General features: G+C 56.9%; 58 protein-coding genes (2 of these 58 only partly in view). 32 read left to right on the forward strand and 26 right to left on the reverse strand.

What is annotated here, in order from left to right; translation table 11 throughout:
• From C1N60_RS09110 to C1N60_RS09120, 3 genes are all read right to left on the reverse strand, one after another.
• On the reverse strand, nt 1-1,133 hold the 5' portion of the coding sequence (locus C1N60_RS09110; RefSeq protein WP_127834161.1) for an MFS transporter. It extends 103 nt beyond the left edge of the window; the window shows 1,133 of its 1,236 coding nt (coding positions 1-1,133); its start codon is at nt 1,131-1,133; the stop codon falls past the left edge of the window.
• A gap of 92 nt (nt 1,134-1,225) precedes the next feature.
• Nucleotides 1,226-2,668, reverse strand: a complete 1,443-nt coding sequence (gene pyk, locus C1N60_RS09115; RefSeq protein ID WP_021509977.1) for a pyruvate kinase — start codon at nt 2,666-2,668, stop codon at nt 1,226-1,228.
• 107 nt (nt 2,669-2,775) lie between these two features.
• Entirely contained in the window at nt 2,776-3,645 is an 870-nt protein-coding gene (locus tag C1N60_RS09120) for a MurR/RpiR family transcriptional regulator (RefSeq protein WP_031280194.1), read from the reverse strand.
• Between the two features lie 373 nt (nt 3,646-4,018).
• On the opposite strand from C1N60_RS09120, the gene zwf reads away from it, so the two are divergent.
• From zwf to C1N60_RS09135, 3 genes are all read left to right on the forward strand, one after another.
• Nucleotides 4,019-5,494 (forward strand): glucose-6-phosphate dehydrogenase, encoded by a 1,476-nt coding sequence (gene zwf, locus C1N60_RS09125; RefSeq protein ID WP_021509979.1) that lies wholly within the window; start codon nt 4,019-4,021, stop codon nt 5,492-5,494.
• Between the two features lie 160 nt (nt 5,495-5,654).
• Nucleotides 5,655-6,101: a hypothetical protein gene (locus C1N60_RS09130; RefSeq protein WP_394521709.1), complete on the forward strand. Its 447-nt coding sequence runs from the start codon at nt 5,655-5,657 to the stop codon at nt 6,099-6,101.
• 178 nt (nt 6,102-6,279) lie between these two features.
• Nucleotides 6,280-6,927: a bifunctional 4-hydroxy-2-oxoglutarate aldolase/2-dehydro-3-deoxy-phosphogluconate aldolase gene (locus tag C1N60_RS09135; RefSeq protein WP_058774583.1), complete on the forward strand. Its 648-nt coding sequence runs from the start codon at nt 6,280-6,282 to the stop codon at nt 6,925-6,927.
• 85 nt (nt 6,928-7,012) lie between these two features.
• On the opposite strand, the gene purT is transcribed toward C1N60_RS09135, so the two are convergent.
• Nucleotides 7,013-8,191 (reverse strand): formate-dependent phosphoribosylglycinamide formyltransferase, encoded by a 1,179-nt coding sequence (gene purT / locus C1N60_RS09140; RefSeq protein ID WP_394521710.1) that lies wholly within the window; start codon nt 8,189-8,191, stop codon nt 7,013-7,015.
• Nucleotides 8,192-8,352: 161 nt separating this feature from the next.
• Between purT and C1N60_RS09145 the strand changes: the two genes are divergently transcribed.
• Nucleotides 8,353-8,994, forward strand: coding sequence for a tellurite resistance TerB family protein (locus C1N60_RS09145; RefSeq protein WP_058757517.1), 642 nt, complete (start codon nt 8,353-8,355; stop codon nt 8,992-8,994).
• Between the two features lie 119 nt (nt 8,995-9,113).
• Nucleotides 9,114-11,177 (forward strand): S9 family peptidase, encoded by a 2,064-nt coding sequence (locus C1N60_RS09150; RefSeq protein ID WP_222986596.1) that lies wholly within the window; start codon nt 9,114-9,116, stop codon nt 11,175-11,177.
• Here the strand turns inward: C1N60_RS09150 and exoX are convergent.
• A complete protein-coding gene (gene exoX / locus C1N60_RS09155) occupies nt 11,171-11,839 on the reverse strand; it encodes an exodeoxyribonuclease X (protein WP_021509985.1) in 669 nt (222 codons plus the stop codon). The two genes, C1N60_RS09150 and exoX, sit on opposite strands and share 7 nt — an antisense overlap.
• Nucleotides 11,840-11,842: 3 nt before the next feature.
• Nucleotides 11,843-12,073: a DNA polymerase III subunit theta gene (locus tag C1N60_RS09160; RefSeq protein WP_010616356.1), complete on the reverse strand. Its 231-nt coding sequence runs from the start codon at nt 12,071-12,073 to the stop codon at nt 11,843-11,845.
• A 153-nt stretch (nt 12,074-12,226) separates the two neighbouring features.
• On the opposite strand from C1N60_RS09160, the gene copC reads away from it, so the two are divergent.
• From copC to C1N60_RS09200, 8 genes are all read left to right on the forward strand, one after another.
• A complete protein-coding gene (gene copC, locus C1N60_RS09165) occupies nt 12,227-12,604 on the forward strand; it encodes a copper homeostasis periplasmic binding protein CopC (RefSeq protein ID WP_127834156.1) in 378 nt (125 codons plus the stop codon).
• Nucleotides 12,604-13,485: a copper homeostasis membrane protein CopD gene (gene copD / locus C1N60_RS09170; RefSeq protein ID WP_159378105.1), complete on the forward strand. Its 882-nt coding sequence runs from the start codon at nt 12,604-12,606 to the stop codon at nt 13,483-13,485. Before copC ends, copD begins: the two co-directional genes overlap by 1 nt.
• Before the next feature lie 28 nt (nt 13,486-13,513).
• Nucleotides 13,514-13,861, forward strand: coding sequence for a YebY family protein (locus C1N60_RS09175; RefSeq protein WP_031280196.1), 348 nt, complete (start codon nt 13,514-13,516; stop codon nt 13,859-13,861).
• 1,036 nt (nt 13,862-14,897) lie between these two features.
• Nucleotides 14,898-15,212 (forward strand): hypothetical protein, encoded by a 315-nt coding sequence (locus C1N60_RS09180; RefSeq protein ID WP_058781987.1) that lies wholly within the window; start codon nt 14,898-14,900, stop codon nt 15,210-15,212.
• Between the two features lie 455 nt (nt 15,213-15,667).
• The gene (locus C1N60_RS09185; RefSeq protein WP_394521711.1) at nt 15,668-16,297 is read left to right on the forward strand and encodes a hypothetical protein; all 630 of its coding nucleotides are present in this window, start codon (nt 15,668-15,670) and stop codon (nt 16,295-16,297) included.
• A 498-nt stretch (nt 16,298-16,795) separates the two neighbouring features.
• Nucleotides 16,796-17,008, forward strand: a complete 213-nt coding sequence (locus tag C1N60_RS09190) for a transcription antiterminator/RNA stability regulator CspE (protein WP_394521712.1) — start codon at nt 16,796-16,798, stop codon at nt 17,006-17,008.
• A gap of 20 nt (nt 17,009-17,028) precedes the next feature.
• On the forward strand, nt 17,029-17,178 hold the full coding sequence (locus tag C1N60_RS09195; protein ID WP_227746460.1) for a cold shock small protein YmcF: 150 nt from the start codon (nt 17,029-17,031) through the stop codon (nt 17,176-17,178).
• A gap of 256 nt (nt 17,179-17,434) precedes the next feature.
• The gene (locus tag C1N60_RS09200; protein WP_021510004.1) at nt 17,435-17,563 is read left to right on the forward strand and encodes a hypothetical protein; all 129 of its coding nucleotides are present in this window, start codon (nt 17,435-17,437) and stop codon (nt 17,561-17,563) included.
• 110 nt (nt 17,564-17,673) lie between these two features.
• Here the strand turns inward: C1N60_RS09200 and C1N60_RS09205 are convergent, their stop codons facing one another.
• The 4 genes from C1N60_RS09205 to C1N60_RS09220 all read right to left on the reverse strand — a co-directional run bounded on the left by C1N60_RS09205 (nt 17,674) and on the right by C1N60_RS09220 (nt 19,350).
• Nucleotides 17,674-18,234 carry a diguanylate cyclase gene (locus tag C1N60_RS09205; RefSeq protein WP_199188974.1) on the reverse strand — a complete coding sequence of 187 codons (561 nt, stop codon included), beginning with the start codon at nt 18,232-18,234 and terminating at the stop codon, nt 17,674-17,676.
• Nucleotides 18,235-18,411: 177 nt separating this feature from the next.
• Complete coding sequence (locus C1N60_RS09210; RefSeq protein ID WP_058774586.1) at nt 18,412-18,582, reverse strand: hypothetical protein; 171 nt, start codon at nt 18,580-18,582, stop codon at nt 18,412-18,414.
• 69 nt (nt 18,583-18,651) lie between these two features.
• The gene (locus C1N60_RS09215) at nt 18,652-19,044 is read right to left on the reverse strand and encodes a YgiW/YdeI family stress tolerance OB fold protein (protein ID WP_058757753.1); all 393 of its coding nucleotides are present in this window, start codon (nt 19,042-19,044) and stop codon (nt 18,652-18,654) included.
• Nucleotides 19,045-19,119: 75 nt separating this feature from the next.
• On the reverse strand, nt 19,120-19,350 hold the full coding sequence (locus C1N60_RS09220) for a hypothetical protein (RefSeq protein ID WP_021510007.1): 231 nt from the start codon (nt 19,348-19,350) through the stop codon (nt 19,120-19,122).
• Nucleotides 19,351-19,736: 386 nt separating this feature from the next.
• Between C1N60_RS09220 and C1N60_RS09225 the strand changes: the two genes are divergently transcribed.
• A complete protein-coding gene (locus tag C1N60_RS09225) occupies nt 19,737-19,907 on the forward strand; it encodes a hypothetical protein (protein ID WP_164861043.1) in 171 nt (56 codons plus the stop codon).
• 43 nt (nt 19,908-19,950) lie between these two features.
• Here C1N60_RS09225 and C1N60_RS09230 read toward each other — a convergent pair whose 3' ends face one another.
• Nucleotides 19,951-20,712 (reverse strand): hypothetical protein, encoded by a 762-nt coding sequence (locus tag C1N60_RS09230; protein WP_193751821.1) that lies wholly within the window; start codon nt 20,710-20,712, stop codon nt 19,951-19,953.
• Nucleotides 20,713-20,944: 232 nt separating this feature from the next.
• Nucleotides 20,945-21,676: a class I SAM-dependent methyltransferase gene (locus C1N60_RS09235; protein ID WP_394521713.1), complete on the reverse strand. Its 732-nt coding sequence runs from the start codon at nt 21,674-21,676 to the stop codon at nt 20,945-20,947.
• Nucleotides 21,677-21,927: 251 nt separating this feature from the next.
• Between C1N60_RS09235 and C1N60_RS09240 the strand changes: the two genes are divergently transcribed.
• Nucleotides 21,928-22,575 (forward strand): metallophosphoesterase, encoded by a 648-nt coding sequence (locus C1N60_RS09240; RefSeq protein ID WP_394517463.1) that lies wholly within the window; start codon nt 21,928-21,930, stop codon nt 22,573-22,575.
• A 6-nt stretch (nt 22,576-22,581) separates the two neighbouring features.
• Here the strand turns inward: C1N60_RS09240 and rsmF are convergent, their stop codons facing one another.
• The 3 genes from rsmF to yebS all read right to left on the reverse strand — a co-directional run bounded on the left by rsmF (nt 22,582) and on the right by yebS (nt 27,966).
• Nucleotides 22,582-24,006: a 16S rRNA (cytosine(1407)-C(5))-methyltransferase RsmF gene (gene rsmF / locus C1N60_RS09245; protein ID WP_394521747.1), complete on the reverse strand. Its 1,425-nt coding sequence runs from the start codon at nt 24,004-24,006 to the stop codon at nt 22,582-22,584.
• A gap of 113 nt (nt 24,007-24,119) precedes the next feature.
• Nucleotides 24,120-26,753 (reverse strand): PqiB family protein, encoded by a 2,634-nt coding sequence (locus C1N60_RS09250; protein ID WP_058771299.1) that lies wholly within the window; start codon nt 26,751-26,753, stop codon nt 24,120-24,122.
• Nucleotides 26,722-27,966, reverse strand: coding sequence for a membrane integrity lipid transport subunit YebS (yebS, locus tag C1N60_RS09255; RefSeq protein ID WP_058757746.1), 1,245 nt, complete (start codon nt 27,964-27,966; stop codon nt 26,722-26,724). Before yebS ends, C1N60_RS09250 begins: the two co-directional genes overlap by 32 nt.
• Before the next feature lie 218 nt (nt 27,967-28,184).
• On the opposite strand from yebS, the gene C1N60_RS09260 reads away from it, so the two are divergent.
• From C1N60_RS09260 to htpX, 4 genes are all read left to right on the forward strand, one after another.
• Nucleotides 28,185-28,685 (forward strand): GAF domain-containing protein, encoded by a 501-nt coding sequence (locus C1N60_RS09260; protein WP_058757745.1) that lies wholly within the window; start codon nt 28,185-28,187, stop codon nt 28,683-28,685.
• Between the two features lie 96 nt (nt 28,686-28,781).
• Complete coding sequence (gene proQ / locus C1N60_RS09265) at nt 28,782-29,462, forward strand: RNA chaperone ProQ (RefSeq protein WP_010616374.1); 681 nt, start codon at nt 28,782-28,784, stop codon at nt 29,460-29,462.
• A 20-nt stretch (nt 29,463-29,482) separates the two neighbouring features.
• The gene (gene prc, locus C1N60_RS09270) at nt 29,483-31,522 is read left to right on the forward strand and encodes a carboxy terminal-processing peptidase (RefSeq protein ID WP_021510017.1); all 2,040 of its coding nucleotides are present in this window, start codon (nt 29,483-29,485) and stop codon (nt 31,520-31,522) included.
• 210 nt (nt 31,523-31,732) lie between these two features.
• Nucleotides 31,733-32,614, forward strand: coding sequence for a protease HtpX (gene htpX / locus C1N60_RS09275; protein ID WP_021510018.1), 882 nt, complete (start codon nt 31,733-31,735; stop codon nt 32,612-32,614).
• 41 nt (nt 32,615-32,655) lie between these two features.
• Here htpX and C1N60_RS09280 read toward each other — a convergent pair whose 3' ends face one another.
• Nucleotides 32,656-34,038 (reverse strand): MFS transporter, encoded by a 1,383-nt coding sequence (locus C1N60_RS09280; RefSeq protein ID WP_058774591.1) that lies wholly within the window; start codon nt 34,036-34,038, stop codon nt 32,656-32,658.
• 162 nt (nt 34,039-34,200) lie between these two features.
• Here C1N60_RS09280 and kdgR point away from each other — a divergent pair, with 162 nt between their 5' ends.
• Nucleotides 34,201-34,992, forward strand: coding sequence for a DNA-binding transcriptional regulator KdgR (gene kdgR, locus C1N60_RS09285; RefSeq protein WP_058771238.1), 792 nt, complete (start codon nt 34,201-34,203; stop codon nt 34,990-34,992).
• 40 nt (nt 34,993-35,032) lie between these two features.
• On the opposite strand, the gene C1N60_RS09290 is transcribed toward kdgR, so the two are convergent.
• The gene (locus C1N60_RS09290) at nt 35,033-35,269 is read right to left on the reverse strand and encodes a YobH family protein (RefSeq protein WP_021510021.1); all 237 of its coding nucleotides are present in this window, start codon (nt 35,267-35,269) and stop codon (nt 35,033-35,035) included.
• A gap of 218 nt (nt 35,270-35,487) precedes the next feature.
• On the opposite strand from C1N60_RS09290, the gene C1N60_RS09295 reads away from it, so the two are divergent.
• From C1N60_RS09295 to rlmA, 5 genes are all read left to right on the forward strand, one after another.
• Nucleotides 35,488-35,763 (forward strand): YebO family protein, encoded by a 276-nt coding sequence (locus tag C1N60_RS09295; RefSeq protein WP_127834152.1) that lies wholly within the window; start codon nt 35,488-35,490, stop codon nt 35,761-35,763.
• 18 nt (nt 35,764-35,781) lie between these two features.
• Complete coding sequence (locus tag C1N60_RS09300) at nt 35,782-36,780, forward strand: MBL fold metallo-hydrolase (RefSeq protein ID WP_127834151.1); 999 nt, start codon at nt 35,782-35,784, stop codon at nt 36,778-36,780.
• 540 nt (nt 36,781-37,320) lie between these two features.
• Nucleotides 37,321-37,395, forward strand: coding sequence for a DUF2627 domain-containing protein (locus C1N60_RS09305; RefSeq protein WP_110866451.1), 75 nt, complete (start codon nt 37,321-37,323; stop codon nt 37,393-37,395).
• A gap of 83 nt (nt 37,396-37,478) precedes the next feature.
• Nucleotides 37,479-37,688: a transcription antiterminator/RNA stability regulator CspE gene (cspE, locus tag C1N60_RS09310; RefSeq protein WP_021510024.1), complete on the forward strand. Its 210-nt coding sequence runs from the start codon at nt 37,479-37,481 to the stop codon at nt 37,686-37,688.
• A 140-nt stretch (nt 37,689-37,828) separates the two neighbouring features.
• Nucleotides 37,829-38,635, forward strand: a complete 807-nt coding sequence (gene rlmA, locus C1N60_RS09315) for a 23S rRNA (guanine(745)-N(1))-methyltransferase (RefSeq protein ID WP_127834150.1) — start codon at nt 37,829-37,831, stop codon at nt 38,633-38,635.
• Here the strand turns inward: rlmA and C1N60_RS09320 are convergent.
• The 4 genes from C1N60_RS09320 to manX all read right to left on the reverse strand — a co-directional run bounded on the left by C1N60_RS09320 (nt 38,632) and on the right by manX (nt 41,863).
• Nucleotides 38,632-39,090: a DUF986 family protein gene (locus C1N60_RS09320; RefSeq protein ID WP_021510026.1), complete on the reverse strand. Its 459-nt coding sequence runs from the start codon at nt 39,088-39,090 to the stop codon at nt 38,632-38,634. The two genes, rlmA and C1N60_RS09320, sit on opposite strands and share 4 nt — an antisense overlap.
• 92 nt (nt 39,091-39,182) lie before the next feature.
• A complete protein-coding gene (locus tag C1N60_RS09325) occupies nt 39,183-40,028 on the reverse strand; it encodes a PTS mannose transporter subunit IID (protein ID WP_021510027.1) in 846 nt (281 codons plus the stop codon).
• Between the two features lie 14 nt (nt 40,029-40,042).
• Nucleotides 40,043-40,843, reverse strand: coding sequence for a PTS mannose/fructose/sorbose transporter subunit IIC (locus C1N60_RS09330; RefSeq protein WP_031280203.1), 801 nt, complete (start codon nt 40,841-40,843; stop codon nt 40,043-40,045).
• A gap of 57 nt (nt 40,844-40,900) precedes the next feature.
• A complete protein-coding gene (gene manX, locus C1N60_RS09335) occupies nt 40,901-41,863 on the reverse strand; it encodes a PTS mannose transporter subunit IIAB (protein ID WP_058757739.1) in 963 nt (320 codons plus the stop codon).
• A 510-nt stretch (nt 41,864-42,373) separates the two neighbouring features.
• Between manX and C1N60_RS09340 the strand changes: the two genes are divergently transcribed.
• Complete coding sequence (locus C1N60_RS09340; RefSeq protein ID WP_021510030.1) at nt 42,374-43,942, forward strand: TerC family protein; 1,569 nt, start codon at nt 42,374-42,376, stop codon at nt 43,940-43,942.
• Nucleotides 43,943-43,954: 12 nt separating this feature from the next.
• Here C1N60_RS09340 and C1N60_RS09345 read toward each other — a convergent pair whose 3' ends face one another.
• The 4 genes from C1N60_RS09345 to pabB all read right to left on the reverse strand — a co-directional run bounded on the left by C1N60_RS09345 (nt 43,955) and on the right by pabB (nt 49,230).
• The gene (locus C1N60_RS09345; protein ID WP_262264717.1) at nt 43,955-45,517 is read right to left on the reverse strand and encodes an EAL domain-containing protein; all 1,563 of its coding nucleotides are present in this window, start codon (nt 45,515-45,517) and stop codon (nt 43,955-43,957) included.
• Nucleotides 45,518-45,751: 234 nt separating this feature from the next.
• Nucleotides 45,752-47,116 (reverse strand): L-serine ammonia-lyase, encoded by a 1,365-nt coding sequence (locus tag C1N60_RS09350; protein ID WP_058774595.1) that lies wholly within the window; start codon nt 47,114-47,116, stop codon nt 45,752-45,754.
• A gap of 190 nt (nt 47,117-47,306) precedes the next feature.
• Nucleotides 47,307-47,876, reverse strand: a complete 570-nt coding sequence (locus C1N60_RS09355; protein ID WP_021510033.1) for a CoA pyrophosphatase — start codon at nt 47,874-47,876, stop codon at nt 47,307-47,309.
• A 1-nt stretch (nt 47,877) separates the two neighbouring features.
• Nucleotides 47,878-49,230, reverse strand: a complete 1,353-nt coding sequence (gene pabB / locus C1N60_RS09360; protein ID WP_152390955.1) for an aminodeoxychorismate synthase component 1 — start codon at nt 49,228-49,230, stop codon at nt 47,878-47,880.
• A gap of 115 nt (nt 49,231-49,345) precedes the next feature.
• Here pabB and C1N60_RS09365 point away from each other — a divergent pair, with 115 nt between their 5' ends.
• Nucleotides 49,346-49,531, forward strand: a complete 186-nt coding sequence (locus C1N60_RS09365) for a YoaH family protein (protein WP_152390956.1) — start codon at nt 49,346-49,348, stop codon at nt 49,529-49,531.
• Between the two features lie 13 nt (nt 49,532-49,544).
• On the opposite strand, the gene C1N60_RS09370 is transcribed toward C1N60_RS09365, so the two are convergent.
• The gene (locus C1N60_RS09370) at nt 49,545-49,889 is read right to left on the reverse strand and encodes a RidA family protein (RefSeq protein WP_058757734.1); all 345 of its coding nucleotides are present in this window, start codon (nt 49,887-49,889) and stop codon (nt 49,545-49,547) included.
• Between the two features lie 125 nt (nt 49,890-50,014).
• Between C1N60_RS09370 and C1N60_RS09375 the strand changes: the two genes are divergently transcribed.
• From C1N60_RS09375 to rnd, 5 genes are all read left to right on the forward strand, one after another.
• Complete coding sequence (locus C1N60_RS09375; protein WP_058771245.1) at nt 50,015-51,925, forward strand: ATP-dependent DNA helicase; 1,911 nt, start codon at nt 50,015-50,017, stop codon at nt 51,923-51,925.
• A gap of 52 nt (nt 51,926-51,977) precedes the next feature.
• Nucleotides 51,978-52,679: a tRNA (adenosine(37)-N6)-threonylcarbamoyltransferase complex dimerization subunit type 1 TsaB gene (tsaB, locus tag C1N60_RS09380; protein ID WP_215785827.1), complete on the forward strand. Its 702-nt coding sequence runs from the start codon at nt 51,978-51,980 to the stop codon at nt 52,677-52,679.
• A gap of 60 nt (nt 52,680-52,739) precedes the next feature.
• Nucleotides 52,740-53,333, forward strand: a complete 594-nt coding sequence (locus tag C1N60_RS09385; protein ID WP_010616392.1) for a Slp family lipoprotein — start codon at nt 52,740-52,742, stop codon at nt 53,331-53,333.
• A gap of 208 nt (nt 53,334-53,541) precedes the next feature.
• On the forward strand, nt 53,542-55,215 hold the full coding sequence (gene fadD, locus C1N60_RS09390; RefSeq protein ID WP_125310121.1) for a long-chain-fatty-acid--CoA ligase FadD: 1,674 nt from the start codon (nt 53,542-53,544) through the stop codon (nt 55,213-55,215).
• A 105-nt stretch (nt 55,216-55,320) separates the two neighbouring features.
• Nucleotides 55,321-55,897, forward strand: partial view of a ribonuclease D gene (gene rnd, locus C1N60_RS09395; protein WP_059009717.1) — the 5' portion only. Its footprint extends 545 nt past the window's final position; the window shows 577 of its 1,122 coding nt (coding positions 1-577); it begins with the start codon at nt 55,321-55,323; its stop codon lies off the right edge, out of view.

Raw genomic sequence — 55,897 nt, forward strand, 5'->3', positions numbered from 1 at the left:
CACGGCGTACCGCCGCTGAAATAACCGCTTTTTGCCACTTCAATCCCTGCCGCCAGCGTCAGAATGCTGATCATCCCCAGCATCGCGGCGATGCTGCCTTTACCTTCGCTGCTGGAATAGAGCGTCAGCCGGTACAGCCCGGCGTTGACCATCCCGGCACCAAACGCATACAGGCTAAGGCCGGCGGTGAGCAGCAGGTAACTGTGGCTGTTGAGCAGGTTCGCCACCAGTGCGATGCTCAGGCCGAGCAGAATCGGCCAGGCGGCAAATTTAACCGGTTGCTCGATGGCCACGCGTCCCGCCAGTTTGCCCAGCGTCAGGTTACCGGCGATCATCGCCAGAAATACCGGTAATTGCAGCAATGCGTACTGCAGGCGGGATAAGCCCTCTTCATGCATCAGAATCACCGGCGACAGCGCCACCCAGGTAAGAATCGGGATGAACACCAGGCCGATAGCGAAGGAGCCGTACATCACCTGCTTATCGCGCGTCAGCCGTCCGTAGCCGCGCGCCAGGTTCGGTAACGCAATGGAGTGGCTGCGATCGCCGGCGGTTTCCGGCATGATGCGCCACAGCACCACAAACGCCAGCAGGCTGCAAACCGCAAACAGCCAGAACATGCTGCGCCATTCGCCCACCGTTAGCCAGGCGGCACCGGCCAGCGGACCCGCCAGCGGTGCCAGCAGCGCCACGTTAGCCATCAGCGCCATCATGCGCACAGCTAACGCCTCGTCAAACGCCTCCTGCACTGCGGCATAGCTTACTGCGCCAATGAAGCACAGGCTGATGCCCTGGATAAAGCGCAGCGTAACGAACTGCTCGATGTTGCTCACCCAGGTGGTGAGAACACAGGCGGCGGCAAAGAACAGAATGCCGAACAGCAACACCGGACGCCGGCCATATTTATCCGACAGCGGACCGAGCAGCCACTGCAGCACCACGCCGCCCATCAGATAGGCAGTGAGTGAGGTGGATACCCATTCCGGGCCGACGTTAAACTCGGCGGTGACCAGCAGCATGCCGGGCTGAATCATGTCATGGGCGATGTAGGTCGCGAACTCAAACAGCACCAGCGCGAGCGGAAACAGCAGCACGCGCCCGGTGAGTTGACTGATGGGTTGATAGCGGGCCATCTGGCCTCCTTGTCAGTGAAAAATAAAACGCGACTGCCAGGCAGTCGCGTTTGTCCATGTTGTTACAGCCGCTGTCAGGAGGTGCGTAAAACTCAGTCTACGCGCAGGACACGGCTGGTGTTGGTGGTGCCGGTGGTCGCCATCACGTCGCCCTGGGTGACAATCACCAGATCGCCGGAGACGAGGAACCCTTTGTCGCGCAGCAGATTAACCGCATCGTGCGCGGCGGCGACACCATCGTTGTTGCTGTCAAAGAACACCGGCGTCACGCCACGGTACAGCGCGGTCAGGTTCAGGGTACGTTCATGACGTGACATTGCGAAGATCGGCAGACCCGAAGTGATGCGCGACGTCATCAGTGCGGTACGGCCAGATTCGGTCATGGTAATGATGGCCGACACGCCCTGCAAATGGTTAGCGGCGTACATCGCCGACATGGCAATCGCTTCTTCGATGTTGTCGAACTGCACGTCCAGGCGGTGTTTGGATACGTTCACGCTTGGAATTTTTTCCGCGCCAAGACACACCTTCGCCATCGCCGACACGGTTTCCGCCGGATACTGACCGGCCGCCGTTTCCGCCGACAGCATCACCGCATCGGTGCCGTCCAGCACGGCGTTTGCCACATCCATCACTTCCGCGCGGGTCGGCATCGGATTGGTGATCATCGACTCCATCATCTGGGTAGCAGTAATGATGGTGCGGTTCAGCTGACGCGCGCGACGAATCAATGCTTTCTGAATGCCCACCAGCTCCGGATCGCCAATTTCCACGCCGAGATCGCCACGCGCCACCATCACCACGTCGGAGGCCAGGATGATGTCGTCCATCGCTTCCTGCGTTGCCACCGCTTCAGCGCGCTCCACTTTCGCCACCAGTTTGGCGTCGCAGCCGGCATCGCGTGCCAGACGGCGCGCGTAGTTCATGTCTTCGCCGTTACGCGGGAAGGAGACCGCCAGATAGTCGACGCCAATTTTCGCCGCGGTAATGATATCCAGCTTATCTTTTTCGGTCAGCGCTTCAGCCGACAGGCCGCCGCCGAGCTTGTTGATGCCTTTATTGTTGGAGAGCGGGCCGCCGACAGTCACTTCGGTGAACACTTTCACCCCCTGAACTTCCAGCACCTTCAGCTGCACACGACCGTCATCCAGCAGCAGGATATCGCCCGGCACCACATCTTCCGGCAGGCCTTTATAGTCGATACCGACTTTCTCTTTGTCGCCTTCGCCTTTGCTCAGGTTGGCATCCAGCAGGAAGCGGTCACCGACATTGAGGAAAACTTTGCCTTCCTTGAAGGTTGATACGCGAATTTTAGGGCCTTGCAGATCGCCAAGAATGGCGACGTGGCGACCGAGTTTGGCCGCAATCTGCCGCACTTTATCGGCGCGCAGTTGATGATCTTCCGGGGTGCCGTGGGAGAAATTGAGTCGCACAACGTTAGCGCCCGCCGCGATGATTTTTTCGAGGTTGTTGTCGCGATCGGTGGCTGGGCCGAGGGTTGTAACGATCTTGGTTCTTCTGAGACGTCTGGACATGAAGGACTCCGTTGACAAAGTATCGTGTCGATCACAAGTGACACGCAATGGTCACTCATTCTATATGATCGAAGGGCTGTGATTCGACTCACATTGTGAATGTGATGTTAATTATTTTGCTGTGCACGTGATTCCGGTGCCGGCTTTTCGAGGCGCGATGCTTTTAGTGCCTCTTTTACCCGTTTGAGATTCTCGCGGAAAGCGGTACCGCGCTCCAGGGTAAAACCGGTTGCCAGCACGTCAACCACGGTGAGCTGCGCCAGGCGGGAAACCATCGGCAGATAGATGTCGGTATCTTCCGGTACATCCAGCGTCAGCGCCAGCGTGGCTTCATCTGCCAGCGGCGATCCGGGCGAGGTGATAGCCAGCACGGTGGAAGCGTTTACACGCGCCAGGCGAGCCAGTTCTATCATATTTTTGGTGCGGCCAGTATGCGATATCAGAACAAACACGTCATTTGGTCCACTATTTATGCAACTCATGCGCTGGATCACAATATCCTCGGACCAGATGACCGGCAGATTAAAACGCAGAAATTTATTGGTGGCATCATGCGCCACCACCGCCGAGGCGCCCAGACCAAAGAAGGCTACTTTATGCGCCTGCGATAATGCCTGTACCGCCTGAGCCACCACCTGCATATCCAGTTGCTGACGCACGCGGCTGAGTCCCGCCAGCGCGGAATCAAAAATCTTGTGACTGTAGCGTTCTACGCTGTCATTTTCTTCGACATCGCGACTAACCCAGCTCGGCCCTTTGGCCAGACTCTGTGCCAGCTGCAGCTTGAAATCGGGAAAGCCGCGCGTGCCCATGCGGTGACAGAAGCGGTTCACCGTCGGTTCGCTGACCTGCGCCGCCTGGGCCAGCGTGGCAATGCTCGAGTGCATCGCCTGCTGCGGCGCGGCCAGAATCTGTTCTGCCACTTTGCGTTCTGATTTGCTCAGCGCGGCCAGCTGCGCCTGTATTTGATCCAGCATGTTGTTAACCCGATGACCATCAATCACTTTTTTGCGTTCACCCGTGCGTGAAATCGCTGCCAATTATGCGGAATATACCGTGTAATAGCCTGACGTACGCAGCGGCGGACAAATGTAACCGCGCTTTTTTTGTCATACTTTGATCGCTGCCGGGTTTTCGCCCGACAAACATCGAAACAGAAAAAGGCGCGTTAGCGCACTTCGCAACACGTTAAATGCGCCCCGGCGGTGCAGGATAATCACCTGTAACCGACCGCAGCCGGGTTGTCCTGGCGCGGTGAAAAAAGTACATTGTGCTGTAAGAAAATTACAATAAGGACCCGGCAGGATGAGGACGCTCAGGCCGGGTATATCCTGCAACGAGGAGAGGAAAATGGCGGTAACACAAACAGCCCAGGCATGCGATCTGGTGATTTTCGGTGCCAAAGGCGATCTTGCACGCCGGAAACTGTTGCCTTCACTGTATCAGCTGGAGAAAGCCGGTCAGATTCACGATACCACGCGCATTATTGGCGTGGGTCGCGCGGAGTGGGACAAAGAGGCCTACACCAAAGTGGTGCGTGAAGCGCTGGAAACCTTCATGAAGGAGAAGATTGACGAAGCGCTGTGGGACAAACTCAGCGGCCGTCTCGACTTCTGCAACCTCGACGTTAACGACACCTCGCACTTCTCGAAACTGGGCAAGATGCTGGATCAGAAAAACCGCGTCACCATCAACTACTTTGCCATGCCGCCGAGCACCTTTGGCGCCATCTGTGAAGGCCTGGGCGCCGCTAAACTCAACGCCAAACCGGCGCGCGTGGTGATGGAGAAGCCGCTTGGCACCTCGCTGGAGACCTCGCAGGAGATTAACGACAGCGTCGGTAAATTCTTCGATGAAAGCCAGGTGTTCCGTATCGACCATTATCTCGGTAAAGAGACGGTGCTCAACCTGCTGGCGCTGCGTTTTGCCAACTCGATTTTCGTCAATAACTGGGACAACCGCACCATCGACCACGTGCAGATCACCGTGGCGGAAGAGGTGGGTATCGAAGGCCGCTGGGGTTACTTCGACAAAGCCGGCCAGATGCGTGACATGATCCAGAACCACCTGCTGCAGATCCTCACCATGATCGCCATGTCGCCGCCGTCCGATCTCAGCGCTGACGCGATTCGTGATGAGAAAGTGAAAGTGCTGCGTTCGCTGCGCCGCATCGACCAGACCAACGTGCGCGAGAAAACCGTACGCGGTCAGTACACTGCCGGTTTTGTGCAGGGCAAAAAAGTGCCGGGCTACCTGGAAGAAGAGGGGGCTAACAAGCAGAGCAGCACCGAAACCTTCGTCGCCATCCGCGTGGATATCGATAACTGGCGCTGGGCGGGCGTGCCTTTCTACCTGCGCACCGGTAAGCGTCTGCCGACCAAGTGCTCAGAAGTGGTGGTGTACTTCAAAAACCCGGAAATGAACCTGTTTAAGGACTCTTACGCTGAACTGCCGCAGAACAAGCTGACGATTCGTCTGCAGCCGGACGAGGGCGTGGATATTGAGATCCTCAACAAGGTGCCGGGTCTCGATCACAAGCATAAGCTGCAGACCACCAAGCTGGATCTGAGCTACTCCGAAACCTTCAATCAGTCGCATCTGGCGGATGCCTATGAGCGTCTGTTGCTGGAAACCATGCGCGGCATTCAGGCACTGTTTGTGCGCCGCGATGAAGTTGAAGCGGCGTGGACCTATGTCGATTCAATTATTGAAGCGTGGAATGCGGATGGCGACGCCTCCAAACCGTATCAGGCTGGCACCTGGGGACCGGTCGCCTCGGTAGCGATGATCACCCGCGACGGCCGTTCGTGGAACGAGTTTGAATAACCGGTCCTGCATCGCTGACTGAGAAGTTTATATTTACGCCCCTGCGCTGTTCGCCAGGGGCGTTTTGTTTTCAATCAGCAGGGTTTATCCTGGTCGCCATTAATGGCAACCCTACAGAATGGTGCGCAATGATGCGCAAATGATAATGCTAAGGAAACGTATGGAAACGCTATTGCGCAATAAATGGAGTTCTGTCGGTATGCTGCTGGGGGCCATAGCATTCATGCTGGTTGCAGTTCACTTTACTATCGGCCCGTTCCAACATCGTCCCTCAATTGAGCAGGTGGTAGCAGAACAGGTTGCCGCAGTGAAGAAAGGTGTTCTTGCCGGACTAAAAGGGGAGAACGTGCAAAGCTCTACATCGAAAGCCAGCAAGATGGACATCGATGGGCTGCTTACCATTACGGATGTCGTGCTGGCGGCTATTGCCCTGCTGCTGGCCGCGTTTGGTGGTATGCGCAAAGAGAGCCGCTGGAGTGTTTACGGCGCGCTGTTTTTCGCAGGGGCCACTCTGACGTTCCATGCCATCGTGGCTGGTATGGCTCTGGTCAGTGCACTGGTGTTTTTATTAATTGTTTTATCGGTTGTCTCACTGGTGCTGGGTTAAAACTGCAGACGCAGGCATCAGGCTCAACTTGCGAGCGGATACAGGTCATCACCAAAATGAACCGCGGTTTCAAAAATTGATGATATCCAATAGACGTCCGTCCGGCCGATCTTGTATGGTAGGGCTCTCTTTCTGACAGCCGGACCGCGCGTCGGGTTGTCTCTCCTGAGGAAACGTAATGAAGAACTGGAAAACGAGTGCGGAACAGATCCTGACTACCGGCCCGGTTGTGCCGGTGATTGTCATCAACAAGCTGGAACATGCGGTGCCGATGGCCAAAGCGCTGGTCGCAGGTGGCGTACGCGTGCTGGAAGTGACGCTGCGCACGCCGGTGGCGATGGATGCGCTGCGGGCAATGATCAAAGAAGTTCCGGAAGCGATTGTGGGTGCCGGCACGGTGATCAATACCCAGCAGCTGAAAGAAGTGACCGACGCCGGTGCGCAGTTTGTCATTAGCCCGGGGCTCACCGAACCGCTGCTCAAGGCGGCGGTGGAAGGCCCGGTGCCGCTGATTCCAGGCATCAGCACCGTGTCAGAACTGATGGTCGGCATGGATTATGGTTTGCGCGAGTTCAAGTTCTTCCCGGCAGAGGCTAACGGTGGCGTCAAAGCGCTGGCGGCGATTGGTGGTCCATTCCCGCAGGTGCGTTTCTGCCCGACCGGCGGTATTTCTCCGGCCAACTATCGTGACTATCTGGCGCTGAAAAGCGTGCTGTGTATTGGCGGCTCGTGGCTGGTGCCAAACGATGCGCTGGAGAGCGGCGACTGGGATCGCATTACGCAGCTGGCGCGTGAGGCTGTGGCAGGTGCGGCTTCACCCCGCTGATCGCGAATAGCGCTGCCGCGTAACTGCAACGCGGCAGCGGTCAATTTTTGCGGGTGGTGATGGCGCTGCGTCACCACCCGGTCAATCAGCCCTGAACCTGCACGGCTGCGGCGCTGGCAATGGCGCGGGCCACGGCATCATCGGTGCTGTCACCGGTCGCCAGCGCGACACCCAGACGGCGCTGCCCCGCAATTTCCGGCTTACCAAACAGGCGCAGCTGCAAACCGGCGCCAAGTGCGGCTTCCACATTCACAAACTGCACGTTGTGGCTATCGAGCTGTGGCAGGATCACCGCCGAAGCAGCCGGTCCATACTGGCGAATGCCGCCAATCGGCAGGCCGAGGAAGGCGCGCACGTGCAGCGCGAACTCAGAGAGATCCTGCGAAATCAGCGTCACCATACCGGTATCGTGCGGACGCGGAGAGACTTCGCTGAACACCACCTCGTCGCCGCACACAAACAGCTCCACGCCAAACAGGCCGTAACCGCCCAGCGCTTTCACCACGTTAGCGGCGATGTCCTGCGCGCGCTGCAGGGCCAGTTCGCTCATCTGCTGCGGCTGCCAGGATTCACGATAATCACCGTCTTCCTGACGATGACCAATTGGCGCGCAAAAGTGGATGCCGTCCACCGCGCTGATGGTCAGCAGGGTGATTTCAAAATCGAACTTCACGACGCCCTCGACAATCACCCGGCCCGCGCCCGCGCGTCCGCCTTGCTGCGCGTAATCCCAGGCGTGATCCAGCTGGCTGGCTTCGCGAATGAAACTCTGGCCTTTACCGGAGGAGCTCATTACCGGTTTCACGATGCAGGGAAAACCGATCTCGTGCGCGGCCGCGACGAAATGCGCTTTGCTATCCGCAAACTGATAGGTTGAGGTTGGTAACGCCAGCTCTTCTGCCGCCAGACGGCGAATGCCTTCGCGGTTCATGGTCAGACGTGCAGCACGGGCCGTCGGCACCACTTTTTGCCCCTGTGCTTCCAGCTCCAGCAGTTTTTCGGTGGCGATGGCTTCGATTTCCGGCACCACAAAGTGGGGCTGCTCCTGCGCAATCAGCGCCGCCAGTGCGTCACCGTCCAGCATGTTAATGACGTGGCTGCGATGCGCAACGTGCATCGCCGGGGCATCGGCATAACGATCGACGGCGATCACTTCCACCCCGAGACGCTGACACTCCAGCGCCACCTCTTTGCCCAATTCACCTGAACCTAACAGCATGACACGCGTTGCGGCAGGTCGCAGCGCGGTTCCGAGAGTCGTCATAATTTCACCTTAGCAGTCAAAATGCGCGCGCAGTATAAACGAAAACGTTTGCGTACTCACGCATTGCGCACGTCCGGCTTTGCCATACTTTGCCGGCTCTGACGTTAACTGACACAGCGTGCGGCAGCATAGTGAGCGGAAACTTAAACAGGAGTTAAACGATGAGTAACTGGCTGCAGCAAATTCAATCGGTTCTGGCAAAGAAGGGCGGTGACGGCAAATCAGGCGGCCTGAGCGATATGCTGGCACCCGGCGCGCTGGGTGGCCTGGCGGGTTTACTGGTTGCCAGCAAATCGTCGCGCAAGCTGTTAACCAAATACGGCGGCACCGCGCTGCTGGTCGGCGGCGGGGCGGCGGCAGGCGCGGTACTGTGGAATAAATACAAGCAGCGCGTGCGGGAAACCCATCAGGATGAGCCTGCGTTTGGCCAACTGCAGACGCCGCTCGACCAGCGCGCGGAGCGACTGGTAACCGCGCTGGTGTTTGCTGCGAAAAGCGACGGGCACATTGACGATCGCGAGCGCACGGCCATCGAGCAGAATATCCATCAGGCCGGTTACGGGGCGCAGGCGGAAGCGCTGATTCAGCAGGCAATGAACCGTCCGCTCGATCCGCAGTGGCTGGCCGCCGACGTGAAAAACGAAGAGGAAGCGCTGGAGCTCTATTTCCTTAGCTGTGCGGCGATCGATGTCGATCATTTCATGGAACGCAGTTACCTCTCCGCGCTCGGTGATGCGCTGAAAATCCCGCAGGACGTGCGCGACGGTATTCAGCGCGACATCGCGGCGGAAAAAGCGGCCTGAGTCACGCCGGAGGCGGTTTCGGCGGCCTCCGGTTACACTTCGCGTGCGTTTCCGGCTTGGCTTCCTCTGCCAGAAGTGCCACGCTTGCAGGATGTCGTCTTTCAGGGAGAAACTCTGTAATGAATCAGCCGCAAGCGAAAAAAATCCCCCACCACATGACGTTACACGGCGAAACGCGCACCGATAACTATTTCTGGCTGCGTGATGATGACCGGCAAAACCCCGAGGTACTGGCTTATCTGGAGGCGGAAAACCGCTACGGTAAAGCAATGATGGCTTCTCAGGATGCGCTGCAGGATCGGGTACTGAAAGAGATCATCGATCGGCTACCGGCGCAGGACCACTCGGTACCGTACGTTAAACGCGGCTATCGCTACCAGAGCCGTTACGAAGCCGGCAATGAGTACGCGGCCTATTTCCGCCAGCCGGTGGATGCGCCCGCCGACCAGCCGTGGCAACTGCTGCTGGATGGCAACCAGCGCGCCGCGCACAGTGACTTTTACACCATGGGCACGCTGGATATCAGCCCGGATAACCAGGTGATGGCGCTGGCGGAAGATTTTTTATCGCGCCGCCAGTACGGCATCCGCTTTCGTAATCTCAACAGCGGCAGCTGGTATCCGGAGGTGCTGCGCGACGCGTCCTCCAGCGTGGCGTGGGCCAACGACTCACGCACCCTCTACTACGTACGCAAGCATCCGAAAACGCTGCTGGCTTATCAGGTGTGGCGTCACGAACTGGGGCATCCGCAGTCGGAAGATCAGCTGGTGTATGAAGAGCAGGATGAGTCTTTCCACCTCAGCGTGCATAAAACCACCTCGGAACACTTCATCCTGATCGCGCTGTTCAGCACAACTACCAGTGAAATTCTGCTGATTGACGCGGAATATCCGGACGCACAGCCGCAGGTGTTTTGTCCGCGGCGGCGCGATCATGAATACAGCATCGATCACTATGATCACCAGTTCTTCATTCGCTCCAACCGCGACGGCAAAAATTTCGGCCTGTACCGCAGCGCGTGGCTGGCTGAAGATCGCTGGCAAACCCTGATTCCGCCGCGCGACCACGTAGTGATGGAAGATTTCCAGCTGTTTCGTAACTGGCTGGTGGTCGAAGAGCGCCAGCGCGGAGTAAATACTCTGCGCCAGATTAACTGGGCCAGCGGCGAGAGTTACGGTATTGCCTTTGACGATCCGGCCTATGTCACCTGGCTGGCCTACAACCCCACGCCGGAAAGTGACACGCTGCGTTACGGCTACTCGTCGATGACGACGCCGACCACGCTGTTCGAACTGAACATGGAGACCGGCGAGCGGCGCATTCTCAAGCAAACCCCGGTGCCGGGCTTTGACTCTGCCGACTACAAAAGTGAACACCTGTGGATCACGGTGCGCGACGGCACGGAAGTGCCGGTCTCGCTGGTTTATCACCGCAAACACTTTCAGCGCGGCGCCAATCCGCTGCTGGCGTACGGCTACGGCGCCTATGGCAGCAGCATGGAGGCCAGTTTCGGCACCAGCCGCATCAGTTTGCTGGAGCGCGGTTTCATCTACGCGATTATCCACGTGCGCGGTGGCGGCGAGCTGGGCCAGCAGTGGTATGACGATGGACGGCTGCAACATAAAATGAACAGCTTCACCGATTTCATTGATGTTACCGAAGCGCTGGTGGCGAAAGGCTACGGCAACCCGCAGCAGCTGTACGCCATGGGCGGCAGTGCCGGAGGCTTGCTGATGGGCGGCGTGCTGAATATGGCGCCGCAGCTGTTTCACGGCGTGATCGCTCAGGTGCCGTTTGTCGATGTGGTCACGACCATGCTCGATCCGTCGATTCCGCTGACCACCGGTGAATATGATGAGTGGGGCAATCCGGAGCAGGCGGAATTCTATCGCTACATCCGCCAGTACAGCCCGTATGACAACGTGACGGCGCAGGCGTATCCGCACCTGCTGGTGACCACCGGGCTGCACGATTCGCAGGTACAGTACTGGGAGCCGGCGAAGTGGGTGGCAAAGCTGCGCGAGCTGCGCACCAACGATGCGCTGCTGTTACTCTGCACCGATATGGATTCCGGCCACGGCGGCAAATCAGGACGTTATAAATCCTATGAAGGCGTGGCGCAGGAGTTCACTTTCCTGATCGCCCTGGCGCAGGGCTCGCTGCCGCCGCGCAGCGATTACTGAGTGTCCTTAACGTATTTGCGCAGCGTCTGCCGCAGCGGCGCGCGCAAATCACGTACGTTTTCCAGTACCCAGCGCAGATAGCCCGGATCTTTACGCGCGATGCTGCCGATGCTCTGACCACGATATTTACCAAACGGGAACACTTCGTCGCTGACCGGCGCCGGCTGGCAGCGACTCACCATCTCGCTTGCGCTCCAGCCGGAGGTTTCCATAATGCGGATCAGCAGCGCGGCGGTGACGTAGCAATCGTACAGCGCGCGGTGCGCGTGCAGATCATCCGGCGGCGACACCTCAAGTTTCAGGCTGTGGCGCAGCGCCTGATTACCGTATTTAATGCCCGGCCACAGCTGGCGCGCCAGCGTCATGGTGCAGATCCATTCGCCCGGCATCGTCGGCAGCATGCGCCGGTCAAAGCTGGCGTTATGCGCCACATAGTGCGGGCTACCGTGATAGCGGCCAATTGCCTCTTCGATGGTCGGCTTGCCCACCACCATGGCTTCAGTGATGCGGTGCACTGCCATCGCCTGACGACTGATGGGCCGATCCGGGCAGATCAGATCGCTCATCGGATTGACGATCTGGCCGTCAATGACATCCACCGACGCCACTTCCACCACGCCGCCTTGCAGCCCACAGGTTTCCGTATCGATTACGCGTAACATAAATTATTTCTGCTTAGGTTCGTAGGGCAGGCGGGAGAGGCTGAGCGATGCCTGGCGATAGGCCATCAGGCGCTGACGGAACCAGTCGCGCAGCGCTTCCGGCTGCTCGCGCTCCACCATCTCGGCGATCACCGGCATGTTGTAGCGCTCTTTAAACGCCACGCCAGCGGCGGCGAGATCGACGTTTACTTTGTCTTTCTCTTCCTGCGACAGCAGGGCAAGGTTTTGGCTCATGCTTTTCTCCTGATAAACAGGGGCAAAAATAATGGTTTCGCCCTGCTGGATCAAGGGAATTGGATCGCACCGCAAGTCTCGACAGCCTAAAAGCAGCGGCGTATCCTGCTGCCACATTTGCGGCGCAGTGCCGCAGTTAAAAGGGAAGACGTGATGATGAAAACTGCATCCAGGCGCGTTATCGCGCTACTGCTGGCGGGCGCGACGCTGGGCTTCAGCCAGCTGGCTCTGGCACATGCCCACCTCAAAGCCCCGGTGCCGGCGGATAACGCCATGGTGGAGCGCGCGCCGCAGCAACTCACCCTGACATTCACCGAAGATATTGAACCGGCATTCAGCGGCGTGGAAATGATCAACGCGCAGCAGCAACCGGTGGCGCTGGAGAAAGCCCAGCTGAATCCGCAGCAGCACGATCAGCTGATTGTGCCGATCGCCCAGCCGCTGGCGTCGGGTCATTATCAGGTCAACTGGCACGTGCTGTCAGTGGACGGCCACAAAACCAAAGGTAGCTACAGCTTCAGCGTGAAGTAATGAGTCTTAGCGCGTTCTGGATCGGCCTGCGGGCGCTGCATTTTCTGGCGCTGTTTCTGCTGACCGGCAGTGCATTTTATACCGCGCTGCTGGCGCCGGCGCGCTACCGACCGGTGCTGGCACAGCGCTGGCGATGGCTGATGGGATACAGCGCCGTGCTGAGTTTACTCAGTGCGCTGTTGATGCTGGCAACGCAGACCGGGCTGATGAGCGGCGACTGGCGCAGTATCACCAGCATCGACGTCTGGCTGGCGGTGCTGGGCACGCGTTTCGGCGCGGTGTGGCGCTGGGTTATCCTGTTTGCCCTGCTCAGCACGCTGGCGCTGCGCCTGCGTGGTAATTTGCGCCAGCAGGCGTTACTGGTGAGCGCGCTGTTGCAGCTGGTGGCGCTGGCGGGCGTCGGCCATGCGGCGATGCGCGACGGCATGGCGGGACTGCTGCAGCAGGGAAATCATGCGCTGCACTTGATCGCGGCCGCCTTCTGGGCCGGTGGTCTGCTGCCGCTGCTGCTATTAATGCGCGAGGCGCGTAACATTGCCTGGCGCACCGATGCCATTCGCAGCATGATGCGCTTTTCACGCTATGGTCATCTGGCCGTGGCGCTGGCGATTGTTACCGGCACGGTCAACAGCCTGCTGATTGCCGGTACGCCGCTCAACTGGGCCGCCACGCTGTGGAGCGAGCTGCTGGTGAGCAAAGCGTTGCTGGTGGCACTGATGGTGCTGATTGCGCTGCTTAATCGCTATCTGCTGGTGCCGCGTTTCCGCCTGGCCGCCAGCCGGGCACCGAAACTTTTTATCCGTCTGACGCAGCTCGAGCTGCTGCTGGCGTTGATTGTTATCGGGCTGGTGAGCGTGTTTGCTACGCTGTCGCCGGCCTGAATCTGTTAAAAGATGAGATGAGGTCGAGATTTTGCTGAAGAAACTGATTCCAGCTGGGTTACTGATGGCGTTGTGCAGCCAGGCGTTCGCCGGGCAGATTATCACCGTCAGCCGTTTTGAAATTGGCAAAGATAAGTGGCCGTTCACCCGTGAAGAGGTGATGCTGACCTGCGAGAAAGATGGCGCGCTGTTTGCCATCAACCCCAGCACACTGCTGCAGTATCCGCTTAATGATAAAGCGCTGGCGCGCGGCAATGCCGGGCAGGGCACATTGCAGTCCATCGATACCATTCTTGCCGCCGATAAAGCGCATCCCGGACAAAAGATGAGCCTGCAGCCGATCGTCGATCGCGCCCAGCAGCTGTGCGGTAAATAATCCCTGCATTTTCAGGCGTAGCGCACATTTTTGCCGCTGCGCCTGCCAGCCGTTAGTGCCAGCCCGATCACAGAGTTGGCAGCTTTTGCCGGCGGCGAAGCCCGCTGGCTGGAAAATCACCGATGCTGGTCTACCTTTAAAAGGCAAGGCGTCCTCGCCTGCAAAAATGCCAACTTTTAGCGCACGGCTCTCAACGAGCCATTTCCCTGGACCCGATACAGGAATCGTATTGGGTCTTTTTTTATCTGTATGTTATTAAAGGATATTTTTCAGGCTTGTGCGAAGATGTCCGAAAATTTTCCGAAATATTCATACTCAGGTTAAATCATCACGTATTCCTGACCGCGTCAATCCCGATACTTTTTGGTCCTGGACATGTTCTTGTAGCCTGGCAATCTTTGCGCAAATTTTCCCTAATTCTCCGCTGCGTATAAGCGGCATGTATTTCACTGACACCAGACTCTTAGACGCTACTTATCGCTCCTGAATGCCAACCACTCTGCCCAGCAATTTTCAGGGTCTATATCCCGATAGCCGCGGCTCTCCGCCATCGCCAAAGCAGTTTCACTATCCAGACTGATAGCTGTCGCTGCGTCTCTGATGTTATTTACTTCATCCTCAGTTAGTGGGCTGCCTTTCTCACTCTCCCTGCTAAGCAGAAGCGTGATAAGCGGGGGAACAAAAATTATGCTCATTTATACGCATCCTTATGATAAACCAGACTGCCGCCATGCGGGAACTACAGAGCGATGTTACTGTATTACTGCAGAAATTCTTTGAAAAATTCATGAAGCTCTGCCAGTTGTTGCTTCTCAGCTTCATGTGGTATGGAACAGCACGTTCATCCGCTCTTCGAACGCTACGCCCGACGCTACTAAATCCATGTTGAAGTTTTCTCAATATTCTTAGCTGCGTGCTGCCAGGTCGTGAAGCATAAATGATATTATTACAAAAAGTGCACATTATTTCATTTTTTCTTGTAAATCTTAGCGCATGTATAGATTATTAACCCTCTTAAATTTGAAAAGGAATTAAAATGGCGAAGTATTCTGTGGTTTCTTATGTTGTTAGGATTGAAGCTGATGAAAAAAATATGGAAAGAGTTTTTCTGGATGCCGAGCTAATCAACTCAGGTGGCAACACGAAGATGTATTCATACTGGATGGTTGATGATACACGCGCATCTATACAGAGCATCTACGAAGATGTTCAGCAAGGGTTTGACTACGCTATCAAGAATTTTGGTAAAATTGAGATAAGTGAGTTTGAGGAGAGAATCTACTTATTTTTTGGTTTCCCATCGGTTTCCGGCAAGGTGAATCGACAGTATACAGGTAAGCGGATTAAATAATCATTGGTGAGGGGGGTCTTACCCCTTCTATGACTAGTCATTCTTTCTCAGGCGCCTTTTCTCATGAATATGTATAGATAACCCACAAATTTACGATTCGTCAGAGTCCCGGGCCGAAACTCCAGCTTCCGTCTCGTGGAGAATACTGATGATATGTTCGACGAAAATCGCTTCTTCATGTGGATGTCCTGATGTGACTTATGAAGGCATTACTAACATAGCGGTGTATCGATCGATGGGGAGCAGGTTAAAAGCGGTTTTCGAGACAATGATGTTAAGAGAATCCATGGTGAGTAGGTAGAGGGTTAAACCCATTTGTCTATTAAATTCAAGAGATCCAGGCTTGATCGGTTTGTAGGGTATATTATCATTCATAAGGCAGGGGAGATTATAGAACCTTACGAATGGACTACCGTGATGGAAGCAAGAAAACCTGTTATAAGAGGATAAGTCGCATGTCTGAAATACTTGAAACATTTGTCAAAGTGATATTGCCAATTATTTTGGCTTTGGTGGCAGTGCTTTCTTTTTTTAAAGAAATGTTTTTAACTAAACGACGCATTTTTGAGGAAAGAGAAAAGCTAAGTAAACTCAGTTATGATCTCTATAAAATTACTGAGGATGAAGAACTAAAGCGGCTTTCTATTGAATATGGCTATGCTGCAATCACTAAAGAGAGCTTTCTTAGTCTGCAGCAAAGAAGAGCTTTAGTTAGAAGTGAAAATCCTACTAGAGATATTGACTTGTTTGTAAAGTGTAGAGGGCTGCTTGATATTAAAACCGAGCCACTATCATTTGTTTGGAAGAAGAGAAAATACGCAAATAAATTTTATTTTGTAATCTCAATCTCTGCTAAGATAGCTCTGTACACAATCGGGGTGTTAATGTTTTTTTCGCCGCTAATTTACGGTGCATTACTGCCTGAATTTATTTTAGAGAAAATGAGTAATTTTTCAGCATTGGCAAAAATCGGTATGGCGTTATACGCATTGTCCGCAGGGGCATTTCTAGCGTATGTAAATCTTTCTGCCGCTGCAAGGCTGATCGACTCCTCGAAGCTCATCAAATGTCACACAGTGGATTAGAGACCATAAGGTGGTGGTGAAATCTCATCCGCAGCAGCCTTGAATTTTACGGGGCCATTTCATTACCGCCAATTATAATAATTCATTAAAAAATAATGATAGGAGCCGAAAGGTCTTTTTCCTCTTTTTTGGCTTGTTCTTTACAAGGTTGAATGGCAGCCATGACCGCAAGAAAATGATTATTTTTAAAGCCTGATGTTTCAAAAAGGGAAACAGTGAATAAATTTAACCACTTAAAATTTTAAACGCGGCGCAGTCACCGCTTCGTCATACCCGGAATTTATCAATAAATTTTATTACCCCTTGTGTTTATCCGCCAGACGTGCGTTAATGCATCTCCGGTCTGATAAGCAGACAGTCCCATAGTTAGTTCGTTTTGTATCTCTCATCTGTGTTAGTGCCTTTCCTGTGCCTTTCTCTTTGAGTTTTATCTCAGGTTCTGATGTGTCGCTGCGGTTCAGCCTCTAATGCCATATGGCTCATTATCAAGGTATAAACATGTCAAATAAAATGCTCGGTACAGTAAAATGGTTCAACGCTGAGAAAGGTTTCGGCTTCATTTCTCCGGAAGACGGCAGCAAAGACGTTTTCGTCCATTTCTCTGCCATTCAGGGAACTGACTTCCGTTCACTCGATGACGGTCAGAACGTTGAATTCTCTGTAGAAAACGGCCCTAAAGGTCCGTCAGCTGTTAACGTTACAGGTCTCTGATTATTACAGTAATTAATGCTATGAGATGCCCACAATGTCAGGGCTCTCAATATCGCCAGTCCGTTTTTGACAGGAACAGGCAAAATCCACTCGGCGCAAAATGTATTTTTTGTAAGTCGATTATGATTGCCATTGCCTCGTCGTTGTATATGATGAAAGAAGCGAATTAATTCAGTTGTGTTATTCATGTGGCGAAATAAATTAATAACCACACCTGATGACTAACGCAGCGAGTACCCTATTATTGGTCACCTTCGGGTGGCCTTTTTTGTTTATCGCGTTAGCCGAGGGCAGGCGATAAGCAAAGCGTTAACCCATAACTAATTTACTTCTTACGCTTAATTCACAGATGCGTGATAAACCCGCTGGGCTGAAGGATAACGCAACTAAAATAGTTATTACCCAATGTGGGGTATGGAGGTGCTTATGTCAGAACGACCCGATGATGTCACTCCGCTGCCTGATGATGCGCAGGTGCCCGGCGAAGAGCCGCTTGATGACGATGATGATACCGGCACCGGATTGCCTGAAGACGATGGGCAAAAACCGATCTAATCGATAAACCTCCCGCGGGAGGTTTTTTTATCGTGTGGGTATTGGCTGTGGTGGAATCAATAGCTTCCCCAATCATCCACATTACCATTCAGCACGGTGGTTTATGCTGTTCACGTTGAGGCGTTTTTCTTCGCGCGCCGGGTACGCAGATATTCTTCCAGATAAGGCAGCAGTTCAAACACCACGATTGCGCACAGTACGCCAATAATATAACCCTGCGGCAGCGGATCGGCACGTAGCGTTAGAGTAAACCGGGGCGCTTCATTGCCGGCCCCAAATAGCGCGAGAAATTGCGGCCAGTGACGGGAGATCACCAGTAGCAGCGCCATCAGCGGCACCATTTCGAGAAAACTGTGGATGTGTTGTTCGACCGGCGTCACTTTTCTGCTTTTCACCGCATAGCTGACGTCCCACAACGCAGTGGCTTCATGACAAAAAAACAGCACGATCATTAACGCAATAATCAGCGCATTCACCTCAAGAAATAATGCCAGCAGCAGCGGAGTGCCCATCTCCAGAAACATTAAAATATGTATCCACGTTTCTTTAACGCCGGAGGTATGCTCTATTTCTGTTGCACGATGACAAAGCCAGTCGGCAAAGCCAGCAATAAGCCAAACCGGTAGGACAAAATAGAGTAACAGCAACATTTGTGGATCAAGACTGTGCATCAGCATATCCTTTATTTCAGCGTAATAACCAAGCATAGCCATGAAAATTTAATCAGGGTAATGGTGGTGGGCGTTAATTAAGCCAGACGTAAAAATGCCGCCGGTAATAATACCCGGCGGCAATAAGGACAATAAATTTTCAGGGCAGGGCGCGGTAAGTACTGATGCCGCTAACGGTCAGGCCTGCGGCTGACCTACCGGCCCTTTACTCATTGGACCGCCGGGCACCGGTTGTTCTGCAGGGACATTAGGGCGTCCGTCCGGGCCAATTGGCCGTTCAGGTTGCTGACAGCCAGCCAGCGCGGTCAGGGTGGAGAGGATTAACAGACTGGCAAACAGGCTCTTCATGCGATGATTTCCTGCGAATGGAAAGATAACGTCCGCCGCACACGCGACGGCGGACCGGACAATAATGCATTAAGGTTCTTCGATACGTGCAACATCGACGCGGGTATTTTCGCCCCGGCCATATACTTTGCCGCTCACCCGGACCTGATCCTCGGCGTTATAGGTTTTGCCTTTGAAGGTATCGGCTGCAGCCTTAATGGTCACGGTGCCGGTGCTGTCGCGGAATTGATAATTATCACCGCTTAACTTTTTAACGATATAGCCTTCCAGCGTGACATAGCCGCCCTGACGAAAATCCCGAATCTGTTCGATATGTGTCTGGCCGGTATCTTCAGAACCTTTATAACCGGCGTCCTGTTGTTTCTGCGGCGGCGGGGTTTTACCGCCCTCAAAGCCGCCCTGTTCAGCGATAGCGCCCAGACTAAACACCATCAGCAGTGACGCCAGTACCGTTTTTTTCATCATAATCATTCCCTCATGATTGCAACATTCCACAATGACTTAAGCCTGGCACAGGATCGCGCATCGCGGGAGCCGTTACGCTGAATCGTTATTTAACACGCTGGCCGGAATGTCGATGCGATCGCCCAGCGACCAGCGTTTCTGCCCCAGCACGCGCTGCGGCGTGGTGTCCGGTACGTTGAAATAGTAACCGGCGGCGCCGTTATCGTCGGGCTGCGCTTCGAACAGCGTGTCCGGACGGATGCCCATCTCATTGAGGTCGTCGTCGCTTAACGCAAGGTAGGTGGCTAATGCAGACTGGCTCATGGCTTTCCTCCTGTCTTATGGGTACGTATTCAGTTAAGCATCGATTGGTATTTATGCCATCGGCTGCGCTTATTGCAGGCGGTGATGATTTGACGAACGCCAGATGCTGTTCTTGACTGAGTCGTACAGGCATTAAATTGAGGTTGCTACCATGACTGAGCTATTCCATATTATTTCCGTCGGTACCCTTGTTGCCGGACTTTATTTGCTCAATTAGCGCAATTATTAAGCGCGATAACATTGCGTGAGATAATACACAAGTGACGTTGTCACATGTGATGCATTGTTATGCTGAGCGCAACACAGCGGATATTTGCAGCAGCCAGCCACAGCGAAAAATGGTATAACAGGGCGCATTGATTGATGGCCGCTTAACAGGATTTCGCATGGCAGCAAATACACAATATCTTCTCTGGGTGATGATTGGCACGCTCACCATTCTGAGCATTTTTATCGGCGCGATTGTCGGTCAGGCCAAAACGCCGCGCACCGGTTTGCTGACCTTTGCCGGTTTGTTTGTCGGTTTTATGCTGGCGATCTTTTTAATCACGCGTTAACCGGGGATTCGTCATAGCCAACCTATGATTCTCAGCTGCGCCGTTACCAACCGCTGCCGTTGCGAATATGGCCCCAGCGCGGGGTGATATTCTGCTCCAGCTGATATATCAGCGCCAGAATCAGGTTGAGGTTATAGCGGGTCACCTCATTATGTTGCGTGATACAGGGTGATGACGATTCTATCAGATTGAAATTACTGTATTTTTCCAGCAGCCCGAGGTGCGGTAACACTTCCTGCTCGCGCTGATGATCGGCCAGAGCAGTAAACAAATAAATATTTTTCTGCGTCTGGCGATCGCGTCGCAGGGCATTGGGCAGGTATTTATTTAGCAACGCGACCGCAGCCGGGCTTATCTCTCCCATCATCGCTTTACCCACACTGGGCCAAATCTGGCTTGCATAGTCACCGAGAAAAAACTGCGGCACTGCAGTAATAATGTTTCTGATGTTGTGGCGGATACCGAAGTAGAGCGCGGCACTGCCGCCTTTCGACGCGCCCAGAATGGTCACATCAGAAGGTTGGGTTAGCTCAATCACCGCCCGGATGAGCTGACTGACGCCGTGCTCGATGTTGAACTGGAGATTGTTACACAGGTAATACGCTGGCAAACCGTTGAAATCGTCTTTGATCCATAACACGGCTGCGCGGGTGTGCTCCAGCAAAGTAAAATCATACACGGTAGGATCGGGCAGGTTAAACCCGGACATGACAATCAACAGATGCTGATTATCCAGACTGGCCGGTTTATAGCGATAGTGCACATCCAGGCCATTCAGATAGTTAAAGGTGTAGTCAGTGATCATGCGGGCTCCTGTGGGATTCAGCAGACAGAAGCGACACAAACGCAACGGGCATTAACAGCGCGCCAGATCAATAGTTGAGAATGATAGTTAATATCATTTAACTTGTTCGGAATAATCTTAAGCGTTACAGTAGGTGCCGTCCCTTACAGAGCTAACACCTTGATTGAGTGCCGGAGATAAGCGCCGGGGGGAATTTTCACAGGGCTGCAGGATGCAGCCACTGCTGAAAACCTTACAGCGGCCTGCGCGCCGCCAGCAAAAACAGCATCGGACGCTCGCGCTCCTCATCCAGCGCCGGATTCTCCGCTACCTGCTGTACATCCGGACCCCACTCATCCAGCCGTTCAATCACCAGACCGGCGGCAATCAGCGCGTTAATCCAGGTTGCCAGCTTGCGGTGCTGCTTCTTCACGCCGGCGGCAAACCAGTTGCTGATCCGTTCCCCTTCCTGCTGATACTGATTGACTGGCCAGCTGCGCTGCCCGGCATCATCGATGAACCACTCCTGCTGACGCGGAGCGGTATAAATCGGATGCTCGCATGAAAACACCAGCGCGCCGCCGGGACGTAACGCATGAAAAATCGTGGCAAACAGGGCGTCGATATGGCTGAGATAGTGTAGCGCCAGCGAACTGTACACCACATCAAAAGTGCTGCTGAGCTGCAGGGTTTCGAGGTCAGCGCGCTGGTAAGTGATGCCTGGCCGATCGGTCATGGCAGCGGCCTGCGCCAGCATTTTTTCTGACACATCCAGCCCCAGCACTTCACGCGCGCCTTGCTGCTGCGCATAACGACAAAACCAGCCGTAGCCGCAGCCCAAATCCAGCACGCGCTGGTCACGCAGTTCAGGCAGCATTGCCCGCAGCGCGGGCCACTCGGGCGCGCCGTCCAGTCCGTTGACCGACCGCGGCAGGGTGGCATAGCCAGCAAAAAATTCGGGGTTATCGTAGATATTCTGACTCATGGAGACTCCTTTCAGTAAGACGCAAAGGAGTGTAAGCGTTTAGCGCGGCATGAAACACCGCTCAGCCAACAAAAAGCAGATGCACCAGGCGCGCGAGCGACTCCAGCAGCAGCAGGCTGCCAATAAAAATCATCACGAGGATGCCAACAAACTGTTTCCGACTGCTCACGCTGATTCCTCCGCGGCTACCCCTCACCGGACTATACTTTATGCCGGGTTTACTAAACTTCCAGTCAACCGGGGCAGATTACATGTTTTATCAGACGCTGCGTGCAAATAACTGGCGCAATATTTGGGTGGTCGGTGATTTGCACGGCTGCCGCGTGCAGCTTGATGCGCAGCTGCTGCGGCAGGGCTTTGATCGGCAACAGGATCTGCTGCTATCGGTCGGGGATTTAATCGACCGCGGGCCGGACAGCCTTGGCTGTCTGCAACTGCTGGAAGAGCCGTGGTTCCGCTGCGTGCGCGGTAATCACGAGCAGATGGCACTCGATGCGCTGCAGGGCGACGATCCGATGCTGTGGATGATGAACGGCGGGGACTGGTTCTGGCAGCTGAGCGGTGCGCGGCTGATTGCCGCGCGTCATGCGCTGAAGCGCTGTGCCGAACTGCCGCTGATTTTACATCTGCAATTCGAGGAGCACGTCATCGTCATTGCTCATGCTGACTATCCTGCCAGTGCCTATGCACTGGGACAGGATGTCGACTGGCATCAGGTCGTCTGGAGCCGCGACCGGCTCGCTCGCCATCAGCGCGGTCGTTCGCAGCCGATCGCCGGTGCCAGTGCGTTCTACTTTGGCCATACGCCGCTGGAGCAGCCGCTTAACGCCGCGAATCAGCATTACATTGATACCGGCGCGGTATTTGGCAACCGGCTGACGCTGGTGCAGTTGCAGTAATGCGTGTTAGCGGAACAGCCGCCCGTCGCGCACCAGTTCACGCGGATAGCTGTTTTTGATGCGGCTTCCAACGCGTTTCGCCAGGCCCAGCGGCTGCTGCTGGTAGGTGACAATCACTTCATCACGCGCGGGCGGCGTGTCGGGATGGATATCCTGTCCGCGATACCAGCTTTCCGCCTGCGCTTCGTCCAGTTCGAACGCCAGCGCGCTGTCCGGTTGCGCCAGCGCCACCACCGCTTCATGCTGCCAGCGAAAGCCTTTCGGGAAGGTTTCTGCCAGTTTGAGACCGATACGCGAGAAACGCACTTTGCTGAGCCAGCTCTCCAGCGCCGCCGGGAACAGCCACAGCTCTTTGTCGCGCTGCCACAGTGTCAGGCTCTCATCCCAGTGCAGTCCCACCTTGTGCGCGGCCTGCGCCATCTCCGCCACCAGCTTGCGGCTGGCGGGCGAGAAGGGCAGCTTGCCGAGTTTGTAGGTCGGCGCCGGCAATGGCGGCACGCTGGCAGTTTTGCGCAGCCGCGCGACGAAAAAGCCTTCGCTGTCGAAGATATGCGGAAACACGTGCAGGAACCCTTCCGGCGTCAGCGCGCGTTCGGCACCAGCGAACAGATCGTTGAGCGGCACAATTTCCAGCGCCTGCGGATAGCGCTGCTGCAGCCAGGCAATCACCTGCTGGTTTTCGATAGTATTAAGCGTACAGGTCGAGTAAATCAGCGTGCCGCCCGGTTGCAGCGCGTGAAAAGCGCTGTCGAGTAAATCGCGCTGGGTGGCGGCGATGGCCTCGGTGCTGGCCAGCGTCCAGTTGCGCAGCGCGTCAGCATCTTTGCGCACCACGCCTTCGCCGGAGCAGGGCGCATCCAGCAGTACGGCATCGAACTGTTCCGGCAGCGCGGCACCAAAGACGCGCCCGTCAAAATGGGTCAGCGCCACATTGCTGACGCCGCAGCGGCTGATATTGGCATGCAGCACTTTCACCCGGCTGGCGGAGTATTCATTGGCGAGGATCGCGCCCTGATTGCACATCAGCGCGGCCATTTGCGTGGTTTTAGAGCCCGGCGCAGCGGCCACGTCCATCACCTGGCGGGCATCCGGCGCGGCGTCAAACAGCGCGGTGACCGGCAGCATTGAGCTGGCTTCCTGAATATAGAACAGACCGCTGAGGTGTTCCGCGACGCTGCCGAGCGGCAGCGATTCGTCATCACGCGCAATCCAGAAGCCTTCCCGACACCACGGAATCGGCGTCAGCTGCCAGCCGTAGCCCGCCACGCGCGTGAGAAAATCCTCCACGCTGATTTTCAGCGTATTGACGCGCAGACTGCGGCGCAGCGGCTGCTGACTGATGGCGAGAAAGCGTTCGAGTTCGGCCTCGTCGGCCAGGCTGGCGCGCATCAGCGCGAGAAAATCTTCAGGAAAACGATCGGACACGGATATCTACCGGACTAACAAAGTGAGGGCGAAGTGTAACGCCGAGCCCGGCTCAGGTACAGCCGTGTGCAATATCCCTGGCGCAAATAAGTCGGGCAGCCCGCAGGCTGCCCGTTGTCTTAGTTTGGCGATGGAATCGCGGTGCCCCAGTTGCGCCACTCTTTTGGCGCTTCATCCTGCAGCAGGAAGTGCTTGTCGGCACCGGCCTGTGGTGCCAGCGGCACCGTCGGTGGTGTGGCAAACTGGATGCCGCCGCGAATGAACTGCTGGAAGGTGCCGGTTTTCACCACGCCGCCAATCAGGCCAAAGTCGAGGTTATAACCGGAGGCCAGCCAGAACACCGAGTTGTTACGCACCAGATGCTGATACTTCTTGCTGATGCGCAGCGCGATTTGCACGCGGTCGGCCATGTTACCCAGCGAAGTGCCGGTGACCGTGCCGACTTCTACACCGCGGAACAGCACCGGCGTGCCAATCGACAGCGAACCGGCTTCGGTGGTATCCACATAGATGTTCAGGCCGTTGAGGTAACGCGAGTCGGTAATGGTGCTCTCCTGCAGCTCAAAGCTGCGCGCCAGCGCGCCTTTGCCCGGGTCCACGTTCACATACGGCTGCAGCAGCGTTTCCAGGTGATTAACGCCGGCGGGCGAAATCTCCGGCGAGACGACAGAGAAGCGGCTGCCGATGCGCGCGAAGTCCTGCACATACTCCGGATAGAGCACCGCTTTCGCCACCACCTGGTTGTTATCCTGGCTCAGCGCCAATGACTCCACCTGACCGACGTTGATGCCGAGGTAGCGGATTGGCATGCCGGCCGACAGTTTGCTGGCATCAAAGGTGTGCAGGGTAATCTGGCTGCCGACTGCACGCGCGGCGGTCTCTGACGGATAGAGTACGCGCTTAACGCCTTTCGCTGCCTGCGCGCCCGTCAGGTTATCAAAGCTGATTGCGCCTTTCAGCGCGCGGTTCAGCGGCGAAGCCTGCACGGTCAGACCGCTGCCGTTAAGCTGGACTTTGGCACCGCCTTCGGCCCAGAACACGCTTTCGCTGGTCAGCAGCTTGCGATACTGCGGCTGGATATGGACCGAAATCTCAAACGCATCGGCGCGCGGCACCACATCCACCACTTCACCGACCTGGAACTTGCGGTACAGCACCACCGAGCCGGCCTGCACATCCGGCAGGCTGTTGGCGGTCAGTTTGAGCGTGGTCGGCGGCTGATCGCCGGTAATGCCTTCCGCCGCGCGCTCTGAGTCGGCGTACAGCGGATAGCGGCTGGACGGCTGACCTTTCGCACCCGGCACCAGCCGGATACCGCCGTCGACCCATTCGCGCGCGCTGGCACCCAGCACCTGCATGCCGTCGAGGCCAAATTTAACGTCGAGACGGCTGTTAACGATGAACTTACTGTCGGCGTGCACCAGCTGGCGATGCTCCGGATTGATGGCCGCCACAAAGCTGATGCCGTTTTCATCCAGCCGGCGCGAAATAACCTGGCCGATCTTCACGCCATACAGCATTACCGGCTGTCCGGCGTCGATACCGTAGGTTTCCGGCGCGCTGAGCTGAACGGTGAGCACATCCGGCTTCTGCAGCAGCGTTTCGCTGGCCGGCAGCACGCTGAAGTGATCCTGCGGCTCACCCTCGCCCGGGACCAGTTCCAGAGTATTACCGGTCAGCAGGCTGCTCAGGCTGGTGTCGGTCAGGCTGAGTTTCGGCGCGCGCATCTCAATCCGCGTGCCGCTGCGCATCAGGCCGGTGACGGAGGGATCGATCGTCAGCTCGCCGGACACTTTGCCGCCCGGCAGCAGCGTCAGTTTGGTCAGAGTGCCCACTTCCAGCCCCTGATACATCAGCGGCGTGCTGTCGGCTTTCAGGTTGTCGCCGTTGGGCAGATCGAGCGAAATCAGCACGCCGCGCTGGCTGTGTGCCAGATCCGAATAGAGCTGATAGTTTTGATCGCTGTTGGCCTGTTCGCCGCTGTCCGGCGAGTCAAAGGCAATCGCGCCATTCACCAGCGCGGCCAGGCTCTCCAGCTTCACTTTGGCGCCGCTCAGGCTGACATCGGCGTCAACGCCCGAGACATTCCAGAAGCGGCTCTGTTTTTTCACCAGGTTGGTAAAGCGCCGCTCAATCAGCACATCGATGGTCACGCCATCGGTATTACCGTTGATGCTGTAGTCATAGACGCGGCCGACCGGAATTTTACGGTAATAGACCAGCGAACCGGTGTTGAGCGAGCCGAGATCGGGCGCGTGCAGGTGAATCAGCAGTTCGCCGGTGTTTACCCGGTATTTTGGCTGGGTGTCCAGCGCGGTGAAGTGATCGCGCTCTTTGCCGTCGCCGGGCATCATGCCGATGTAGTTACCGCCCACCAGCGCATCCAGCCCGGAGACGCCCGCCAGCGAGGCTTTTGGCGTCACCAGCCAGAACTGGGTGTTCTCCCGTAGCGCATCGCGCATGTCGCTCTTGATGCTGGCTTTGATCTGAATGCTGCGATAGTCATCGCTCAGCACAATGCCCTGCACGGTGCCCACTTCCACGCCCTGGTAGCGAATCGGCGTGCGGCCCGGCACGATGCCGTCCGCGGTCTGGAAGTTGATGGTGATGGTGGTGCCGCGCTCCTGATAATTGGTCCATAACAGCCAGCCGGCAATCAGCAGGGCGATAATGGGCAAAAGCCAGAACGGCGAAATCTTGCGTTTATTACGCAGATTAGCGCTAGTCGGTGTAGTCGGCGTTTCCTGTTGCATGTGCATCCCAGATCAGGCGGCTATCGAGCCACTCAACGGCCATAATGGTCAGGATGACTGCCGCGCCAAAGTAGAAGGCGGCAGGTCCCATGGTAAAAGCCAGCAGCTGGTCACGATTGACCAGCGACATGGTTAAAGCAATGACGAACAGATCCAGCATCGACCAGCGGCCCACCCAGGTGACGGCACGCAGCAGACGGATGCGGGTTTTCAAACCCTGTTCACACTTAAAATGGATGCTAAGCAACAGCGTCAGCATCACTAACACCTTGGTAAACGGCACCAGAATACTGGCGATAAACACCACTGCCGCCACCGGCACGTTACCGGAGGCGAGGCCAAGAATCCCGGAGAAAATGGTGTCTTCGCGCCGCGCACCGTTGACGTACACCACCGAAATCGGCAGCAGGTTAGCCGGGATCAGCAGCACAATCGAGGCGATCAGCGCCGCCCAGGATTTTTGCAGGCTGTGGCGGCGGCGAAAATCGAGCGGCGTATGGCAGCGCGTGCAGCGTCCGCGTTCATCGGGCATACCGGTATGGTGGCAGTTCAGGCAAACCTGCCACCGCTCGGGCGGTTCGTGCGGCACCGACTGCGGGTAATAATGTTCCCACAGCTCCTCCACATTGAGATGAATCAGCGTCAGCAGGCTCATGATGGTCAGCGCGATATAGGCGACCAGCCCGTAGCCGACCTCCAGCGCGGCATAATCCTGCACCTTAATTGATGCCACCGCCACGCCGACCAGATAGATATCCAGCATGACCCACTCTTTGAGCTTCTCCAGCATCAGCAGGACCGGGCGCAGGTTCATGCCGAGCGCGTGGCCAATCCACAAATAGCAGATGCCGGCCACCAGCGTCACTGGCGCGCCAATCGTGCAAAACGCCACCATGGCGGCTGTCAGCACGTTGCCCTGTTGCGCCATCTGCAGCACGCCCTCCAGCAGGCTGGCGTTGATGCGCATGCCAAGCAGGCGGATATCCACCAGCGGCAGGCTGAAGGCGAACGGCATCAGTACGACCATCGTGACGGCCATGGCAGTGAGCCGCGTCATTGACCAGTCGCGACCGTTCTGAATACGGGCATGACAGCGCGGGCAATAAGCCGACTGATGCGATTTCACATCCGGTAAGGAAAAAAGGGTATCGCATTGCGGGCAACGCTGATAACGTGCGTGGGGCAACGTCTGGCTGATGGCGTGAATTTTCATAAATGACGCAAGGGGCCCATTGTTCGTTACAGTTACCGGCATGCGGAGCAGAGCTCGTCTGTCTGCATCAATCTATGGTACGAGAATAGTCTCAAGCATAGCGTGCTAAGGGTATAGTAACTAACACAATGATTCACCTTGTGGGGTTGGATTATTAGTGCTTATTTTAACAACTGAGTGACAACAAGGTCACGCCAGTGATGAGTTATGGTTAAACAATGAACAAAAAAGCCTTTTACGAGGATTTAAATCGCGATGTCCGCGCACTGTTAGCGGGCGAAACTTCTTTCCTGGCTGCGCTGGGCAACTGCAGTGCGCTGCTGTTTGAACGCCTGGAAGGGGTTAACTGGGCAGGCTTCTATCTGCTGACCGAGCCTGAGACGCTGGTGCTGGGTCCGTTCCAGGGCAAAATCGCCTGCGTACGCATTCCGGTGGGTAAAGGCGTATGTGGCACCGCGGTTGCGGAGGATAGCGTGCAGCGGATTGAGGACGTGCACGCTTTCCCGGGGCACATTGCCTGCGACGCCGCCAGCAACGCGGAAATCGTGATTCCTCTGAAAGTGAATGGCACGATGGTCGGTGTTCTCGACATCGACAGTACGGTTTATTCTCGCTTCGATAGCGAGGATGAAGCGGGGCTGGTAGCCCTTACCGACGGGCTTTGTGCAGTGCTGGCGAACAGCGACATTGAAAAATTTCTTCAGCTGACGCGCAGCTAATCGACTGGATCACATAGCATTTGGCGATGTTGTCATTATAATGTCGCCTGTTCATGCCTGCTCTGGTCGGCAAACCCGTTGTAATCAGGAAATTTCATGGAAAATCAACCTAAGTTGAACAGCAGTAAAGAAGTCATCGCCTTTCTGGCGCAGCGTTTTCCGCACTGCTTTAGCGCCGAAGGTGAAGCGCGTCCGCTCAAAATCGGTATCTTTCAGGATCTGGTGGAGCGCGTTCAGGGCGAAAACAGCCTGAGCAAGACGCAACTGCGTTCGGCCTTACGCCTTTATACCTCAAGCTGGCGTTATCTTTACGGCATTAAAGCCGGTGCCACCCGTGTCGATCTCGACGGCAACGCCTGTGGCGTGCTGGATGAGCAGCACGTAGAACATGCGCGCAAGCAGCTGGAAGAAGCCAAAGCGCGCGTGCAGGCGCAGCGCGAGCAGCAAAAAGCGAAAAAACGTGAAGCCGGGGAAGAGACCGCTGAGCGTCGTCCGCGCAAGCCTGCTGCCCGTAAAGCGGCGGAGGGTGACGCACCGCGTAAGCCACGTCCACAGGCACCGCGTGCTGCGGCCGGTGAGCGTCAGGCTGCTCCGCGTCCACCGCGGGCAAAACCCGTCACTGACACTTCAACGTTGCAAGCGGGTCAAAACATCAAAGTCAAAGCAGGCAAAAGTGCAATGGACGCTACCATCCTGGAAATTACCAAAGATGGCGTCCGGGTCCAGCTCGCTTCCGGCCTGGCAATGATTGTGCGCGCAGAACACTTGCAGTTCTGAAACGGAGGCCCGACCCTGGCATGAACAGCATTTTTAAGATCGGTATGATCGCGGGCCTGCTGCTGGCAGGCCCCACCTTTGGCGCGGACAACATTACCCGCGCCGACCAGATTCCCCAGTTACACGAAGAAGCACAGCATCCTACCGTCAGTGAACGCGTCACTTCGCGTTTCACCCGCTCTCACTATCGTCAGTTCGATCTGAATCAGGATTTTTCGGCGAAAATTTTTGACCGCTACCTGAATCTGCTCGATTACAGCCATAACGTGCTGCTGGCGTCGGACGTGGCACAATTCGCCGACAAGAAAACCACGCTCGGTGATGAGCTGCGCAGCGGCAAGCTGGATGTGTTTTACGATCTCTATAATCTGGCGCAGAAGCGCCGCTTCGAGCGCTATCAGTATGCGCTCAGCGTGCTGAACCGCCCGATGAACTTCACCGGCAATGACACCATCGATATCGATCGTGCCAAAGCACCGTGGCCGAAAAGCACAGATGAGCTAAACGCGCTGTGGGATGCCAAGGTGAAGTATGACGAGCTGAGCCTGAAGCTGGCCGGGAAAGATGATAAAGAGATTCGCGAGACGCTGACCAAGCGCTACAACTTTGCCATCCGTCGTCTGGCACAAAGCAACAGCGAAGATGTGTTCCAGCTGGCGATGACCGCGTTCGCGCATGAAATCGACCCGCATACGAACTATCTGTCACCGCGTAACACCGAGCAGTTCAATACCGAAATGAGCCTGTCGCTGGAAGGTATTGGTGCCGTGCTGCAGATGGATGATGACTACACGGTGATCAACTCGATGGTGGCTGGTGGTCCGGCGGCCAAGAGCAAATCCATCAGCGTGGGCGACCGCATTGTGGGCGTCGGCCAGCCGGGCAAGCCAATGGAAGATGTGATTGGCTGGCGTCTGGATGATGTGGTGTCCAAAATCAAAGGGCCGAAGGGCAGCAAAGTGCGCCTCGAGATCCTGCCAGCCGGCAAGGGCACCAAAACCCGTACCGTGACGCTGACGCGTGAGAAAATCCGTCTGGAAGATCGCGCGGTGAAGGGCACCGTGCACAACGTCGGCAAAGAGAAAGTCGGCGTGCTGGATATCCCGGGCTTCTACGTTGGCCTGACCGATGATGTGAAAGTACAGCTGCAGAAACTGCAGAAGCAGAACGTCGACAGCATCGTCATCGATCTGCGTACCAACGGCGGCGGCGCGCTGACCGAAGCGGTATCGCTCTCCGGCCTGTTTATTCCGAGTGGTCCGGTGGTGCAGGTGCGTGACAATAATGGTCGCGTGCGTGAGGACAGCGACAACGACGGCATCGTTTACTACAAAGGTCCGCTGGTGGTGCTGGTCGATCGCTTCAGCGCCTCGGCGTCGGAAATCTTTGCCGCGGCGATGCAGGATTACGGCCGCGCGCTGATTGTCGGCGAACCGACTTTCGGTAAGGGCACGGTGCAGCAGTATCGCTCACTCAACCGCATCTACGATCAGATGCTGCGTCCGGAATGGCCGGCGCTGGGCTCAGTCCAGTACACCATTCAGAAGTTCTACCGCATCAACGGCGGCAGTACTCAGCGGAAAGGCGTCACGCCAGACCTGCTGATGCCGACCGGTGTGGAAGCGGCAGAGACCGGCGAGAAGTTTGAGGATAACGCGCTGCCGTGGGACAGCATCAACGCGGCGACCTACACCAAAACCGGCGATATCACGCCGCTGGTGCCGCAGCTGACCAAAGAGCACGCCGATCGCATCGCCAAAGATCGCGAGTTCCAGTACATCATGAAAGACATCGCGCGTTTCAACGCGATGAAGGACAAGCGTAACATCGTGTCACTCAATCTGGCTCAGCGCGAGAAAGAGAACCACGAAGAAGATGCGCTGCGTCTGGAACGTATCAATGCGCGCTACCAGGCGGAAGGCAAAGCGCCGCTGAAGAGCCTGGACGATCTGCCGAAAGACTACAAAGAGCCGGATCCGTATCTGGATGAAACGGTGAAAATCGCTAACGATTTGGCCCAGCTGGAAAAAGATCAGCCAGCGCCGGCGGCAGCGAAGTAACCTTTCGGCCTGAAATTACAGCACCGCTGCGGCGGTGCTTTTTTTTGCCTTGAAATCGCCGCCCGGCAGGCTGCACCTGCTACCATTACCAAATGTAAAGTTATGTCTTTTTAGGCACTTAAAGATTAAGGTCGCTTGAAAAGCGCCACAATGGACATAGGATGTATATCCGCGCATGAGCGCGAGCACAACTGAGGAAGATTAACGTTTATGATGCGTATTGCGCTTTTCCTGGTCACCAACCTGGCGGTGATGTTGGTATTCGGACTGATTCTGAGTCTGACAGGAATCCAGTCAAGCAGTGTTCAGGGTCTGATGATTATGGCAGGTCTGTTTGGCTTTGGCGGTGCGTTTGTTTCACTGCTGATGTCCAAATGGATGGCGTTACGCTCGGTCGGCGGTGAAGTGATTGAACAACCCCGTAACGAGACGGAACGCTGGCTGATGGAAACCGTCGGCCGCCAGGCTCAGCAGGTCGGCATTGCGATGCCGCAGGTGGCGATTTACCACGCGCCCGATATCAACGCCTTTGCCACCGGCGCACGCCGTGACGCCTCGCTGGTAGCGGTCTCCACCGGTTTGCTGCAGAACATGAGCCGCGACGAAGCGGAGGCGGTGCTGGCGCACGAGATCGCCCACATCGCGAACGGTGACATGGTCACCATGACGCTGATTCAGGGCATCGTGAACACCTTCGTGATCTTCATTTCTCGTATCATTGCGCAGGTGGCGTCTGGCTTCCTGTCCGGCAACCGCGACGGTGAAGAGAGCAGCAACGGCAATCCGCTGGTCTATTTTGCCGTGGCGACGGTGCTGGAACTGGTGTTTGGTATTCTCGCCAGCATCATCACCATGTGGTTCTCGCGCCATCGCGAATTCCACGCCGACGCCGGTTCTGCGAAGCTGGTGGGTCGTGAAAAGATGATTGCCGCGCTGCAGCGCCTGAAAACCAGCTACGAACCGCAGGAACCCAGCAGCATGATGGCGTTCTGTATTAACGGAAAAGGTAAATCGCTGAGCGAGTTGTTTATGTCGCACCCGCCGCTCGACAAGCGTATCGAAGCGCTGCGCAGCGGTGCCTACCTTAAGTAAGCCACATAGAAAATGAACAGGGCGCCTGCGGGCGCCCTTTTTTATGACTCTGCCGGCTGACGGCTTTGCGTCATGCGCAGCATACTGACGATCGCCGCCACGCTGGCAAAGGTCCCGGCCAGCAGCAGCGAAGCATGCGTGCCGCTGTCGTTGAACAGGTTAAACATCAGCGCCACCAGCGCGGCGCCGGTGCTTTGCCCGACCAGTCGCGCGGTGCCGAGCATGCCGCTGGCACCGCCGCTGCGCTGGCGCGGAGCCGACGAGATGATGGTGTGATTGTTGGGTGACTGGAACAGCCCGAAGCCGGCACCACACAGCATCATACGCCAGATAATATCGGCATCCGTGGGTTGTGCAGGCAGCAGCGCCAGCAGAAACAGCCCGGCGGCAAACAGCGCCAGCCCCAGCCCACCCAGCAGCCCGGCATGAAACTTCTCGATCAGACGGCCGGCAATCGGTGCCATAACCATGGTAGCCAGCGGCCACGGCGTCAGCAGCAGACCGGTCGCGACTTCATCCCGGCCCAGTACGTTTTGCAGGAAAAACGGCAGCGACACCATCGCCAGCATTTGTGCACAGAACGAACAGATCGAGGTGCCGATCGACAACGAAAACACCGGAATGCGCAGCAAATCTACTGGCAGCAGCGGCACCGGCATCGCCAGCTGACGCCGCACAAACACCACGCCGATCAGCAGCAGCGCCAGCAGCATACCCGCAATCAGCCAGCCATTTTCTCCCTGCGCGAAGCCGGTCAGCGCTGAAATCAGCAGGCCAAAAAACAGCGCATTCATGATGGCGCTCGGCACATCAAATTTCTGCTGCTTCGCTTTCTGCGTGTTATCCGGCAGGAAGCGCAGCGCCAGCCACAGCGCCACCACACCGAGCGGCACGTTGATCAGGAACAGCCATTTCCAGCTGGCGATGGAGAGAATCGCGGCCGCCACCGTGGGACCGGCGGCACTGGAGACGGCCACGATCAGCGAGTTGATGGCCATGCCGCGTCCCAGGAAGCGCTGCGGGTAAATAATACGGATTAGCGCCGTGTTGACGCTCATCAGCGCCGCACCGCCGAAGCCCTGCAGCACGCGCGCCACGGTGAGCATATTCAGCGACGAGGAGAGGGCGCAGAACAGCGAGGTGAACACAAACAGCACCAGCCCGACCTGATAGACGCGCCGGTAGCCGAACATATCGCCAAGAAACGACAGCGACAGCAGCGAAATCACGATAGCGATTTGATAGGCGTTGACGATCCAGATCGATTCCGCCGGGCTGGCGTTCAGCTCACGCGCAATGGTCGGCAGCGCCACGTTGGCAATCGCGCCGTCCAGCACCGCCATCATGATGCCAAGCGCTATGGTAATTATCGCGCCGTAACGCTGTGGAACGGGTAATCCATCCTGAGACACGGTAGGAGACATAAACAGAGAGAAGTGAAGTAAGTGAATATCATCATGCTAATCAATTTTCTGCCTGAAATCACCGCATTAATGGACAAAAATTACAAGTGGATGTGTCGTTGCCGCCGTCCGGCTGTAACCTCTATACTGGCTTTTTTTGCAAAAGCGTTAAGGAAGTCCCGCATGGCGAGCCGCGATAACGATAAACAGCCGGATGCCGTATCATCAGTGATGAAAGTGTTTGGCATTCTGCAGGCGCTGGGTGAAGAGCGCGATCACGGCATCACCGAGCTTTCGCAGCGGGTTATGATGTCGAAAAGCACGGTCTACCGCTTTCTGCAGACCATGAAATCGCTCGGCTACGTGGCGCAGGAGGGCGAGAGCGAAAAATACTCGCTGACGCTCAAGCTGTTTGAACTTGGCGCGCACGCGCTGCAGAACGTGGATTTGATTCGCAGCGCCGATGTGGAGATGCGCGAACTGTCGCGCCAGACCAAAGAGACCATTCATCTCGGCGCGCTGGAAGAAGACAGCATCGTCTATATCCATAAGATTGACTCGCTGTATAACCTGCGCATGTATTCGCGCATCGGCCGGCGTAATCCGCTGCATAGTACCGCCATCGGCAAAGTGCTGCTGGCGTGGCGTGAGCGCGCGGAGGTGAACGACATTCTGCGTGAAGTGGAATTCCGTCGCAGCACCGCTAACACTATCGTCAACGCGCAGGCGCTACTGCCGGTGCTGGATCAGGTCAGGCAACAGGGCTTTGGTGAGGATAATGAAGAGCAGGAAGCGGGGATTCGCTGTCTGGCGGTACCGGTGTTTGATCGCTTCGGCGTGGTGATTGCCGGCATGAGTCTCTCTTTTCCGACGGTGCGCTTCTCCGAACCGGCAAAAAAAGAGTATGTGGCGATGCTGCACCGTGCCGCGCGTAAGGTGTCGGAGCAAATGGGTTATTACGACTATCCGTTCTGAATCCTGCCGGGCTGACGTGCAGCCCGGCAGGCGGCTTAACTTAGTTGTCGACCACTTCGCCGCTTTTCTTCAGCAGTGGACAATCGGTAACGCCAACAATGCCGCTGTCGGTGTGCAGATACTGTGCGGTAATCATGCCGCGCGCGGTCAGGTAGCTGCACTGTAAGCCCAGCCCGGCTGCGTTTTTATTACTGCCGGTTAACACGCCGTAGCCGGTAAACAGCATCGCCAGCCACAAGACAGCCAGCACCATCACCGCACGAATCAGTAGTTTCATTTTTATCTCCTTGTGTTACATAACGCAGCTGTTCCCGCATTGCTGCGAACTCTATAGTAGCAGCATGCCTCGCTTTTCTCGCCGGATCGATCAGAGATAACTGAAAGCGGCACGCAGGCGGGATAATCGTCTTTATCTCCGCCACCATATCTTTTCCGCACGCAACGAGTAGAATCAGCGGCGATGTACCTGAATGATGTTTGAGGATTGATGCAGTTATGAACGAATTAGCCGCCAGTACCGGTCCGCTGTTTAACTATGGCGTGCTGGCCATCATTGTGGTTGTGGCCTTTATTGCCTGGTTTTTTGTTAACCGGGCCAGCGTGCGCGCCAGTGAACAGCTTCAGCTGCTGGAAGCGCTGCTGGAAGAGCAAAAGAAACAGAACGCGCTGCTGCGCCGTATCGCTGAGGCGCAGCCGGTGGCCGAAAAATCGCAGGATGAGCAGGATGCCGGGGATAAGCGCGACTTTATCCGCCTGATTCCGGAACGTTAAGCACACAACGGAGAGGCCATGGCCTGGCAAAATCCCTGGTATGACGCTTCGCTGGCCCATCATACGCCGCACGGCTTTCGTAACCCGGAAGAGGAGTTGCGTCAGCCTGGCGATCTACAGCGCTGGCGGCGCGAGCGTAAGCAGCAGAATCTGCCGCTGCCACCGCAGTCCGGCTATGCGGCCTTTACCGCCAGCTGGTGCCAGCAGGCCGACCTGAGCGGTGAAGATGACCGTGTCTGGTGGCTGGGCCATGCCGCGCTGCTGCTGCGTCTCAATCAGCGCTATATTTTGATCGACCCGGCGCTGTCGGCACGCGCTTCGCCGCTGCCGTTTGCCGGGCCGCAGCGTAAAACCCCGGCGCCGATCAGCGTGGCGCAGCTGCCGCATCTTGATTATGTGCTGATCTCGCATAACCATTACGATCACCTTGATCGGCCTACGGTGAAACGCATCGCCCGCCGCTTTCCAGCCGCGCACTTTCTGGTGCCGCTGGGAATGGCCGACTGGTGTCGCCGGCGTGGCGTGCGCACCGTCACCGAACTGGACTGGTGGCAGCAGGTGCACCTGGACGACATCAGCTTCACAGCCGTTCCCGCGCGCCACTGGAGCATGCGCACCTTCTGGGATCGCAACCGGTCGCTGTGGTGCGGCTGGGTCGTGCGTAATGCGCAGCTCAATTTCTGGTTCTCCGGCGATAGCGGCTACAGCGATAATCTCTCTGCCATCGCGCAGCGGCTGGGGCCGTTTAATCTGGCTGCGTTACCGATAGGTGCCTATGCACCAAAATGGTTCATGCGCGGCCAGCACATGGACCCGGATCAGGCGGTACAGCTCTGGCAGCAGATAGGGCGACCGCTGGCGATTCCCATTCACTGGGGCGTGTTTGAACTGGCGGACGAGTCGCTTGACGATCCGCCGACGGTGCTGGCGCAAGCCTTGCAGCAGGCGGGCGAGGTGGATGCGCCTTTTGCCCCATGGCGAATTGGCGAGAGCCGCAGCCTGATGAATTACGATTAAGATTTATCCTAAGCCATTTTTGTTAAATGCCAGCGGCTTCCGCGCTTTTTAACATTTAATTGTTGGGTGTTTAGAAAAAAATGAGATAAATGCCAGCGTGCAGTCTGCTTATATTTGGGGCAACGGCGATTATATTTTCCTGATTTTGGTGCAAAACTATTTTTAACTTGTACTGCCAGCAATTTATTGTACAAGATTTGAGCGCTGCGCAGTTTATGTTGCTCATTGCACAACGGCCAGTGAAATAGCTTATCTGTGCCATATTAATGCAATATTTTTTGCCTAAACTTATTTGGTTTAAATGTGAAAAGGCAGCGTTTACCGCTGCGCTTGACGAAACGCGAGTCTGGCGCTAACTATACTGACGAATAGACTTTTTTTGCACACGCCGAGGCGTTGCTGTCAATAACGTTATCCACCTTTCGCTGCCGGTTTCAGGCAATTATGTGCGGCATGTCGATCACTGTTTAAAAATGGCTTGCCATTAATTAGCGGATATGTGATAACGAATCGTGGGTCAAACGAGGTACAGTTCTGTTTATGTATGGCATCTTCAGTAAAGAAGTTACGAGTAAAGACGTTGACGTTGAATACCGCTTCCTTGCCGAACCTTAAATTAGTGCCTCATTCAGTAATGTCTCTGGTTTCTCTGTAAGACTGCCTGCGGGCAATATAAACACTCTAAGGAATTTGCAAAAATGGCAAAGATTAAAGGTCAGGTTAAGTGGTTCAACGAGTCTAAAGGTTTTGGTTTTATTACTCCTGCTGACGGCAGCAAAGACGTGTTCGTTCACTTCTCTGCTATCCAGGGCAACGGTTTTAAAACCCTGGCCGAAGGTCAACAAGTTGAGTTTGAAATTCAGGACGGCCAGAAAGGCCCGGCAGCAGTTAACGTTACTGCTATCTGATTTCGCTCTCAGGCTCGGTGTCATGCACCGCTGAATCGAATCTTAAAAGCCCTGCTCAATGAGCGGGGCTTTTCTTTATCCTTTCTGTTACCGGATGATCAGGGTAAACTGCGCCGCGAATCGCTAACCCGGAGTTATCTATGTCGTTGATTTGCCCACTTTGCCACCTCGCTTTGCACCTGCACGCCAGCAGTTATCGCTGTGCGTCCGGTCATCAGTTCGATCGGGCGAAAGAGGGGTACGTCAACCTGCTGCCGGTGCAGCACAAAGGTTCACGGGAACCGGGCGACAGCGCAGAGATGCTTCAGGCGCGCCGGGCCTTTCTGGATGCCGGACACTATCAGCCGCTGCGCGATCGGGTGGCGCAACGTCTGGCTCAGCCGCTCACGAACCGGCCCGCGCAGCTGCTGGATATCGGCTGTGGCGAAGGCTATTACACCGCCGCCCTGGCTGCCGCGTTGCCCGACAGCCAGTTGTACGGTCTGGATGTGGCCAAAGCCGCGGTGCGCATGGCGGCAAAGCGCTATCGCGCGGTTAACTTTTGTGTCGCCTCCAGCCAGCGCCTGCCGTTTGCTGATGGTTCACTGGACGCCATCGTGCGCATTTACGCGCCCTGTAACGAGCAGGAGCTGAGCCGCGTTATCAGGCCCGGCGGCTATTTGCTGACGGTGACGCCGGGGCCGCACCATCTGCAGCAGTTCAAAGCGTTGATCTATCGCGAAGTGCAGTTGCATACGGCGGAAGAGAAAAACTATGCGGGATTTGAACAGATCGATCAGCAAAACCTTCACTACTCGATGACGCTGAACGGGGCGGAAGCGGTGAGCCTGCTGCAGATGACCCCTTTTGCCTGGCGTGCGCGTGAAGCGGTGTGGCAGCAGCTGGCTTCCAGCGCCAGCTTTAGCTGTGACGCGGATTTCACCCTGACGCTGTGGCAGCGCGTTTAACGCGCCTCCACCAGCGTATGATAGATTTTCTCCAGATCGTCGAGCTGTTTCACCGCTATCAGCAAGCGACGCTGCTCCAGCTGCATCACCAGAATGCCATCCTCTGACAGGTTCATACTCTGAATACGCCGGTAATCAATCCACACGCTGGCAAAAAACAGGCCGTCATTTTTCATCAGCAGCCGCGGGCTGCGGATCCAGAACAGCCAGATAGCCATAAAGCACAGCACCATCAGCAGGGTAGTGGTGAGCTGCGGGCCATGATGGCTGACGTTGTTCCACAGCAGAATCAGTAGCAGCACGATAAAGATGCCGCTGTCGATTTTATGGCGGCGACGCAGGGTGACGCGCAGTCGGGTCGGTCCATTGCGGCGGGGCAGGATGACATCGTCGTAAATCGCAAACAGGGCGAGAGCGGCGATCAGCAGGGCAATCAGGGCGTCAGTCAGTGACATACAGGCTTCTTCCTCAACCGAAGTGACCTCAGCGTTGGCGCTCAGGTCACGCCGTTCAAAAAACGCCGGGAGTCTGACTCCCGGCGGTGAGATTACAGACCGAGCAGGCCGATCCAGTAACCAAAGATACCGATGGCAAAGAAGCCAACGATGATCCACAGCGCGTTAACTTTACGGCGCAGCAGCCACATACAGCCAAAGGTCAGCAGCAGTGGAATCAGGCCGGGCATCAGCTGGTCGAGAATCGACTGCACGGTGGTAACCGTGGTTTTGCCGGTCTGGTCGGTGATGCGGGAAACCACCAGCGGCACGTTGACGTGTGTCCACTTATTGACCAGCGCCCCCATGACAAACAGGCCGAGTATCGATGCCCCCTCGGTGAGTTTTTGCAGGAAGCCGCCGCCCATATCGCTGACGATATCCACCCCTTTGCGATAGCCATAAGCCACGCCGTAATAGCGGGTCAGCATACGCGCAATGTTAAACAGGAAGAAGAACAGCAGCGGACCGAGCAGGCTGCCGCTCATCGCGATACCGGCACCCAGTGCGGCGAACACCGGACGCACGGTCCCCCAGAAAATCGGGTCGCCCACGCCAGCCAGCGGACCCATCAGACCCACTTTGATGCCGTTAATGGCACCGTCATCGATCGCCGCACCGTTGGCGCGCTGCTCTTCCATGGCCATGGTCACGCCGAGCACTGGCGCTGCCACGTAAGGATGGGTGTTGAAGAACTCAAGGTGACGCTTAATCGCCTGCTTGCGCTCGTCGTTGTTTTCCGGATACAGGCGACGGATCACCGGCACCATTGAGAAGCAGAAGCCCAGCGCCTGCATGCGTTCAAAGTTCCACGAACCCTGAAACAGGTTAGAGCGCAGGAACACACCGCGCACGTCACCGGGGGTGAGTTTCTTTGGAGTATTGGTTGTATCTACCATGATGTCACCTGTTCCTAGTCGAGTTCGTTGTCGAGGTCGTTGTTAGCCGGGCCCGCCGAGGCAGCGCCTGCGACGCGGTTGTATTTTGGCGCCAGCTGGATGTACAGCACCGCCATTACCACGCCAATCACGCCCAGCGCCACCAGGTTAAAGTTGGTGAACGCGGCGGTGACAAAGCCAAGATAGAAGAACGGCATCAGGTAACCGGCACGCATCATGTTGATGACCATCGCGTAACCGACCACCACGATCATGCCGCCGGCGATGTTCAGACCATTGGTGACCACTTCCGGAATCGAACTCAGCAGGCTGTGTACCGCGCTGGTACCGACCGAGACCGCCACAATCAGCGCCGGGATAGCGATACGCATCGCCTGCAGCAGCAGGGCAGAGACGTGGATCCACGAAATCGCCGTCAGGTTGCCTTTCTCCGCAGCTTTATCCGCGGCGTGCTGGAAGGCGACAGTGATAGTACGCACGATGATGGTCAGCACCTGACCGGCTGCGGCCAGCGGGATGGCCAGCGCAATACCGGCACCGACGCTTTGACCGCCGGCAATGACCAGAATGGTGGAGATGATGGAAGCCAGCGCCGCATCCGGTGCCACTGCCGCACCGATGTTCATCCAGCCCAGCGCGATCATCTCCAGCGTACCGCCGATGATGATGCCGGTTTTCATATCACCCAGCACTGCACCAATCAGGGTACAGGCCACCAGCGGCCGGTGGAACTGGAACTCATCGAGAATAGATCCCATCCCGGCAATACAGGCCACAATAAATATCAACACTATTTGTAGCGAGGTTATTTCCATTGCATTTTTCCTCAGCAAGATCAGAACTTTTTGCCCACGCGCGCAGGCACAGGCGAATCAGGCATTGACCTTCGCAATCAGGTCCATCATTTTCAGTTTCGGGTCGTTGGAGACTTTACGCACTTCCAGTTCGATACCGCGCTCATTCAGCTTGCGGAAGGCAGCGATGTCCTTCTCATCCACCGACACCGCGTTATTAACCTGCGTTTTCCCCTGACGGAAGGCCATGCCGCCGATATTCACCGACTTGATATCCACGCCTTGCTCCACCACGCGCTCAACATCGGTCGGATTGGTAAACAGCAGCATCACGCGATCGGAACCGTACTTCGGGTTGTTCCACACGCGGATCATCTTGGCGATATCCACCACGTGGGCGGTTACGCCCGGCGGCGCCACCTGAGTCAGCAGGGTTTTGCGTACGTGATCGTTGGCCACTTCATCACTGACGACGATGATGCGCGTCACGTTGGTCTCTTTGGTCCAGCGCGTGGCCACCTGGCCGTGGATCAGACGGTCATCGATACGGGCCAGGCCAATTTTCATGTGCTCGCCCGGCGCCAGCGGTTTCTGCGGCTGGGCAGGGGCTTTCGGGGCGGGCGCTGCCGCTGCCGGCGCGGCGGATTCGGTTTTGAGCGCTTTCACCCCCTCGCGGCCGGCCTCGACGGCGATATGGATCAGCTCTTCCAGCGATGGATCGTCATCGCGCCCCATCAGGGTTTCCACCAGCATGGGAATGTTGACCCCGGCAATAACGTCATAGCCCGGTTTATCCACCACGATGCGGCTGGCGGCGTTAAACGGGCTGCCGCCCCAGGTGTCCACCAGAAACAGCACGCCTTTCGACGTGTCGAGTCGGGCGAGCTGCGCCTGATATTTTTCGATTAGCGTTTCTGCATTTTCGCCGGGTACGAAATCAATCCATCCGACATTTTCCTGCTCGCCCAACAGCATTTCTGCTGTTTTAAGCAGCTGTTCTGCCGCCCAGCCATGTGTACCAATTACAAGCGCAATGGTCACTTGCTACCTCCGTTCGCATGAGAGTTCCCGACCATGGCCGGGAATCATTGAGAATTACCGTTGTTATTTTCTGTGGATCGCCCGGGACTAAATTGAAGAAAGTCATCAGGAAAAGGCCCAAAACATTCCGCGATACAGCAGTAAGGTCGCGATTTATTTTAGTGAGCGAAAAAATAAAATATGTGACGTTGCTCTGCTATTCGGAGCGTACCGGCGGCAACGGGCATTTTTATGGCAGTTTCTTGCGCTGGCGCAGTTATTTGTAAATGTAAGAAAATTTTTTGACGTTATTGATGTAACTGATACATTAGCTTTCTGTTTATTACTCAGGAGTACCGGGCTTTAGCTCACCTATATGGACCGTCACCGACGTCGCTTCACTTGTTCCCCGCGCTGCTCAGCGCGCACCCTGACACCTGCCGGTGTTGCCTCATCCGTTAACGCTCTCTCGTCTCGCCTTCCGGCGCAGGCTCAGTCGCGTTCGCCCTTACGTTTAGCAAGGAGTCATTGATGGAATTTCTCTTCGACCCCTCAATCTGGGCGGGTTTACTGACGCTGATCGTGCTGGAGATTGTGCTCGGCATCGACAACCTGGTGTTTATCGCCATTCTTGCCGACAAGCTGCCACCGAAACAGCGCGATAAAGCGCGCCTGATTGGTCTGTCGCTGGCGCTGGTGATGCGCCTCGGCCTGCTGTCGCTGATCTCCTGGATGGTGACGCTGACGCGACCCCTATTCAGCGTAGGCGATTTCAGCTTTTCCGGACGAGATTTAATTCTGTTGATTGGTGGTTTGTTCCTGTTGTTTAAGGCCACCATGGAACTGCACGAGCGGCTGGAAAACCGTGGCATGGAGCATCAGGGCAACAAAGCCTATGCCAGCTTCTGGGCGGTCGTGACGCAGATTGTGGTGCTGGACGCGGTGTTTTCCCTGGATGCGGTGATTACCGCCGTCGGTATGGTGAACCATCTGCCGGTGATGATGACGGCAGTGGTGATTGCCATGGGGGTGATGCTGCTGGCCTCAAAACCGCTGACCCGCTTCGTCAACGCGCACCCAACGGTGGTGGTGCTGTGTCTGAGCTTCCTGCTGATGATTGGTCTGTCGCTGGTGGCGGAAGGCTTTGGTTTCCATATTCCGAAAGGCTATCTGTACGCGGCAATTGGCTTCTCGATTTTGATCGAGCTGTTCAACCAGATTGCGCGCCGGAACTTTATCCGTCATCAGGCGCACCGTCCGATGCGTGAACGTACCGCCGAAGCGATTCTGCGTCTGATGGGCGGGCGCCAGCGTAACCAGCCGGCGCATACCGAAGAAGCGTCACTGACCGAAGCGATGCCGCAGGAAGCGTTTAAAGACGAAGAGCGTTACATGATTAACGGCGTGCTGACGCTGTCACAGCGTTCGATTCGCAGCATCATGACGCCGCGCGGCGATATCTCGTGGGTCGACGTCTCGCGTCCGCTGGATGAGATCCGCATTCAGCTGCTGGATACGCCTCACAGTCTGTTCCCGGTCTGTCGTGGCGAACTGGATGAGATCATCGGCGTGGTGCGCGCCAAAGAGCTGCTGGTGGCGCTGGAGCACGGTATGGATGTCGCGACCTTCGCGGCCAACACGCCGCCGATTGTGGTACCGGAAACGCTGGATCCTATCAACCTGCTGGGCGTATTGCGTCGCGCTAAAGGCAGCTTCGTCATCGTTACCAACGAATTTGGTGTGGTACAGGGCCTGATTACGCCGCTGGACGTGCTGGAAGCGATTGCCGGTGAGTTCCCGGACGAAGACGAAACGCCGGATGTGGTGGCGGATGGCGACGGCTGGCTGGTGAAGGGCGGTACCGATCTGCACTCGCTGCAGCAGCTGCTCGACCACCATGAGCTGGTCGATCCGGATGAAGATCACGCGTCGCTGGCCGGCCTGTTGATTGAGCAGAAGGGGCAGCTGCCGCTGCCGGGCGAGATTATCGATTTGCCACCGCTGCACTTCCAGATTATCGAAGCCACGGATTACCGTATCGATCTGGTGCGCGTCACTAAAGACAAGCCGCACCATGACGAGGAAGAGGGCGACGCCTGATGTCGTCCGGCATCAGGCGTCCAGCTGCGCCTGATGCTGCGCCAGCCATTGCGGAAAGTCCTCAATCGGCATCGGGCGCGCATAGTAGTAACCCTGCAGATGATCCACGCCGCGCTCGCGCAGATAATGCGCCTGCTCGGCGGTTTCCACTCCCTCCGCGACCAGCGCGATATTCAGCCGCTGCGCCAGTGAAATCACCATATCGGTCACCGTGGCGTTGATCGCGTCAGTGCCAATCGCGGCGGTAAAGATTTTATCGATTTTCAGTACGTCCGGCTTCAGGTCCTTCAGATAGGCCAGCGAACTGTGGCCGGTGCCGAAATCGTCAATCGCCAGCCGCACGCCAATTTCATGCAGCTGCGCCACGACCGTCTGGTCGATAACTGGCAGCGCATCGCGCTCGGTCAGCTCCACCACCAGTTTCGGCAGGGGATTGGCGGGCCACCAGTAGCGCTGTAAATCCTCAACAATCAGGCGATCGCGGAAGTGGCTGGCCGCGACGTTAATCGCGATATGAAATGCCGGGCACTGTGGCAGATTAGGCAACTCCGCGACGACTCTGGCAATCACAAAGCGCGTCAGCGGTGCAATCAGATTCTGGCGTTCGGCCAGCGGAATAAATACGTCCGGTGCAATCCAGCCCTGGCGCGGATTGTGCCAGCGCAGCAGCAGCTCGATACCATCGCAGTCGCCGCTGCGGGCATTGATCAGCGGCTGGCAGTAGACCATAAATTCGTTAGCGGTGATGCCATAGCTGATTTGCCAGCTCAGGCTCATGCGATTGGCGGTGGCCAGCCAGACGATATAGCCCAGTAGCAGGCTCAGCAGTACCGCCAGCGGCAGCTGAGACGGCAGGGTATTGAGCGCCAGTCGCGCCGGGGACGGGCCGTACAGCGTAATGCTGTAGGGATAACGCAGCGAGGCCTGATCGTAGGCCACTTCGTCATCGGACGGCACGGTATGCTCGATCAGCGGATTACCGTACTCAAGGCTCTGTCCACCTACGTTAAAGATCGCGCGCTCCACCCACGGCAGCTGCGGCTCCAGCAGATAGTTGGTCATCAGTTCAATGTTGATGATCTGCAGCAGGCCGTCCTGGTTATCCAGCGACTTTGGCGTCCACAGCAGCAGCACCGGCGAACCTTTCAGCAGGTAGTCGTCGGTGGACAGCATCATGCGCTGGTTGTTGATCGCCAGCTCGGGATAGGTCTGGCTGAACGAGATGTGGCGCGGGCCATAAATACTCGAACAGTAGATGGTATCGTCCTGCACCAGCAGCACGGTACGCACGGTTTGCAGCGCCGCGATCTTCTCAATCAGCGGGTAGCGCACCTGCGTGCAGGGCACGCCCACCAGCCCAAGCGTGTTGTTGGCGGAGACGTCCAGCGGCGAAAACATGCGGTCAAAGCGCTCAATCGCGCGGGTGGCAAAGTTAAGGGACTGCTGCTCAATGCGTGACTTCTCTTCGATGTAGCGAAAAGTCAGCGTAAGAATGAGAACCAGCGACGCGATCACCAACGCAATAAGCAGGCGCTTACGGCGAAATTGACCCACAAATTGCTGGGGAAGGAGCATCAGTAACCACCTTGCTAAGACAAAGAATGAGACCAAATTAACGTGAAAGTTATCGGCATGGCGGCGGCCAAATTTAGCGCGGCTGGAGAAAAAAAGCGGCACTAAAAAATCGCGCGACCATTAGAGGTCGCGCGCAAAAATAATGTATCTGGTTTGATAACGCGGAGGTAGAGGCCATTGCAGAAATAATGGCCGATCGCTGCAATTGTCAGCAGCGAAACGCGACGTTGCCGGTCAGTCGCACTGCACCTTGATCGCCAGACCGCCGCGCGAGGTCTCACGATATTTAGCATTCATGTCTTTGCCGGTCTCGTACATAGTCTCGATCACCTTATCCAGCGATACGCGCGGCTCGCTGGTGCGGCGCAGCGCCATCCGCGCGGCATTGATCGCCTTGACGGAGGCAATGGCGTTACGTTCAATGCACGGCACCTGTACCTGACCGGCGACCGGATCGCAGGTCAGTCCAAGGTTGTGTTCCATGCCGATTTCAGCGGCAACGCACACCTGCTCCGGGCTGGCTCCCAGCAGTTCAGCGAGGCCGGCGGCGGCCATTGAGCAGGCCACGCCCACTTCACCCTGGCAGCCGACTTCGGCACCGGAAATCGAGGCGTTCATTTTATACAACACGCCAATCGCGCCCGAGGCGAGGAAGTAGCGGATAAAGATATCCGGCGTGACCGTTTCGATGAAGTGATCGTAATACGCCAGCACCGCCGGCACGATGCCGCAGGCACCGTTGGTCGGTGCAGTGACCACACGACCACCGGCCGCATTCTCTTCATTCACCGCCAGCGCAAACATATTGACCCAGTCGATGACGTTCATCGGATCGTTAGAATGTTTGGTTGAGGAGACCAGCAGACGTCGCAGCGACGCCGCCCGACGCGGCACGCGCAGCGGGCCCGGCAAAACGCCTTCGGTATTCAGGCCACGATCGATACACGCCTGCATGGTTTGCCAGATGTTGCCAAAATAGGCGTAAATCTCGTCACGGCTGTGCAGCGCCAGTTCGTTTTTCATCACCAGCCCGGAAAGCGACATGCCGGTATCGCGGCAATGACTGAGCAACTCTTTGGCTGAATGGAACGGGTAGGGTACGGCGACCTCATCCAGCACTGACTGACCAAAATGCGCTTCGTCGACAATAAAGCCGCCGCCAATCGAGTAATAGGTTTTGCGCTCAAGCAGACGATCGCCGGCAAACGCGTACAGGGTCATGCCGTTTTCATGCAGCGACAGGTTTTCGCTACGGAAGACCATGCCGCCGTCACGCGGGAAGTCGACCTCGCGCGCGCCCTGTGCCAGCAGCAGGCGCTCACGCGTTTCGACATCTTTGATAAACGCCGGAATGCTGTCGATGTCGACGCTGGCAGGCTCAAAGCCGGCCAGACCCATAATGATGGCAATGTCGGTGTGGTGTCCTTTACCGGTGAGCGACAGTGAGCCGTAGACGTCCACCGCCACGCGCGTCACGTCCTGCAGCTTGCCCTGCTCGATCAGCAGATCAACAAACTGCTTGCCCGCTTTCATCGGGCCAACGGTATGCGAACTGGACGGGCCGATACCCACTTTGAACATGTCAAAAACACTTATCACCGGTGACGCTCCTCACAAATCTTCTTTTCTACGGCGCAGGCCGTTAATGCGGCTAATAGTAATCGCCAGCGGGCAGCAGCGAGCAGCTTTTCGCATGAAATAAACTAATTATAAACCACAGAAATAGTTATCCGTATCCCCGGATGTGAACGGGATCAATTTTTCGGCCAGGGTGAAACGGGACGGGGGATCAGGGCAGGGCGATCTGCTGGCCGAGCGCGCGCAGGATACCGGCGGTCATGCCCCAGATAAAATAATCTTCATACCAAGACAGCCACACCTGGTGCTGGCGATGACCGCGGCGCAGCGTCAGTCCGCTGTAGCGCCCCAGCCGCAGCGCCTCTGCGAGCGGCATGGAAAAGGCGCTTTCAACTTCATCCGGGTTGAGCCGCAGCGGTAAGTGCGGCGGAATGATACCGACCACGGGCGTGACGGCGAAACCGGTACTGCTGGTGACTGGCGGTAACACGCCGACCACCCGCACCTGCTGCGGCGCGATGCCCACTTCTTCCTGCGCTTCACGCAGCGCGGTGGCGATCAGCGAATCGTCAGTGGCATCCATCATGCCGCCGGGGAACGCCACCTGCCCGGCATGTTTGCGCAGCAGCGCGGAGCGGCGGGTCAGCAGCAGTTCGGGCTGGTCGCCATCAATCACCGGTACCAGCACCGCGGCACGGCGTCCGCTGATCACGCTGTGCGCGGTCGCCAGCGGCGGCTGCAGCACAAAGCGACTGAGAAACTGCGCCAGCGTCAACTCCATATCACGCCTCATCACGCAGACAGGGCAGAATACGGTTGAGCTTGTGCAGCGTCTCCTGATATTCCGCCTCAGCATCGCTGTCAGCCACCAGACCGCCACCCGCCGCGCAGTACAGCTGCTGATTTTCGGCAATCAGCGTGCGGATGGTAATGCTGCTGTCCATACGCCCGCACAGGCTGATGTAGCCGATACTGCCACACCACGCATTGCGCCGCTGCGGTTCGAGTTCCTCGATGATCTCCATGGCGCGGATCTTGGGCGCGCCGGTAATGGAGCCGCCGGGGAAACAGGCGCGCAGCAAATCGGTAGCGGAGAGCGCGTCTGGCAGTCTGGCCCGCACCGTGCTCACCAGGTGATGCACCGCCGGGAACGGCTCCACCACAAACAGCTCCGGCACGCTGACGCTGCCCGGCTCGGCGACGCGGCCAATATCATTACGCAGCAGGTCGACAATCATCAGGTTTTCCGCCCGATCTTTTTCGGCGCTGGCCAGTTTCTCCGCCTGCAATCGATCGGCCTGCGGATCGGCCAGGCGCGGCAGCGTGCCTTTAATCGGGCGGGTTTCAATCTGCTGTTGCTGCAGCGAGAGAAAACGCTCGGGCGACAGACTCAGCACGGCACTGTGCGGCAGACGAAGGAAGGCGCTGAACGGCGCGCGGTTGGCGCGGTTGAGACGTAAAAACGCCTGCCACTCATCGCCGCGATAGCTGGCCTGAAAACGCTGCGCCAGATTAACCTGGTAGCAGTCGCCCGCCTGAATGTAGGCCTGCACTGCCTGGAAACGCGCGGCGTACTGCGCATAGCTCATATTGGCCTGCCAGTCGCTGGTCAGGGCAAAGGGTTTGGGCTGCGGCACCGCCAGCGCCTGTAGCCACTGCCAGCGCTGCTCCGCGTCGTGCTGGGCAATCAGCGTCAGCGTCTGGCGATGATGATCGGCAATCAGCGCCCAGTCATAAATGCCGACCGCCATATCCGGCGTGTGTAAATCCTGCTGCGCCCGCTGCGGCAGCGTTTCGAAACGGCGACCGAGGTCATACCCAAACAGACCCAGCGCGCCGCCCTGAAACGGCAGATTTGCATCAAACGCCGGCCGGATGCCCAGCGCGTCCAGCTGCTGCTGCACCAGCTGCAGCGGATCGGCGTTAGAGTGGCTGATGCCGGTGCCGTCGTCGATGGCGGTGCTGTCACCGCGCGTCGTCAGGGTCACCCGCGGGTCGGCGGTGAGAATATCGAAACGGTTATCCGCGTGCTCGGCGTGACCAGAGGTCAGCAGCATCGCCCACGGGCGGTGCGCCAGCGTGGAAAAACGGTGTAAAAGTATATCGGGCGTATACTGTAGCGAGAGGGTTTTCACGTTCGTTTGACTAAATCAGTTCAGCAGGCAGGCGCGTAGCCTGGCATATTTTTTTGCTGCTGGCACCTGTTTGTTCAGCGTGGAATAATGCGTCCCCCCATTACAGGAGTGCATCATGTTTTCAGGTCTTCCGGCTTTATCGCACGAACAGCAGCAGCAGGCAGTGGAACGTATTCAGGAACTGATGGCCGGCGGCATGTCCAGCGGGCAGGCAATTGCGCAGGTGGCGCAGGAAATTCGCCAGAACCATCAGGGCGAAGCGATTCGGGCGCGCTTCGAAGAGGACGACGACGACGAATAGCGCCCGGCGAGCGTTATAGCGCGGCGATGATTTTGATTTCAACTTTATAGCGCGGATTCATCAGGCCGGCCTGCACCGTGCAGCGTACCGGCGCATTACCCGGCGAGACCCACGCATCCCAGGCGCGGTTCATCGCGGCAAAGTCCTCTTTGTCTACCAGGAAAATGGTAGCGTCGAGAATTTTGCTTTTATCCGAACCCACGCGCGTCAGGATGCGGTCAATCACCGCCAGCGCGTTGGCGGTCTGCGCTTCCGCATCGTCATCCAGATTCTCCGGCACGCTGGTGTAATACACGGTCTGGTCATGTACAACCGCTTCGGACATGCGGTGTTCCGCATCAATACGCGTAATGGTCATGCTGTTCTCCTTTATTTTTGCTGCGTTAGCCTGCCATATCCCATGGCCGGCTGTCATCTGTTGTGGTCGCCTGCGGTGAATCCTGACATAATTACAGGTGTTTTAAGAGCAATCGGTGAGGATGTGTGGCAGACGATTTTGCAGCGGATGGCGCGTTAGCGCAGGCGATTCCCGGCTTTAAGCCGCGCGCGGCACAGCGCGAAATGGCGCAGGCAGTGAGCGAAGCGGTGCAGCAGGCAGGCGAGCTGGTGGTCGAGGCCGGCACCGGCACCGGTAAAACTTATGCGTATCTGGCTCCGGCGTTGCGGGCGAAGAAAAAAGTCATTGTATCGACCGGTTCCAAAGCGTTGCAGGATCAGCTCTACAACCGCGATCTGCCGACCATTGCCCGCGCCCTGGCGTTCAGCGGCAAAACCGCGCTGCTGAAAGGGCGCTCCAACTATCTGTGCCTGGAACGGCTGGAGCAGCAAAATCAGACTGGCGGCGATCTCAGCGTGCAGGCGCTCGGCGATCTGATTAACGTGCGCAGCTGGTCTTCGGAGACCGTTGATGGCGACGTCAGCAGCTGCGCCGGCGTCGCGGAAGACAGTCCGATCTGGCCTTACGTCACCAGCACCAACGATAACTGCCTCGGCAGCGATTGCCCGCTGTATAAAGATTGCTTCGTGGTGAAGGCGCGCAAAAAAGCGATGGATGCGGATGTGGTGGTGGTGAACCATCACCTGTTTCTCGCTGACCTGGTGGTCAAAGAGGGGGGATTTGGCGAGCTGATCCCGGAAGCCGACGTGATGATCTTCGATGAAGCGCACCAGCTGCCGGATATAGCCAGCCAGTATTTTGGCCAGCAGCTGTCGAGCCGGCAACTGCAGGATCTCGCCAAAGACATTATCCTTGCCTACCGCACCGAGGTGCGCGATGTGCAGCAGCTGCAGAAATCCGCCGACCGGCTGGCGCAGTGCGCACAGGATTTCCGCCTGACGCTGGGCGAGCCCGGTTTTCGCGGCAATCTGCGTGACCTGCTGAGCGACAACAACATCATGCGCATGTTTACGCTGCTGGATGATGCGCTCGAGCTGTGTTACGACGTGATTAAGCTGTCGCTGGGCCGTTCCGCGCTGCTGGATGCTGCCTTCGAGCGTGCCGCGCTGTATCGCACCCGGCTCAAGCGTTTACGTGCGATTGATGAACCGGGCTTCAGCTACTGGTACGAATGCAGCAGCCGGCACTTTACGCTGGCGCTGACGCCGCTGTCGGTCGCGGAGCGCTTCCGCGAAGTGATGGACGGACGCAAAGCGGCGTGGGTGTTTACCTCGGCGACGTTGGCGGTCAACGAACAGATGAGCCACTTCGCCAGCCGGCTCGGCGTGGATAATGCCCGCACCCTGATCCTCGAAAGTCCGTTTGATTATGCGCAGCAGGCCTTGCTGTGCGTGCCGCGCAACATGCCGGAACCCAACTATCCTGGCGGTGCGCGTCAGCTGGCACGCATGATGAAACCGCTGATTGAAGCCAACAAAGGGCGCTGCTTCTTCCTGTGCACCTCGCACAAAATGATGCGCGAGCTGGCGGCGGAGTTCCGCGCCTCCATGACCTTACCAGTGCTGTTGCAGGGCGAAACCAGCAAAGGCCAGCTGCTCAAACAGTTTCTTGATGCTGGCAACGCACTGCTGGTGGCCACCAGCAGCTTCTGGGAAGGCGTTGACGTGCGCGGTGATGCGCTGTCGCTGGTGATCATCGACAAGCTGCCGTTTACCTCGCCGGAAGATCCGCTGCTGAAGGCGCGCATGGAGGATTGCCGTCTGCGCGGCGGCGATCCGTTCAACGATGTGCAGCTGCCGGACGCGGTGATCACCCTCAAGCAGGGCGTGGGCCGTCTGATTCGCGATACCGACGATCGCGGTGTGCTGGTGATTTGTGACCAGCGGCTGGTGTCGCGTCCGTATGGCGGTCTGTTCCTTAATAGCCTGCCGCCGACACCGCGCACCCGCGATTTACAGCGTGCGATTGACTTTGTGCGTCCGCCAGAGCAGCACTAATTTGTGCCAGGCTGTGGTAAGATGCGCGCCATTTTGATTCTCTGAGGTTGTTATGTCCGCCCGAATTTTAGCCCTGGACACCGCGACAGAAGCCTGTTCTGCCGCGCTGCTGAATCAGCAGCAGATCGATGCCCGCTTCGAAATCGCGCCCCGCGATCATACTCAACGTATTCTGCCGCTGGTGCAGGAATTGCTGCAGGCGCAGTCGCTGGAGCTGAGCGCGCTGGACGCGCTGGCGTTTGGCCGCGGGCCCGGCAGTTTTACCGGCGTGCGCATCGGCATTGGCATCGCGCAGGGCCTGGCGCTGGGCGCAAATCTGCCGATGATTGGCGTATCCTCGCTGGCAACCATGGCGCAGGGCGCCTGGCGTTTGACCGGGGCAACGCGCGTGCTGGCGGCGATTGATGCGCGCATGGGTGAAGTCTACTGGGCAGAGTATCAGCGTGATGAGCAGGGCGAGTGGCAGGGCGCTGAGAGCGAAGCCGTACTCAAGCCGGAAGCGGCACAGGCGCGCATCGCGCAGCTGAGCGGCGAGTGGGCCACCGTCGGCACCGGCTGGCAGGCTTATCCGCAGCTGCTGGCTGGCACGAGCGGGGCACAACTGCTGACCACCACGGTCACGCTGCCTGCCGCAGAAGATATGCTGCCGCTGGCGCTCAGCGCCTGGCAGCGCGGCGATAGCGTGGCAGTGGAAAATGCTGAGCCGGTTTATCTGCGCAATGAAGTGGCATGGAAAAAATTGCCGGGACGCTAGGCGCCCACGCAACTTATTTTTGCGCCTTCAGTCTAACGGAGAAATAACAGGAGAAGTGCTATGCCAATTAGTCGTAAAGGGATGTCTGGCGCTCTGTTAGCCTGTGCGCTGTTGCTCAGCGGCTGCGTGTCAGTGCCGGATGCCATTAAAGGGAGTTCTCAGCTTCCACAGCAGGATTTATTACGCGTGATGAATGCGCCGCAGCTGTATGTCGGCCAGGAGTCGCGCTTCGGCGGCAAAGTCGTGAAGGTGACCAACCTTAACGGCCTGACCCGGCTGGAAATTGCCACTCAGCCGCTGGATGACAGCGCGCGACCGCGCCTCGGTGCAGCCTCAATTGGCCGCATTTATGCGGACATTCATGGCTTTGTTGATCCGATCGACGTCAATAATCAGTACGTCACGGTGCTGGGCAACATCAAAGGCACCGAGAAAGGGGAAATTGGCAAAGCCAGTTACAACTTTGTGGTGATTGATGTGCGCGGTTATCAGCGCTGGCATCTGACTCAGCAGGTGATGACGCCGCCGCAGCCGATCGATCCGTGGATTTGGTACGGGCCGACGCGTCGCCATCCCGGCTATTGGGGTCCTAACCCCTACTGGGGCATGAACACCGGCGGTCCGGCGCAGGTTGAGACCATTCTTACCGAATAGCGCTAAACAGGTTTTTTTACGGCCCGGTCGCGGTGCTCGCGAACGGGCCTTTTTATTGGGCGCGCAACCGATGCGCGAAATTTAGTGATGCGCCTCGCAACCTGAAAATGCCGGAACAGGCAAACTGGTACAATCAGTTAAAATATTGTTAACAACACTGATTGCAGAGGCAGCGATGGCTACGCAACAAGAATATCGGGGTGAATCTTTGAACAAGGTTTGGCTGAAACGCTATCCGCCAGATGTACCAGCGGAAATTAACGCAGACCGTTATCCCTCTTTGGTCGATCTTTTCGAACACGCAGCGCAACGTTATGCCGATCAGGTGGCTTTCATTAACATGGGCCAGCCAATGACTTACCGCCAGCTGGAGCAGCAGAGCCGTGCTTTTGCGGCCTGGCTGCAACAGGGATTAGGCTTGCAGCAGGGCGATCGCGTCGCGCTGATGATGCCGAATCTGCTGCAGTATCCGGTGGCGCTGTTTGGCGTGCTGCGTGCCGGTATGGTGGTGGTGAATGTTAACCCGTTGTACACGCCGCGTGAGCTGAAGCACCAGCTTAACGACAGCGGTGCCAGTGCGATTGTCATTGTCTCCAACTTCGCCCATACGCTGGAAAAAGTGGTCGCGGAAACCCCGGTTAAGCACGTGATGCTGACGCGCATGGGCGATCAGCTGGCGCCGGTGAAAGCCACGCTGGTCAATTTCGTCGTTAAATACGTGAAAAAGCTGGTACCGAAATACCATCTGCCAGGGGCGGTACCGTTCCGTCATGCGCTGCAGCAGGGCGAGCAGATGAGTTATCATCGTCCTGTGATCAGTAATCAGGATCTGGCATTTCTGCAGTATACCGGTGGCACTACCGGCGTGGCGAAAGGCGCCATGCTGACCCACGGCAACATGCAGGCTAATCTGGAGCAGACCAAAGCCACCTACGGTAAACTGCTGCGCGCCGGTCAGGAGCAGGTGGTGACCGCGCTGCCGCTTTATCACATCTTTGCCCTGACGGTGAACTGTCTGCTGTTCCTCGACCTGGGCGGCACCAACCTGCTGATTACCAACCCGCGTGATATTCCCGGCTTCGTTAAAGAGCTGAGCAAATTTCCCTTTACCGCCATCACCGGTGTTAATACGTTGTTCAACGCCCTGCTGAACGATGCCAATTTTAACCAGCTGGATTTCTCCACGCTGCGTCTGTCTGCCGGCGGCGGTATGGCGGTGCAGAAAGCGGTGGCCGAGCGCTGGGAGAAACTCACCGGACACTATCTGCTGGAGGGCTACGGACTCACCGAATGCTCACCGCTGGTGTCGGTTAATCCGTATGATATTACCTGCCACACCGGCAGCATCGGTTTGCCGGTTCCGTCCACCGACGTGCGTATTGTCGATGATGAAGATCGCGACGTGCCGCCGGGCGAACCGGGCGAACTGTGCATTCGCGGGCCACAGGTCATGATTGGCTACTGGCAGCGGCCGGATGCCAGCGAGGAAGTGCTGAAAAATGGCTGGCTGCACACCGGTGATATTGTTACCGTGGACGCTGAAGGGTTTATCCGCATCGTCGATCGTAAAAAAGACATGATACTGGTGTCCGGCTTTAACGTGTATCCTAACGAAATCGAAGATGTGCTGATGCAGCACGCCAAGGTGCGCGAAGCGGCGGCGATTGGCGTGCCGAGCGATCTCTCCGGCGAAGCGGTGAAAGTGTGCATCGTGAAAAAAGATCCGTCGCTGACGAAAGAGGAAGTGCTGGATCATTGTCGTCGTCAGCTCACCGGCTATAAAGTGCCGAAGATTATCGAGTTTCGTGATGAGCTGCCGAAGACCAACGTCGGTAAAATTTTACGTCGCGAATTGCGCGACGAGGCGAAGCGCGAAGCGTAGTACTGGCTTCCGCTGAATGCTCAGGTTAACGCCGGCACCGTCCGGCGTTTTTATTGCTTTTAACATGGAGCGCTGTGCGAGGTTTGTCGCAGCGAGAAAGACAACGTGAATTACACCCTGATCGACCACAATGACCAGCTGGCCGCGGTATGCCAGCAGGCCCGTCAGCATCGCGCCGTGGCGCTGGATACCGAATTCGTGCGCACCCGCACGTACTATCCGCAGCTTGGCCTGATCCAGCTCTTCGATGGCGAGCAACTGGTTCTGATCGATCCGTTAACCATCAGCGACTGGGCACCGTTTATTGCGCTGCTGCAGGATCGTCAGCTGACCAAGTTCCTGCACGCCGGCGGGGAAGACCTCGAAGTCTTCCTGCATCGTTTCGGCTGTCTGCCGGAGCCGATGATCGATACGCAGATTCTGGCCGCTTTCGCCGGGCAGCCGCTGTCGTGGGGCTTTGCCGCGATGGTCAATCATTTCAACCAGATTGAGCTGGATAAGAGCGAAGCGCGCACCGACTGGCTGGCGCGTCCGCTTACCGAGCGGCAATGCCAGTACGCTGCGGCCGATGTGGCTTATCTGCTGCCGATCGCCCATCAGCTGGTGGCGCAAACCGAAGCGGCAGGCAACATGGCGGCGGCGCTGAGTGAATGCGCTACGCTGTGTCAGCGCCGTCTTGACG

The sequence above is a fragment of the Pantoea sp. SGAir0184 genome (assembly GCF_043544755.1).

Bases quoted from the DNA above. Each gene is read 5' to 3' on its own strand.
- C1N60_RS09385 (WP_010616392.1), top strand. From the start codon at position 52,740: ATGCCAATTAGTCGTAAAGGGATGTCTGGCGCTCTGTTAGCCTGTGCG.
- C1N60_RS09340 (WP_021510030.1), top strand. From the start codon at position 42,374: ATGGAATTTCTCTTCGACCCCTCAATCTGGGCGGGTTTACTGACGCTG.
- C1N60_RS09370 (WP_058757734.1), bottom strand. From the start codon at position 49,889: ATGACCATTACGCGTATTGATGCGGAACACCGCATGTCCGAAGCGGTT.
- prc (WP_021510017.1), top strand. From the start codon at position 29,483: ATGAACAGCATTTTTAAGATCGGTATGATCGCGGGCCTGCTGCTGGCA.
- exoX (WP_021509985.1), bottom strand. From the start codon at position 11,839: ATGTTACGCGTAATCGATACGGAAACCTGTGGGCTGCAAGGCGGCGTG.
- pyk (WP_021509977.1), bottom strand. From the start codon at position 2,668: ATGTCCAGACGTCTCAGAAGAACCAAGATCGTTACAACCCTCGGCCCA.
- C1N60_RS09215 (WP_058757753.1), bottom strand. From the start codon at position 19,044: ATGAAAAAAACGGTACTGGCGTCACTGCTGATGGTGTTTAGTCTGGGC.
- C1N60_RS09205 (WP_199188974.1), bottom strand. From the start codon at position 18,234: ATGCACAGTCTTGATCCACAAATGTTGCTGTTACTCTATTTTGTCCTA.
- C1N60_RS09185 (WP_394521711.1), top strand. From the start codon at position 15,668: ATGTCTGAAATACTTGAAACATTTGTCAAAGTGATATTGCCAATTATT.
- C1N60_RS09235 (WP_394521713.1), bottom strand. From the start codon at position 21,676: ATGAGTCAGAATATCTACGATAACCCCGAATTTTTTGCTGGCTATGCC.
- C1N60_RS09320 (WP_021510026.1), bottom strand. From the start codon at position 39,090: ATGTCACTGACTGACGCCCTGATTGCCCTGCTGATCGCCGCTCTCGCC.
- C1N60_RS09345 (WP_262264717.1), bottom strand. From the start codon at position 45,517: ATGCTCCTTCCCCAGCAATTTGTGGGTCAATTTCGCCGTAAGCGCCTG.
- C1N60_RS09145 (WP_058757517.1), top strand. From the start codon at position 8,353: ATGAGTAACTGGCTGCAGCAAATTCAATCGGTTCTGGCAAAGAAGGGC.
- C1N60_RS09225 (WP_164861043.1), top strand. From the start codon at position 19,737: ATGGCAGCAAATACACAATATCTTCTCTGGGTGATGATTGGCACGCTC.
- proQ (WP_010616374.1), top strand. From the start codon at position 28,782: ATGGAAAATCAACCTAAGTTGAACAGCAGTAAAGAAGTCATCGCCTTT.
- yebS (WP_058757746.1), bottom strand. From the start codon at position 27,966: ATGAAAATTCACGCCATCAGCCAGACGTTGCCCCACGCACGTTATCAG.
- C1N60_RS09250 (WP_058771299.1), bottom strand. From the start codon at position 26,753: ATGCAACAGGAAACGCCGACTACACCGACTAGCGCTAATCTGCGTAAT.
- C1N60_RS09210 (WP_058774586.1), bottom strand. From the start codon at position 18,582: ATGAAGAGCCTGTTTGCCAGTCTGTTAATCCTCTCCACCCTGACCGCG.
- htpX (WP_021510018.1), top strand. From the start codon at position 31,733: ATGATGCGTATTGCGCTTTTCCTGGTCACCAACCTGGCGGTGATGTTG.
- C1N60_RS09230 (WP_193751821.1), bottom strand. From the start codon at position 20,712: ATGATCACTGACTACACCTTTAACTATCTGAATGGCCTGGATGTGCAC.
- C1N60_RS09135 (WP_058774583.1), top strand. From the start codon at position 6,280: ATGAAGAACTGGAAAACGAGTGCGGAACAGATCCTGACTACCGGCCCG.
- C1N60_RS09330 (WP_031280203.1), bottom strand. From the start codon at position 40,843: ATGGAAATAACCTCGCTACAAATAGTGTTGATATTTATTGTGGCCTGT.
- C1N60_RS09130 (WP_394521709.1), top strand. From the start codon at position 5,655: ATGGAAACGCTATTGCGCAATAAATGGAGTTCTGTCGGTATGCTGCTG.
- C1N60_RS09195 (WP_227746460.1), top strand. From the start codon at position 17,029: ATGAGATGCCCACAATGTCAGGGCTCTCAATATCGCCAGTCCGTTTTT.
- C1N60_RS09160 (WP_010616356.1), bottom strand. From the start codon at position 12,073: ATGAGCCAAAACCTTGCCCTGCTGTCGCAGGAAGAGAAAGACAAAGTA.
- C1N60_RS09300 (WP_127834151.1), top strand. From the start codon at position 35,782: ATGGCCTGGCAAAATCCCTGGTATGACGCTTCGCTGGCCCATCATACG.
- cspE (WP_021510024.1), top strand. From the start codon at position 37,479: ATGGCAAAGATTAAAGGTCAGGTTAAGTGGTTCAACGAGTCTAAAGGT.
- C1N60_RS09190 (WP_394521712.1), top strand. From the start codon at position 16,796: ATGTCAAATAAAATGCTCGGTACAGTAAAATGGTTCAACGCTGAGAAA.
- copD (WP_159378105.1), top strand. From the start codon at position 12,604: ATGAGTCTTAGCGCGTTCTGGATCGGCCTGCGGGCGCTGCATTTTCTG.
- C1N60_RS09295 (WP_127834152.1), top strand. From the start codon at position 35,488: ATGAACGAATTAGCCGCCAGTACCGGTCCGCTGTTTAACTATGGCGTG.
- copC (WP_127834156.1), top strand. From the start codon at position 12,227: ATGATGAAAACTGCATCCAGGCGCGTTATCGCGCTACTGCTGGCGGGC.
- C1N60_RS09280 (WP_058774591.1), bottom strand. From the start codon at position 34,038: ATGTCTCCTACCGTGTCTCAGGATGGATTACCCGTTCCACAGCGTTAC.
- C1N60_RS09365 (WP_152390956.1), top strand. From the start codon at position 49,346: ATGTTTTCAGGTCTTCCGGCTTTATCGCACGAACAGCAGCAGCAGGCA.
- C1N60_RS09290 (WP_021510021.1), bottom strand. From the start codon at position 35,269: ATGAAACTACTGATTCGTGCGGTGATGGTGCTGGCTGTCTTGTGGCTG.
- kdgR (WP_058771238.1), top strand. From the start codon at position 34,201: ATGGCGAGCCGCGATAACGATAAACAGCCGGATGCCGTATCATCAGTG.
- C1N60_RS09200 (WP_021510004.1), top strand. From the start codon at position 17,435: ATGTCAGAACGACCCGATGATGTCACTCCGCTGCCTGATGATGCGCAG.
- C1N60_RS09355 (WP_021510033.1), bottom strand. From the start codon at position 47,876: ATGGAGTTGACGCTGGCGCAGTTTCTCAGTCGCTTTGTGCTGCAGCCG.
- C1N60_RS09150 (WP_222986596.1), top strand. From the start codon at position 9,114: ATGAATCAGCCGCAAGCGAAAAAAATCCCCCACCACATGACGTTACAC.
- zwf (WP_021509979.1), top strand. From the start codon at position 4,019: ATGGCGGTAACACAAACAGCCCAGGCATGCGATCTGGTGATTTTCGGT.
- C1N60_RS09180 (WP_058781987.1), top strand. From the start codon at position 14,898: ATGGCGAAGTATTCTGTGGTTTCTTATGTTGTTAGGATTGAAGCTGAT.
- C1N60_RS09240 (WP_394517463.1), top strand. From the start codon at position 21,928: ATGTTTTATCAGACGCTGCGTGCAAATAACTGGCGCAATATTTGGGTG.
- C1N60_RS09260 (WP_058757745.1), top strand. From the start codon at position 28,185: ATGAACAAAAAAGCCTTTTACGAGGATTTAAATCGCGATGTCCGCGCA.
- C1N60_RS09220 (WP_021510007.1), bottom strand. From the start codon at position 19,350: ATGAGCCAGTCTGCATTAGCCACCTACCTTGCGTTAAGCGACGACGAC.
- C1N60_RS09325 (WP_021510027.1), bottom strand. From the start codon at position 40,028: ATGGTAGATACAACCAATACTCCAAAGAAACTCACCCCCGGTGACGTG.
- rlmA (WP_127834150.1), top strand. From the start codon at position 37,829: ATGTCGTTGATTTGCCCACTTTGCCACCTCGCTTTGCACCTGCACGCC.
- C1N60_RS09120 (WP_031280194.1), bottom strand. From the start codon at position 3,645: ATGCTGGATCAAATACAGGCGCAGCTGGCCGCGCTGAGCAAATCAGAA.
- tsaB (WP_215785827.1), top strand. From the start codon at position 51,978: ATGTCCGCCCGAATTTTAGCCCTGGACACCGCGACAGAAGCCTGTTCT.
- purT (WP_394521710.1), bottom strand. From the start codon at position 8,191: ATGACGACTCTCGGAACCGCGCTGCGACCTGCCGCAACGCGTGTCATG.